The organism is Chitinophaga ginsengisoli, from assembly GCF_003014595.1.
GTDB lineage: Bacteria > Bacteroidota > Bacteroidia > Chitinophagales > Chitinophagaceae > Chitinophaga > Chitinophaga ginsengisoli.
Genome location: NZ_PYGK01000005.1, coordinates 346,029 through 403,699, shown reverse-complemented (window position 1 = coordinate 403,699; position 57,671 = coordinate 346,029). Strand labels below are relative to the sequence as shown.

At 45.9% G+C, this 57,671-nt stretch carries 52 protein-coding genes (2 of these 52 cut by a window edge); 21 read left to right on the top strand and 31 right to left on the bottom strand.

Annotated features, from left to right (window positions below):
- From CLV42_RS15210 to CLV42_RS15190, 5 genes are all read right to left on the bottom strand, one after another.
- On the bottom strand, positions 1 to 292 hold the 5' end (the start) of the coding sequence (locus tag CLV42_RS15210; RefSeq protein ID WP_106602773.1) for a RagB/SusD family nutrient uptake outer membrane protein. The gene continues 1,220 nt to the left of window position 1, outside the view; only the first 292 of its 1,512 coding nucleotides appear in the window; it begins with the start codon at positions 290 to 292; its stop codon lies beyond the left edge, outside the window.
- 26 nt (positions 293 to 318) lie between these two features.
- Positions 319 to 3,405 (bottom strand): SusC/RagA family TonB-linked outer membrane protein, encoded by a 3,087-nt coding sequence (locus CLV42_RS15205; RefSeq protein ID WP_106602772.1) that lies wholly within the window; start codon positions 3,403 to 3,405, stop codon positions 319 to 321.
- Between the two features lie 441 nt (positions 3,406 to 3,846).
- Positions 3,847 to 4,524 carry a GNAT family N-acetyltransferase gene (locus CLV42_RS15200; RefSeq protein ID WP_106602771.1) on the bottom strand — a complete coding sequence of 226 codons (678 nt, stop codon included), beginning with the start codon at positions 4,522 to 4,524 and terminating at the stop codon, positions 3,847 to 3,849.
- Positions 4,525 to 4,558: 34 nt separating this feature from the next.
- On the bottom strand, positions 4,559 to 4,846 hold the full coding sequence (locus CLV42_RS15195) for an ArsR/SmtB family transcription factor (protein ID WP_106602770.1): 288 nt from the start codon (positions 4,844 to 4,846) through the stop codon (positions 4,559 to 4,561).
- Positions 4,847 to 5,255: 409 nt separating this feature from the next.
- On the bottom strand, positions 5,256 to 6,131 hold the full coding sequence (locus CLV42_RS15190) for an alpha/beta hydrolase (RefSeq protein WP_211303459.1): 876 nt from the start codon (positions 6,129 to 6,131) through the stop codon (positions 5,256 to 5,258).
- Between the two features lie 105 nt (positions 6,132 to 6,236).
- Between CLV42_RS15190 and CLV42_RS15185 the strand changes: the two genes are divergently transcribed.
- Both CLV42_RS15185 and CLV42_RS15180 read left to right on the top strand, forming a co-directional pair.
- Positions 6,237 to 7,712, top strand: a complete 1,476-nt coding sequence (locus tag CLV42_RS15185) for a S8 family serine peptidase (protein WP_106602768.1) — start codon at positions 6,237 to 6,239, stop codon at positions 7,710 to 7,712.
- A gap of 9 nt (positions 7,713 to 7,721) precedes the next feature.
- Positions 7,722 to 7,964: a hypothetical protein gene (locus tag CLV42_RS15180; RefSeq protein WP_146154390.1), complete on the top strand. Its 243-nt coding sequence runs from the start codon at positions 7,722 to 7,724 to the stop codon at positions 7,962 to 7,964.
- A gap of 2 nt (positions 7,965 to 7,966) precedes the next feature.
- Here CLV42_RS15180 and CLV42_RS15175 read toward each other — a convergent pair whose 3' ends face one another.
- The 4 genes from CLV42_RS15175 to CLV42_RS15160 all read right to left on the bottom strand — a co-directional run bounded on the left by CLV42_RS15175 (position 7,967) and on the right by CLV42_RS15160 (position 9,927).
- A complete protein-coding gene (locus tag CLV42_RS15175; RefSeq protein ID WP_106602766.1) occupies positions 7,967 to 8,626 on the bottom strand; it encodes a DUF4272 domain-containing protein in 660 nt (219 codons plus the stop codon).
- A 162-nt stretch (positions 8,627 to 8,788) separates the two neighbouring features.
- Entirely contained in the window at positions 8,789 to 9,010 is a 222-nt protein-coding gene (locus CLV42_RS15170; RefSeq protein WP_106602765.1) for a hypothetical protein, read from the bottom strand.
- Between the two features lie 60 nt (positions 9,011 to 9,070).
- Positions 9,071 to 9,358, bottom strand: coding sequence for a hypothetical protein (locus tag CLV42_RS15165; protein WP_106602764.1), 288 nt, complete (start codon positions 9,356 to 9,358; stop codon positions 9,071 to 9,073).
- Complete coding sequence (locus CLV42_RS15160; protein WP_106602763.1) at positions 9,355 to 9,927, bottom strand: sigma-70 family RNA polymerase sigma factor; 573 nt, start codon at positions 9,925 to 9,927, stop codon at positions 9,355 to 9,357. Before CLV42_RS15160 ends, CLV42_RS15165 begins: the two co-directional genes overlap by 4 nt.
- A 185-nt stretch (positions 9,928 to 10,112) precedes the next feature.
- Between CLV42_RS15160 and CLV42_RS15155 the strand changes: the two genes are divergently transcribed.
- From CLV42_RS15155 to CLV42_RS15140, 4 genes are all read left to right on the top strand, one after another.
- On the top strand, positions 10,113 to 10,766 hold the full coding sequence (locus tag CLV42_RS15155) for a cytochrome b/b6 domain-containing protein (RefSeq protein WP_106602762.1): 654 nt from the start codon (positions 10,113 to 10,115) through the stop codon (positions 10,764 to 10,766).
- Between the two features lie 10 nt (positions 10,767 to 10,776).
- Positions 10,777 to 11,562 carry a molybdopterin-dependent oxidoreductase gene (locus tag CLV42_RS15150; RefSeq protein WP_106602761.1) on the top strand — a complete coding sequence of 262 codons (786 nt, stop codon included), beginning with the start codon at positions 10,777 to 10,779 and terminating at the stop codon, positions 11,560 to 11,562.
- A gap of 445 nt (positions 11,563 to 12,007) precedes the next feature.
- Positions 12,008 to 13,054 carry an SDR family oxidoreductase gene (locus CLV42_RS15145; RefSeq protein ID WP_106602760.1) on the top strand — a complete coding sequence of 349 codons (1,047 nt, stop codon included), beginning with the start codon at positions 12,008 to 12,010 and terminating at the stop codon, positions 13,052 to 13,054.
- 129 nt (positions 13,055 to 13,183) lie between these two features.
- Positions 13,184 to 14,014, top strand: coding sequence for an AraC family transcriptional regulator (locus tag CLV42_RS15140; RefSeq protein ID WP_106602759.1), 831 nt, complete (start codon positions 13,184 to 13,186; stop codon positions 14,012 to 14,014).
- A gap of 18 nt (positions 14,015 to 14,032) precedes the next feature.
- Here CLV42_RS15140 and CLV42_RS15135 read toward each other — a convergent pair whose 3' ends face one another.
- The 4 genes from CLV42_RS15135 to CLV42_RS15120 all read right to left on the bottom strand — a co-directional run bounded on the left by CLV42_RS15135 (position 14,033) and on the right by CLV42_RS15120 (position 20,393).
- Complete coding sequence (locus CLV42_RS15135) at positions 14,033 to 16,435, bottom strand: ABC transporter permease (protein ID WP_106602758.1); 2,403 nt, start codon at positions 16,433 to 16,435, stop codon at positions 14,033 to 14,035.
- A 78-nt stretch (positions 16,436 to 16,513) separates the two neighbouring features.
- Positions 16,514 to 18,877, bottom strand: coding sequence for an ABC transporter permease (locus CLV42_RS15130; RefSeq protein WP_106602757.1), 2,364 nt, complete (start codon positions 18,875 to 18,877; stop codon positions 16,514 to 16,516).
- Positions 18,878 to 19,078: 201 nt separating this feature from the next.
- Positions 19,079 to 19,843 (bottom strand): SDR family NAD(P)-dependent oxidoreductase, encoded by a 765-nt coding sequence (locus CLV42_RS15125; protein WP_106602756.1) that lies wholly within the window; start codon positions 19,841 to 19,843, stop codon positions 19,079 to 19,081.
- A gap of 97 nt (positions 19,844 to 19,940) precedes the next feature.
- The gene (locus tag CLV42_RS15120) at positions 19,941 to 20,393 is read right to left on the bottom strand and encodes a helix-turn-helix domain-containing protein (protein WP_106602755.1); all 453 of its coding nucleotides are present in this window, start codon (positions 20,391 to 20,393) and stop codon (positions 19,941 to 19,943) included.
- A 161-nt stretch (positions 20,394 to 20,554) separates the two neighbouring features.
- On the opposite strand from CLV42_RS15120, the gene poxB reads away from it, so the two are divergent.
- A complete protein-coding gene (gene poxB, locus CLV42_RS15115; RefSeq protein ID WP_106602754.1) occupies positions 20,555 to 22,279 on the top strand; it encodes a ubiquinone-dependent pyruvate dehydrogenase in 1,725 nt (574 codons plus the stop codon).
- Position 22,280: 1 nt separating this feature from the next.
- Here poxB and CLV42_RS15110 read toward each other — a convergent pair whose 3' ends face one another.
- Entirely contained in the window at positions 22,281 to 23,264 is a 984-nt protein-coding gene (locus tag CLV42_RS15110; protein WP_106602753.1) for a GlxA family transcriptional regulator, read from the bottom strand.
- Positions 23,265 to 23,410: 146 nt separating this feature from the next.
- On the opposite strand from CLV42_RS15110, the gene CLV42_RS15105 reads away from it, so the two are divergent.
- On the top strand, positions 23,411 to 23,974 hold the full coding sequence (locus CLV42_RS15105) for a dihydrofolate reductase family protein (protein WP_106602752.1): 564 nt from the start codon (positions 23,411 to 23,413) through the stop codon (positions 23,972 to 23,974).
- A gap of 8 nt (positions 23,975 to 23,982) precedes the next feature.
- Here the strand turns inward: CLV42_RS15105 and CLV42_RS15100 are convergent, their stop codons facing one another.
- Genes CLV42_RS15100 through CLV42_RS15085 form a run of 4 tightly spaced genes read right to left on the bottom strand, consistent with a single transcriptional unit; the run spans position 23,983 to position 30,878 of the window.
- Positions 23,983 to 24,834 carry an ROK family protein gene (locus tag CLV42_RS15100; RefSeq protein ID WP_106602751.1) on the bottom strand — a complete coding sequence of 284 codons (852 nt, stop codon included), beginning with the start codon at positions 24,832 to 24,834 and terminating at the stop codon, positions 23,983 to 23,985.
- The gene (locus CLV42_RS15095) at positions 24,831 to 26,144 is read right to left on the bottom strand and encodes an MFS transporter (protein ID WP_106602750.1); all 1,314 of its coding nucleotides are present in this window, start codon (positions 26,142 to 26,144) and stop codon (positions 24,831 to 24,833) included. The genes CLV42_RS15100 and CLV42_RS15095 overlap by 4 nt, the downstream gene beginning before the upstream one ends.
- Entirely contained in the window at positions 26,128 to 27,984 is a 1,857-nt protein-coding gene (locus CLV42_RS15090; RefSeq protein WP_106602749.1) for a class I mannose-6-phosphate isomerase, read from the bottom strand. Before CLV42_RS15090 ends, CLV42_RS15095 begins: the two co-directional genes overlap by 17 nt.
- 17 nt (positions 27,985 to 28,001) lie before the next feature.
- The gene (locus CLV42_RS15085; protein WP_106602748.1) at positions 28,002 to 30,878 is read right to left on the bottom strand and encodes a glycoside hydrolase family 38 N-terminal domain-containing protein; all 2,877 of its coding nucleotides are present in this window, start codon (positions 30,876 to 30,878) and stop codon (positions 28,002 to 28,004) included.
- A 215-nt stretch (positions 30,879 to 31,093) separates the two neighbouring features.
- Here CLV42_RS15085 and CLV42_RS15080 point away from each other — a divergent pair, with 215 nt between their 5' ends.
- The 6 genes from CLV42_RS15080 to CLV42_RS15055 all read left to right on the top strand — a co-directional run bounded on the left by CLV42_RS15080 (position 31,094) and on the right by CLV42_RS15055 (position 35,777).
- Complete coding sequence (locus CLV42_RS15080; protein WP_106602747.1) at positions 31,094 to 31,822, top strand: GntR family transcriptional regulator; 729 nt, start codon at positions 31,094 to 31,096, stop codon at positions 31,820 to 31,822.
- A 225-nt stretch (positions 31,823 to 32,047) separates the two neighbouring features.
- Positions 32,048 to 32,551 carry a hypothetical protein gene (locus CLV42_RS15075; protein WP_106602746.1) on the top strand — a complete coding sequence of 168 codons (504 nt, stop codon included), beginning with the start codon at positions 32,048 to 32,050 and terminating at the stop codon, positions 32,549 to 32,551.
- 207 nt (positions 32,552 to 32,758) lie between these two features.
- Positions 32,759 to 33,454 (top strand): outer membrane beta-barrel protein, encoded by a 696-nt coding sequence (locus CLV42_RS15070; RefSeq protein WP_106602745.1) that lies wholly within the window; start codon positions 32,759 to 32,761, stop codon positions 33,452 to 33,454.
- Positions 33,455 to 33,515: 61 nt separating this feature from the next.
- A complete protein-coding gene (locus tag CLV42_RS15065; RefSeq protein ID WP_106602744.1) occupies positions 33,516 to 34,214 on the top strand; it encodes an outer membrane beta-barrel protein in 699 nt (232 codons plus the stop codon).
- A gap of 84 nt (positions 34,215 to 34,298) precedes the next feature.
- Positions 34,299 to 35,000 carry an outer membrane beta-barrel protein gene (locus CLV42_RS15060; RefSeq protein WP_106602743.1) on the top strand — a complete coding sequence of 234 codons (702 nt, stop codon included), beginning with the start codon at positions 34,299 to 34,301 and terminating at the stop codon, positions 34,998 to 35,000.
- A gap of 84 nt (positions 35,001 to 35,084) precedes the next feature.
- Positions 35,085 to 35,777, top strand: a complete 693-nt coding sequence (locus CLV42_RS15055; RefSeq protein ID WP_106602742.1) for an outer membrane beta-barrel protein — start codon at positions 35,085 to 35,087, stop codon at positions 35,775 to 35,777.
- Positions 35,778 to 35,814: 37 nt separating this feature from the next.
- Here the strand turns inward: CLV42_RS15055 and CLV42_RS15050 are convergent, their stop codons facing one another.
- Positions 35,815 to 36,822, bottom strand: coding sequence for an RNA ligase (ATP) (locus CLV42_RS15050; RefSeq protein ID WP_106602741.1), 1,008 nt, complete (start codon positions 36,820 to 36,822; stop codon positions 35,815 to 35,817).
- Positions 36,823 to 37,031: 209 nt separating this feature from the next.
- Here CLV42_RS15050 and CLV42_RS15045 point away from each other — a divergent pair, with 209 nt between their 5' ends.
- The 3 genes from CLV42_RS15045 to CLV42_RS15035 all read left to right on the top strand — a co-directional run bounded on the left by CLV42_RS15045 (position 37,032) and on the right by CLV42_RS15035 (position 39,615).
- Positions 37,032 to 37,421, top strand: coding sequence for a VOC family protein (locus tag CLV42_RS15045; protein WP_106602740.1), 390 nt, complete (start codon positions 37,032 to 37,034; stop codon positions 37,419 to 37,421).
- A gap of 170 nt (positions 37,422 to 37,591) precedes the next feature.
- Positions 37,592 to 38,842 carry an adenosylmethionine--8-amino-7-oxononanoate transaminase gene (bioA, locus tag CLV42_RS15040; protein ID WP_106602739.1) on the top strand — a complete coding sequence of 417 codons (1,251 nt, stop codon included), beginning with the start codon at positions 37,592 to 37,594 and terminating at the stop codon, positions 38,840 to 38,842.
- 239 nt (positions 38,843 to 39,081) lie between these two features.
- Positions 39,082 to 39,615 carry a hypothetical protein gene (locus CLV42_RS15035; protein WP_106602738.1) on the top strand — a complete coding sequence of 178 codons (534 nt, stop codon included), beginning with the start codon at positions 39,082 to 39,084 and terminating at the stop codon, positions 39,613 to 39,615.
- 78 nt (positions 39,616 to 39,693) lie between these two features.
- Here CLV42_RS15035 and CLV42_RS15030 read toward each other — a convergent pair whose 3' ends face one another.
- Complete coding sequence (locus CLV42_RS15030) at positions 39,694 to 40,494, bottom strand: phosphatase PAP2 family protein (protein WP_106602737.1); 801 nt, start codon at positions 40,492 to 40,494, stop codon at positions 39,694 to 39,696.
- Positions 40,495 to 40,580: 86 nt separating this feature from the next.
- Positions 40,581 to 41,171 carry an HD domain-containing protein gene (locus CLV42_RS15025; protein ID WP_106602736.1) on the bottom strand — a complete coding sequence of 197 codons (591 nt, stop codon included), beginning with the start codon at positions 41,169 to 41,171 and terminating at the stop codon, positions 40,581 to 40,583.
- Between the two features lie 300 nt (positions 41,172 to 41,471).
- Here CLV42_RS15025 and CLV42_RS15020 point away from each other — a divergent pair, with 300 nt between their 5' ends.
- From CLV42_RS15020 to CLV42_RS15010, 3 genes are all read left to right on the top strand, one after another.
- Positions 41,472 to 42,458 carry an EndoS/ChiA family endoglycosidase gene (locus CLV42_RS15020; RefSeq protein WP_106602735.1) on the top strand — a complete coding sequence of 329 codons (987 nt, stop codon included), beginning with the start codon at positions 41,472 to 41,474 and terminating at the stop codon, positions 42,456 to 42,458.
- A gap of 82 nt (positions 42,459 to 42,540) precedes the next feature.
- Complete coding sequence (locus tag CLV42_RS15015; protein ID WP_106602734.1) at positions 42,541 to 44,448, top strand: AAA domain-containing protein; 1,908 nt, start codon at positions 42,541 to 42,543, stop codon at positions 44,446 to 44,448.
- Between the two features lie 65 nt (positions 44,449 to 44,513).
- On the top strand, positions 44,514 to 46,109 hold the full coding sequence (locus tag CLV42_RS15010) for a hypothetical protein (protein WP_106602733.1): 1,596 nt from the start codon (positions 44,514 to 44,516) through the stop codon (positions 46,107 to 46,109).
- A gap of 536 nt (positions 46,110 to 46,645) precedes the next feature.
- Here CLV42_RS15010 and CLV42_RS15005 read toward each other — a convergent pair.
- Positions 46,646 to 47,338 (bottom strand): molybdopterin-dependent oxidoreductase, encoded by a 693-nt coding sequence (locus CLV42_RS15005; RefSeq protein ID WP_106602891.1) that lies wholly within the window; start codon positions 47,336 to 47,338, stop codon positions 46,646 to 46,648.
- A 292-nt stretch (positions 47,339 to 47,630) separates the two neighbouring features.
- Here CLV42_RS15005 and CLV42_RS15000 point away from each other — a divergent pair, with 292 nt between their 5' ends.
- Complete coding sequence (locus CLV42_RS15000) at positions 47,631 to 48,845, top strand: tetratricopeptide repeat protein (protein WP_106602732.1); 1,215 nt, start codon at positions 47,631 to 47,633, stop codon at positions 48,843 to 48,845.
- On the opposite strand, the gene CLV42_RS14995 is transcribed toward CLV42_RS15000, so the two are convergent.
- The 9 genes in view from CLV42_RS14995 to CLV42_RS14955 are tightly spaced (at most 32 nt apart) and all read right to left on the bottom strand, a layout consistent with a single transcriptional unit that may run on beyond the window.
- Positions 48,835 to 49,785 (bottom strand): phosphatase PAP2 family protein, encoded by a 951-nt coding sequence (locus tag CLV42_RS14995; protein ID WP_106602731.1) that lies wholly within the window; start codon positions 49,783 to 49,785, stop codon positions 48,835 to 48,837. The genes CLV42_RS15000 and CLV42_RS14995 overlap by 11 nt on opposite strands.
- Before the next feature lie 6 nt (positions 49,786 to 49,791).
- Positions 49,792 to 50,412 carry a sterol desaturase family protein gene (locus CLV42_RS14990; RefSeq protein WP_106602730.1) on the bottom strand — a complete coding sequence of 207 codons (621 nt, stop codon included), beginning with the start codon at positions 50,410 to 50,412 and terminating at the stop codon, positions 49,792 to 49,794.
- Positions 50,413 to 50,435: 23 nt separating this feature from the next.
- Positions 50,436 to 51,710, bottom strand: coding sequence for a DUF4833 domain-containing protein (locus CLV42_RS14985; RefSeq protein WP_106602729.1), 1,275 nt, complete (start codon positions 51,708 to 51,710; stop codon positions 50,436 to 50,438).
- 19 nt (positions 51,711 to 51,729) lie between these two features.
- Positions 51,730 to 54,276 (bottom strand): DUF5686 and carboxypeptidase-like regulatory domain-containing protein, encoded by a 2,547-nt coding sequence (locus CLV42_RS14980; protein ID WP_106602728.1) that lies wholly within the window; start codon positions 54,274 to 54,276, stop codon positions 51,730 to 51,732.
- A 1-nt stretch (position 54,277) separates the two neighbouring features.
- Positions 54,278 to 54,673 (bottom strand): GtrA family protein, encoded by a 396-nt coding sequence (locus CLV42_RS14975; RefSeq protein WP_106602727.1) that lies wholly within the window; start codon positions 54,671 to 54,673, stop codon positions 54,278 to 54,280.
- Positions 54,670 to 55,134: a phosphatidylglycerophosphatase A family protein gene (locus CLV42_RS14970; protein WP_106602726.1), complete on the bottom strand. Its 465-nt coding sequence runs from the start codon at positions 55,132 to 55,134 to the stop codon at positions 54,670 to 54,672. The genes CLV42_RS14975 and CLV42_RS14970 overlap by 4 nt, the downstream gene beginning before the upstream one ends.
- Positions 55,131 to 56,456, bottom strand: a complete 1,326-nt coding sequence (locus CLV42_RS14965; RefSeq protein WP_106602725.1) for an inositol-3-phosphate synthase — start codon at positions 56,454 to 56,456, stop codon at positions 55,131 to 55,133. Before CLV42_RS14965 ends, CLV42_RS14970 begins: the two co-directional genes overlap by 4 nt.
- Positions 56,457 to 56,488: 32 nt before the next feature.
- Positions 56,489 to 57,472 carry an NAD-dependent epimerase/dehydratase family protein gene (locus tag CLV42_RS14960; protein ID WP_106602724.1) on the bottom strand — a complete coding sequence of 328 codons (984 nt, stop codon included), beginning with the start codon at positions 57,470 to 57,472 and terminating at the stop codon, positions 56,489 to 56,491.
- Positions 57,469 to 57,671, bottom strand: partial view of a hypothetical protein gene (locus CLV42_RS14955; RefSeq protein ID WP_211303458.1) — the 3' end only. 985 nt of this gene lie beyond the right edge of the window; the window shows 203 of its 1,188 coding nt (coding positions 986-1,188); its start codon lies beyond the right edge, outside the window; it ends in the stop codon at positions 57,469 to 57,471. The genes CLV42_RS14960 and CLV42_RS14955 overlap by 4 nt, the downstream gene beginning before the upstream one ends.

Sequence of the window (57,671 nt, the reverse complement as noted above, 5' to 3'; positions counted from 1 at the left end):
AACGGTAGGCAGTAGGGAACCCATATTTGGTAGTGATCAATGCAACATCATTTGCCATGGCATCGCTGGTTAATGCGATCGTCTTGAATCCCGGATTACTGAAGGTACCACCGTAAAAATCATCCATCATAGCGGCCCAGGTACCTTCTGAAATAGTACTGAGGTTATCCACATTCTTCAGCACAATATCTTCTGATACTGCATTGGAAGGAGCGGTATCCAGTTGTTTGTTGCAGGCTGACAAACCAATGATCAGCGCTGCTGCGTATGTATAAATTCTGCTTGCTTTCATTTTCATTCAATATTAAACGTTACACATTAGAACCCTATCTGTAAGCCCAGTGAAAAAGTCTTCATCGCGGGATACTGATAGTAGGTGGTACCATCTACAGACTGTTCGGGATCCATTCCCTGGTGACCATAAAAGGTGAGCAGGTTTTCGCCCAGCGCATATACTTTCAGGCTTCCAATACCAATGCGGGACAATAACTGTGCTGGCAGTGAATATCCCAGCGATACCGTTTTGAGGCGCGCATAAGTGGCACTGTACAGAAATCGTGTAGAAGTGGATGTCCAGTTCAGGTTATCAGTGGTGAGTCTTGGTACATCGGTGTTGGTATGCTCTGGCGTCCAGCGTTCTAATAGTTCTGTTGACCAGTTACGGCCAGGGCTGGCAGCGCCGCTTAGCAACGATACATAATCGAGATCCAGCACTTTACCACCAATGCTGTAAGCCAATAAGAACGACAGTTCGAAGTTTTTATAATTAAGCGTATTGGTAAAGCCTCCGGTAACATCCGGTAAAGCAGAACCGGCATAGTACTGGGTAGCGGAAGCGTAATTGGTGGTAGTTACTTTCTTGCCATCTGCACCGGTCTGATACCAAAGCGGATTGCCGGTTTTCGCATCTACGCCTGCCCATTCACGCAGGTAGAACTCATAAATAGAGCTACCCACCATGAGCTTTTTGGTACCGCTGATGATCTCCTTCTGCGGCAGCTCTGTGATCTTATTCTTGTTATGTGCTACGTTCAGACCGATATTCCATTTAAAATCGCGTGTACGTACTGGTATCACATTCAATTCCAGTTCCACACCCGTATTACGCAGGGCTCCGATATTGGCGCTGATAGATCCGAAGCCGGTTGATGGCGCCATAGGCTTTGCATACAGCAGGTCCTTGCTGGTTCTGTTATAATAGTTGATCGTACCATACAGGCGGTTGTCAAACAATCCGAAGTCGAGTCCTATGTTCAGGTTAAGGTTGCTTTCCCATTTAAGACCGGGAGTAGCCAGGCGGGATGTGATCACCCCACCGTTGCCCAGGTTGTTCTTGATATCAAAGAGCGCCAGATAAGCGTAATAGCTACTCAGATTGTCATTACCAGAAGCACCATAGCTACCTTTCAGTGTCAGGGTATTCAACCAGCCCACAGAGCGAAGGAATGCTTCTTCCGAGATACGCCAGGATGCACCGGTTGACCAGAAAGTACCCCAACGGGAATCAGGAGAGAAACGAGAGGAACCATCTCTTCTCACTGAGGCGGTGAAATAATATCTGTTGAGATAATTATACTGCCCCTGACCAAAGAAACTCAGTTTTGTATAGTTATCGGAAATGCCTGAAAAGTCATTCAGCTGGGAAGCTGCCGCTGGCTCATACAAATCAGGTAATACAAACTTCTGGCGACTTCCACTCAGCGTACTGTTATTGAAATAATAATATTCCTGACCAGCCAGCAGGTTAAGATGATGACCACTTAACAGGTCTATATCGTATGTGAAGATGTTATTCCAGGTATAGATCAGTTTCCTGCCATTGCCTTTGCTGATAGTACCACCAATCTCAGCATCTCCACCTACTAAAGGGTTCGTATAAACCAGCGAATTATTATTGACATAGTCGATATTATAGCTGGTTTTGAATTTCAGTGTTTTGATGAGAGATGCTTCGAGGAATGTTCTTGCAGAAATATTCTCGTTGGTATACCTGTTTTTATCCAGCGGCAGGGAACCGATCAGGTTCTCGCGGGCCAGTGCGGCAGAAGGCCGGTAGGCGCCATAGTCAAACTGCTTCTGTCCGTTGGCATCCAGCTTGTAAGAGCCGTCTGCATTACGTTGATAGATGGGATAAAAGCTGGGAATAGTCCTGCCAACCAATACAACGTTATCTGTACGTGAATCTGAAGAAGCAGGATAATCCTGTGCGGAGCTGGAACCGGTCACGTTCAATCCTACCTTTAGCCATGGCTTCGCCTGTAAGGTAATATTGCTTCTTATATTATAACGTTTAAAACCTGAACCCATATAAGCACCTTCATTATTCACATAGCCCCCACTGACATAGTAAGTGGACTTATCACTACCACCACTGAAGCTGAGCTGCGCCTGTGTATATTTTCCGGACTGTTGTATACCTTTCTCCCAATCGTCATTCCATAATGGCCTTGCTCCTGCCACAATCTTTCCATCAGTCCCAACGGGCTCGGCGAAGTTAGGCCCATATGGATTGATCCCCAGATCTGACACCACACGTGCACTGGCCGTTGCCGCAGCTTGCGTAGGCGTTTGTCCGTTAGTCAGCTGTTTATTACGTAAGGCTTCCCAGTAAAGCTGGAAATACTGATCAGTATTGATCTTATCATAATCTTTTACAGCGCGGCTGCTCCAACCTTGATTAAATACAGCGTTCACAGCCGACTCCCCTTTTTTACCCTGTTTGGTTGTAATGATGATAACGCCATTGGCTGCACGCGATCCATAGAGGTTGGCAGCAGCAGCGTCCTTTAATACACTGATGGATGCGATATCTGCTGCATTGAGTGCGTTAATATCTCCATCATATGGAGCACCATCCACAACGAACAGCGGAGCACTGGAAGCGTTGATAGAACCAACGCCACGGATGCGTATAGTGGAGCTATTGCCTGGTTGTCCGTTAGCGGATGTTGTCTGCAGACCAGTTACCAGCCCCTGTAAAGCATTGGTAACATTGGGCGTAAGCCGGTTATTGATCTTGTCTGCACTAACTGTTGACACGGCACCCGGATATCCCGAGCGTTTTACATTTGTGTAAGCTACTGTTACGACTTCATCGAGCGTTGTATTAGCAGGTTTCAGGAGAATCGTGATATTCGCATCTCCTTCACGTACTTCCGTTTCTACCGTCTCCCTGCCAATAAAGGAAACTGAAAGTACTGTCTTGTTGCCGGGAAGATTCAGCTGAAAGCGTCCATCCTGATCTGTAGCGGTGCCAAACGAAGTACGGTTGATCCTGACTGTTACTCCTGGCAATGGCTGCCTGTTTTCAGCAGCGAGTACCTGTCCCTGTAGCTGCCTTTGCTGCGCAAAAAGCCCTGTGCTTAAAAGCAGTGTAAGCACGAGGGTTACATTTTTCTTGAACATGAGTGTTTAGATTATAAGAATAGAGAAAATACATTACCTGAAGGCAATAGTATATTATTCAGCTGCCGGGTGAATGCAGCTGGCAATAGTTGAATTGATGATGTATGTAAATTAAGAGGTGCTACAATAGCAACTGATGCTTACAGACAAAGATGTTGAATGGAGTAAAGTTGATAAAAGTACAGCTGGTTTCATAAATCCTGTTTCTTGTCATTTATCCCAGTCTATTGACTGCAATAACATATCGGGCACTGCAAAAATAGTATAAATTAATAGTCTACCAAAATAGTAGGATACTATTTTATACCAATTTCAAACATCTTATCTTGAGTGATGGGGTATTATCTATAATGATTATTCTTATTTTCGGATAGCTCTTTTAAAGAAAAGAATTGACTGTTTTTCTTTTAATGTGATATGTCAACAATGGTTATTTTTTTATTAGTTATTTCTGATGATCTCCCAAAACACAATCGCCCTCCTATCCCTAAATCCCAATCTCTCATACACCTTCCTTGCCCGCTCATTACTCGTCAGAAAATGTAAATACAACTCATTCCCTTCTACCACATTCTTATTCATAATATGCGCCACTAATTGTTGCGCATACCCTCTCCCCGTAAATGAAGGATGTGTACACACGGCGCTCACTTCTACCATCCCGTTTATCCTTGTACGTTCACCAGCGATAGCCACCAATTGTCCTTCCTGGTAAATGCCATAATACGGCCCCAGCTTTGGCGTGTTCTTATAAAAGAACCCTGGCTGTACCAGGGTAACAAGCGCCAGCATTTCCTCAACATCCTCCAGTGGTACAACGTCGGGACTCTCTATCGATACCGCCTGATCACAGGTCATCTGTATACAATCCAACTGTCTTACCAATGCCCAGTTAGGCGGCAATACAGGCAGCTCACCTATCATGAGCATCTTTTCTCCTACAGCTGTCCAGGGTAATATTTCATTCAGATCGGCATGCAGCGGATCAGCACATCCCATGAATTGAAGATAGTCTACAGGGTATCGCTGCACACGTTCCGTTCCCTGTGCAAAGGCTTTATGGGTTGTTTGTAAGGCACGCCATACCGGGTTATCTAATGCAGCATAGTCGTTGTACATGGTACAGATTGATTCTTGTTTTCGGAAATAGGCCTTATGCGGTGAATAGCGACAGGAATGTCACATACTCCTCAAAAACCTCTTTGTTGATCTTATATTTTGTATTACGGCCTTCTTTTTCAGCCAACAGCAAATCAGCATCTACCAGCTGTTTGATGTGATGGGAAACTGTAGACTGCGCCAGGTCCAGCATATCGAGTATCAAAGTACATGGCGTCCAGTCCTGCTCTTTACGAATGGCCTCCACAATTTTTATGCGATATGGGTCACCAAGTGCTTTGGAGATCTTCTCAATTTTTTTAATGTCCAGTTTCTTATTCATCGATGCAAATTTATCGATTATGCTTCTTGGAAGACGAATAAGTGATCTTTCCCAGTGTCATTAGAATGTCAAATATCGATGTATTCTCAGTAGTAAAAACAACATATACTATTTTTTAGTACTGTACTAATCATTCTCTCATAACCCTCTACATAATTAAGTATTTATATCATCTCAGCAAAGCCGCTATCCCAGTGCATTCCCTGAGATAACCCATATATAACCCATATATAAGCCATATATGACCCATATATAATCCATATCTAAGAAGTATGGGTTATATATGGGTTATATATGGTTGGATGATAGTTTATAGATGAGTTATGATAGAGAACAGACCGAAACAAAGCACGCTTAGGAGTACGACCTGGTCGTACTCCTAAGCAGGTATTGAGCTATAAGATCTTGCTTATTTAGCGGCAGCTGCTGCCGGAGAGAGCAGCTTACAATCCGTCATCCAGTTGATGAGCAACTGTGGCCAGGCCCGGACAGACTGCAAATTGGAGCGGTAACCCATATTGAAGGCATGGTTGCCATTCGCGAAAATATGCGCCTCTACAGGCACTTTTGCCTGCCTGTAACGCTCCAGGAGGCTAACAATAGGTGCTGAACAGCATTCATCATCATTAGAAGCGATCAGGAAGGCTTTAGGCGCGTCTGCAGGTACTTTTTCAGGAATCCCCAGGGGACCGGGATATACCAGTATCTGGAAATCCGGTTTACCGTTCAGCCGGTCGATAGGGTCTTTGGCCTTCGGATCTCCATACCCGGGACCATATGCTACCTGGGCTACCACTTCTCCACCGGCAGAAAAGCCCCAGATGCCCACCCGGTTGGTGTCAATACTCCATTCGGCCGCATGGCTGCGCACAAAACGCATGGCACGGTAGGCATCCTGCCTGATCTCCTTTTCCAGGGTATAAGGGGAATTCTCCTCCCGGAACAGGCGGTATTTCAGGATGATAGCCGCTACACCTATACTGTTCAGGAAACGGGCAGGATCACGACCTTCGGAGTTGTAAACGAGCAGGCGGAAACCTCCTCCCGGACAGATCACCACCGCAGCGCCGGTTGCCTTTTCTTTCGGCGGAAGATAGATCGTAACAGAGGGATTATGGATATTCTTAACATAGTAATCTTTGGCCTCTTCCGGCTCGTTTTTTCGGTTTTCATACCCAGGAGCGCCATTAGGCCACAAAGAGAAAGTTTTGGCGGTATCCTGGGCTATAATCGTGGAAAATGGCATCAGGAGGAACGATGCCATGACAATATACCTGTGTAGCATAGACTGAGTGGTTTTACTTACAAGATATACTTTACCAGCCGTATAAATTAGTAAATTAGTAAGCGCAACTGCCGACATATTTTTCACCTCAAAAAGTTATCTCCCATGGCAAACTTCATCCTGCTGCCCGCCACACAGACCCAGACCAACGAAGATACCAACCCGAAAGTAAAAAACTTCCTCACTACGGTACTCGAACCGGCTGTTAAAAGTGAGTCCCTGAAACTGAGTGCCAGAATGCCCGCTAAACAGGAGAAAAAGATCTCTGTAAAGGTGCTGGACTCCATACAGGAAGACGGCGCAAAACTGGTACAGCTGAGTGATGATGAACTGGCGGATTTCCGCTTCTCCTATCCTGGATTCAGGATCATCAAAGAGAAGTTTTATAAAAAGGCGATCATCTATCACGAAGCAATAGAGAAAAAGGCGAAGAAAAGTCAGGTCAATAACAAGCTGCAGATCACGGTGACAGATAAAGCCGGGAACCCACTCAAAGATATCTACATCGTAGCGTTCACTGATTTTGCGAACAGGTTGGGCGATTCCGGCACTACCACCGCCAAAGGCAAGGTAACACTCGCATTGAAAGGCAAACGTATACAACGGATGTACGTTTATCCTGAACATAGTTACTGGGGATATTACCGCGCCAGTTTTACCGCTGCCGCTTCCCTTCATATCGCACTGACATCTATTGACATCAACTACAAGGATGTGCTGAGATATTTTTATCCCACTGCCAGCTGGCCCTCCATACCTGCCAGCATCCGGGTGGGGATTATCGATACGGGCGTTGGTCCTCATAAAGACCTGGTGGTATCCGGTGGCATGAACTGTGTAAAAGATGAAGATCCGAAAGATTTCAAAGACAATGGCGAAGGGCACGGCACGCACGTGGCAGGTATTATAGGAGCATCAGGAGGTGTACATGGTGTGGCTGCAGGTGTGGAGATCTTCAGTTACCGGGTATTCCCCGTAGGGAAATCCGCCTCTAACTTTTATATCATGAAGGCCATCAACCAGGCTATCCTCGATAAATGTGATCTCATTAACATGAGCCTGGGAGAAGAAGGGGAGGATGAAGGCATCATCAGTTATATCAAACAGGCTTATAATGCCGGCGTACTTTGTTTCTGTGCCAATGGCAATGATGACCGTGGTAAAGTGAACTTTCCTGCCTCTTACAGCCTTTCTGTAGCCGTATCGGCGATGGGCAGGAAGAAGACCTTCCCGGCCAGTGTCGTAGAAACTTCGAGCATAAAAGCGCCTTACGGAAAGGACAAGGCTAATTTCATTGCTGACTTCTCCAACATCGGACCCGAAACTGACGTGACTGCGCCGGGCGTAGGCATTATTTCCACCTTCCCTGACGACCGTTACGCCATCATGGATGGCACCAGTATGGCTTGTCCGGCAGCTACCGGCATGGCAGCCCGTTTATTGTCTGCCGCCCCGGAAATACTGGCTATGCCACGTACCCAGGCAAGGGCTGATGAGATGCTGAAATATTTATCTGTCAGGATCAGATCCCTGGGATTTAAGCCTACCTTTGAAGGGAAAGGTATGCTCCTAAGTGAATAAATGATAAGTATGGGCAACTATATTCTGCAATATATCGGCGATGGGACGCCTGATGTGCAACAGGTGCAGGAGATCATACATACCTGTCACCTGCGTATTGTGGACGACAGTCTCTCCCCCAGAACAATACTGCTGGAGCTGGCAGAGGCCGACATCGCCAAAGTGCGGCCGGAGTTAGGGACAGAATGGTCACTTACCCCTGAAAAGGAGTATCACGTGCCTGATACCAGGCGAAAAATAAAGAAAGGATAATATCAGGTGGAAGTATCTGTATCGTCCCAGTCCTGCACATTCATGAAACGTCTTACCCAGTTCAGTGCCAGATGCCGCTCAAAGGAGGCCGGTACGTGTACGTCTGCCCTGCTTTTTCCGCCGCTGAACAAGGTATCCCTGAAATGACTGGTGGTCAGTTCGTAGAAGATGTTCTCGTCATAGATCTCGGTAGTATCCCTGAAAGTCAGCTGACTGAGAAAGGCCTCCAGCTTGTCTCCCAGCGCCGGCAGCTGCTGGATCATGTTATTGATCTGCGCTTCCGTAGCTTCCTCTCCCGGCATTGGTTTATCGTCCACCAAACCGAGGGCCCAGGCCAGTATATAGGCTGCTTCAATTTTCCAGGACAGGTCTACAATCTCATCTTCCTTCGTAGTCCGGCTGTTCAGGTATGATGCTTCCTTCTCGCTGACATGTGACCAGATGTTCTCATTCTTGAGCCATTTAATGATGCCGTATTTTTTTGACTCATCCTGTATCGTGTAGGCAATAGCAGTGAGGATCATCACTCTGCATCCCACCTCTCTTGGTGTGGCAAAATGTTCCAGATCAAAGTTTAGGTATTCCGGATAAGAGATCTGATAATTGTCGATGCCATGTAGTGAGAGCCGTTCCTCAATTCTTGTAATTCGTGTTGCTAGCATTTATCTTTTAAACTTCTACTTTATTTATTCACAGGATTTTATGGCTATAAATATACAAATTATCCCAATATATGCAGTTTTATATAAAGCAACTACGTTTTAGTGTAAAAAATGACAGCAGGGCCAATTTCCCGGCCCTGCTGTCAAAACGGAGGAGATTACTTACATTCTTTTGGTGGAATCTTTTTTCATCTTATCCATTTTCTTATCCATCTTTTTATCCATCTTGTCCATCTTCTTATCCATTTTGTGCATCTTGTCCATTTTGTGATGCATCCTGGAAGTGTCCTTCTTGGCTGGTTCCTGTGCCTGTACACTTAAAGCCAGGAAAGTAGTGATTACTACTGCAGTAAATCCTTTAGCAAAAACTGATTTGAAGTTCATGGTACGTGTGTTTTATGGATTAATTAATCTGATTCCTTTGTCGGTTGGCAGACCAGATCCTTACAGCTTCTTCCCATTTTTGTTCAATTTATCCTCAATTCTTTCCTGCAGGGATTTCTTAAATGTATCATCCAGTTTTGTCTGCCTTTGCTGTGCATCATTAAACAGCATCTTTACCATGCTGTTGATAGTTATACTCTGACGGCGGAAGATCCTGCAAACGGAGCAAAAGGCAAGATGGATCTTCAGCTCCACACTTTCACGCAGTGTCAGGCGACCTATTTCCTTCCGCTCTATCAGGGAAGTGGCCTTTTTACAGTTATAGATAATTTCTTTCAGCTGACTCATATCCAGTTCTTTTGCAGGCAGGCCCTGAGATTCAGTTTAGTACGGTGAATAATGACCCAGAAGTTAGAGGGCGTTACTTTCAGCTCTGTACAGATGTTCTCCGTAGGGGCATCATCCATATGTTTCATGGTAAAGACTGACAACCATAAGGCTGGCAGCTTTTGCATACATAGCTGCAGAATGCGCGTAAAATCCTTTTTGTCCAACCGGTCAGGGTCCTCTATTCCAAATACCTGCGGGTAATGCGCTGCCTTCCAATGTCCGGTCACATTGTCGAAGAAATCCGGCTCTTCTTCTCCATTCAGGTGTTCCGTAGCACCAGTCAGTCCGGAAGACTTCTTCCTGTATACATCTATGATCTTATTCTTCAGGATAGCGGTCAGCCAGGTACGTTCTGAGCTCTTTCCCTCAAACCGGTCTATCCGCTCCAGCGCCGCCAAAAAGGTTTCCTGCACCAGGTCTCTGGCTTGTTCATCGTCATTCAGCCTTGTTATGGCATAGGTAAATAGATAATCTGCATACTTCGCTACCCACTGGAGCGGGTCAACGGCCATTGTATCCTTTAGCATCGATCAGTTGTTACTATTATTAGGAGTCATAAAAGATATCCCCTTCGCCGGGCCTTTATTTTAAGGGTTAGTCGGTCTTTCAATCAAATCCTTACAAAATTTATCCATTTTTTGTAAGGATATAAAATCTTAACCGACTAAGGGGGTAAATTGTTGATTTATCAGGCATATTAAATGTCACCCATATGAAAATCATAAAAGACAAGCATCCTCTGCTTATAAGATGGACCCATTGGGTAAACTTTCCGCTGCTTGCTATCATGATCTGGAGCGGCCTGCTTATTTACTGGGCGAATGATGTATACACCATTACAATAGCAGGACATCCAATCATTCGTTTCTTCCCTGACTGGTTCAATACCCTGCTGGATATCCCCCAACGACTGGCAGAGGGCATGGCGTTCCACTTTTTCTTTATGTGGTTCTTCTTTCTTAATGGTCTGCTTTACATAGGATATACCCTGTTCTCAGGGCAATGGCGGTCATTATTGCCTAACCGGCATTCCTTCCGGGATGCCTGGCAGGTAGTGCTGCACGATCTTCATATACGAAAAACGTCTCCCTCCCAGGGAAAGTATAATGCTGCCCAGCGAGTAGCATACACAGCCATTATTCTCATGGGAACGGGTTCCATCATCACCGGACTGGCTATCTACAAGCCGGTGCAATTATACTGGCTGTGCTGGCTGTGCGGAGGATACCATTTCGCCAGGATACTGCATTTTACATTAACGATCGGTTATGTGCTCTTCTTCGTCATTCATGTTGTACAGGTAATCATTGCCGGGTGGGATAATTTCAGGGCAATGGTGGCAGGATTTGAAGTAGTGGAAGAATAAAATCATTACAATGAAAACACAACACAAAAAGGTCAGGAAAGTACTGACACCGGAACAAAAGATCAAACGGCGGAGTTTTATCTCCTTTCTCACTTTCTTCATATTGGGAGGAGCCGCTTTCGGAAGCTGGAAGTGGTTGCTGCATGCGCCTGAAGAGACGCCAGGTGTTACCGCAGGCGCCAGCCAACCTTTGCGTCGTGCATTGAATAAAACAGAATTGTTCTTCCGCAACCTCTTCAGTCATAAACATCTTGCCCGAACCTATCCGATAGAACGCGCTGCCAGCGATGTAAGAGTAAACGGCGATATCGGTATTGAAGACGAAGATTTCGACCAGGACAACTGGCGGCTATCTATACAGCGTGGTAAAAAAGAACTATTGACAATAAACATGGCTGACATCCGCCAGCTACCAAAAACAGACATCGTCTTCGACTTCAAATGTGTGGAAGGATGGGACCAGATACAGCACTGGGGAGGCGTACGGTTCATAGATTTCATCACTCATTATAAACTGCAGAAAGAAGCGGGAATGCACTATGTGGGGATGGAAACACCCGACAAGGCATATTACGTCGGATTAGATATGGAGAGCGCACTGCATCCACAAACCATACTGGCATATGAGATGAATGGCCAGCCCATTACACCTGAACATGGTGCTCCGCTAAGGCTGATCATACCTGTAAAATACGGCATCAAGAACCTGAAGCGGATCGGTACCATTAGTTTTAGTAACCAGCGTCCACCCGACTATTGGGCAGAACAAGGATATGATTACTATTCCGGTTTATAAGACGATCTGCCTCACTTGATCAGTTTAACATAAGAAATACTGCTGAAAGCGACTATTTAACATCTCATTAAGAGGACATTCCAACGTGCGTAACTATATTGCGGGCCTGATAGACATGCGATAAGCGTGTCTCTTCATAACGTGAGATATGAAAGCTGGATATTCTTATCCGGCTTACTCTTCAACAATATCAATATGATACTCTCAATACAAGGAGCATACACGTAACAAATACTTTGCCATCACTTTTATAATGCGGCATCAGGTCTGTCTCTCCGGCTGCATACATCGCATGGCTATTCATCATGGGTTATCACCGAAAATCCGGTATCATACTATCTGTACCCACCGACTTCGCCAGGCTTTTAAACAAAGCAGATTGCGTCTTTTAAACAAAGCAATTATGCTGCCTCCATCCGAATTTTGATGCATCAAATAAATAACGATGAATACAGATTCAAATGTTGAGAAAACAGTGCTGGTAACTGGAGGGGCGGGGTTTATTGCCGTCCATTGTATCTTACAATTATTAAATGCAGGCTACCGGGTCAGGACTACGCTCCGTTCCTTAAGCAGGGAAACAGAGGTAAGGGCTATGCTGCGGGAAGGCGGTGTAGAGGCAGGCGACCGTTTGACATTTATTGAGACAGACCTGTCTGCTGATACTAATTGGAACAGGGCTGTAGACGGCTGTACCTATGTGCTGCATGTTGCTTCCCCTACGCCGATTTTTAATTATAAGCATGAAGATGAAATGATCATTCCGGCGCGTGAAGGAGTATTGCGGGTATTACGCGCGTCAAGGGATGCCGGCGTAAAACGTGTGGTATTGACTTCTGCTATAGGTGCTGTGGTATATGGGCATCCTGCACAAACAGCACCTTTTGACGAAACCAGCTGGACCAATACTTCTGGTAAAGCCCCTGCGTATCAAAAATCAAAGACTTTGGCAGAACGGGCGGCCTGGGAATTTATTGAAAGAGAAGGTGGTAAACTGGAACTATCTGCGGTTAACCCGGTAGCGGTAATGGGCCCGGTATTAGGATCAGATTATTCGCACTCCATCCATCTGATAAAAAATCTTCTGACAGGCAAAATGCCGGGTTGCCCAAAGATCAACTCAGGCTTTGTTGATGTTCGTGATGTAGCAGACCTGCACCTGCGTGCAATGACTCATCCGGACGCTAAGGGCGAACGGTTTATTGCTACTGCAGGCGAAAGCATCTGGTTAGTTGCAGTTGCCAACATCCTGAAACAGCATATGGGCGAAGCTGCCAGCAAGGTCCATGCTAAAGAGATACCTGGTACATTACTGCGTATTGCAGCCCTCAAAGACCCACAGGTTAAGTCAATGATTCCTTTACTTGGTAAGGTGATGAACGTGACCAGCGCAAAGGCCATCCGAATGTTGGGCTGGTCGCCCCGCTCCACTGAAGAGGCAGTGCTGGCCACAGCCAATAGCCTGATTCGCTTGCGCCTGCTTGATCAGTGATCGGGACAGTGAGCTTATTAATTTGATTCATTAAAGATGTTGACAGTCCTAAGATTAAGAGTTACCCGTGCGCCCTGTTGCTGATGCAAAATTTGGCGCCGGGTAATCATTAATGCTTAAATTTAACATATGGAATATCCGGGTGCAGCTGTAAAGGGACGAATATTTGTTTCCTGTCAAAAGGAAAGGCATTATAGCAGAGAACTGATGCTTGAGCAGCATGCTTTAGTCTATGTGCTTGCGGGATTATTAGAACTGTCCTACGCTGATCAGGTGCATCGCTTTACACCTGGAATGACCTTACTGATCCCTCGTAATGAATTAGGCAGGATGGCAAAACTGCCTGTAAATGGGGAGCCGTTTCGATCATTGTCAATTGTTTTCCCTGAAGCCATACTCAAGACGTTCTATAGATCAGGAGAAGAAAATCTGTCTGAGGGAAAATGGCCGGGCCACCTGGCCTTAGAGAGGCATCCCTTGCTGAATAGTTTTTTTAGTTCGCTTCTTCCGTATTTCGAGATGCAGGAAGAGCTGCCGTCTGACCTCGTGGAGATCAAGACGGCAGAGTGCCTTACCGTGCTGAATGCCTGTAATAAGGATGTTCAGCGACTGTTAGGTGTTTTCGATGAACCGGGCAAATTAGATCTGGCCGATTTCATGGAGCAACATTTTATGTACAATCTGCCGCTTAAAAAATTCGGATACCTTACAGGGCGCAGCCTGACCACCTTCAAGAAGGACTTCCAAAAAGTTTTCAAAACCTCCCCGGGCCGCTGGCTCACAAAGAAACGACTGGAACTGGCCCATTATCAGATATTCGGGCAGAAGAGGAAACCATCCGACGTTTATCTTGATGCCGGTTTCGAAGACTTTTCTCACTTTTCCTTTGCTTTTAAAAAGCATTTCGGTTATAACCCTACCAGTGCAGCACCTGCTAATCGCACGCCGGAAGGCGAGTGAAAAATAGTGATTGTTTCGTCAATCGGCTTTCAAACTGTCTACAGGATTCATCATGGCCGCCCTGATAGCTTGTGAGCTGACAGTGATCAGCGCTATGACCAGTGCCGCCATACCTCCAGCCACAAAAACGCTCCAGTTAATGTCTATCCGGTTCACGAAGTTATTGAGCCAGTTATACATGAAATACCATACCAGCGGGGTTGCAATTACAAACGCGATACCTATCAGCAGGATAAACTCCCTCGAAAAAAGGTATAAAATATGAGTGGGTGTCGCCCCCAGCACTTTGCGCACACCTACTTCCTTGATACGTTGTATTGCCATAAATGATGCAAGACCGTATAAGCCCAGACAGCTAAGGAATATGGCAATGCCTGCAAAGATCTCATACAATTGCGCCAGCTGTCGTTCTTCCTTATAATATTCCGCTATCCGCTGATCGAGGAACTGGTATTCAAAGATCTGTTCAGGAAAGTTCTCGCTCCAAAGTTTCTCAATAGCTGTTAGAGAAGCCGGAACATCGGCTCCAGCGGTCAGCCTTATCCCCACACTACTGAAGCGCTGTTTCAAATTGCTCATGAATACGGGCGCCACCGCCTCTTTCAGCGAACCGGCAGCAAAATCTTTCACCACTCCCACAATCATACCCTGGATCCTTCCACCCCATATATCCATATTTTTATTGAGCACATCCGCTGGTTTCAAACCTAACTTTTGAACCAGGGTTTCGTTGACCAGGAACTCGCATACGGAATCTGTGCGGGTGAGGTTGCGGCCGGCTATGAGTTTGATATCGTAGGTATTGAGAAAGTTATAATCCACCCAACGTGTGACGGACGGGAATTTGGTTTCTTCTGCCTGATGATCAAATCTAAAGCCTGTCCACCAGTTACCATTACTGGAAGGTGCGGCGTCGGAAAAGCTCACTTCCTGTACGCCTTTGATGTGTTGCAGCTGGTCCCGGAGATAAGCAATCTTTGCATTGGCCGCGCTGTCCTTACTCAAAGATACGTTCACAATGGCATCCCGGGTAAAACCCATGGATTGCTTGTGAAAGTAATTCATCTGCTGCAGGATGATCAGCGTACCAATAATCAATGCCTGCGTAATAATGAACTGGAAAACCACCAGACCACGGCGCAGGGAGATGCCACCTGTCTTTTTGCTGGCTGCGATCTTGCTCTTCAGTGCATTGATGGGATTGAAAGCCGACACGATAATGGAAGGATAAAAGCCTGCCAGCAAGGTAACGGCCAGGAAGATGCAGCACAGTAAGATATATACGTTATAGGCAGCCAGCATACCTGCATCCAGCGGCAGGTCCATCACCCTGCTGATAAATGGAAGCGTGCACAATGCCAACACTAAGGCAAGTAAAAGGGATGTTAACACCAGCATGGCAGTTTCAGACAGGAACTGTATTTTCAGCTGCCAGCGGTTGCTGCCCAATACCTTGCGCACCCCGATTTCACGCGCACGGTTCACTGCCTGTGCAGTGGCCAGATTGATGAAGTTCACACAGGCAATGAGTAAAATAAAAGCAGCGATTATCCACAACATCCTTATCCGTTCAGGTGATGCCACACGACCAATAAAGTTCGCCGTGCGTTTATCTGAGTGCACATCTCCCAGGGACTGTAGCATATGCGTGGTCTTGTTCTTCGGATCTTTATATTTTTTCGAGAAAGCGATCAATTGCCGGTTGATCGTCTCCACATTCTGCCCGGGGCGTAACAGCACATAGCAATTATGAATATCATCTATCGTTACCCAATCCTTTATCTCGTTTATTTTAAGCATGGCATAAGTTGCCACCATATCAAACTGGAACTCTGTGTTCTTAGGTGGATCATCCAGTATACCTGTTACTGTCAGGTCGAAGTGCTGGTCAAGTTTGACGACCTGCCCCATGGCCTTGTGCCAGTCGCCAAAATATTTCTCCGCAGTGGAACGTGCCAGCACCGTGGAGTTAGGATCGCTCAACGCGGTAGCTTTATTACCCGCCAGCCACCTGTAGTCAAATATGTCGAAGAATGAGGGTTGCAGGAAATATACCAGTGGTTTAAATTTCTTCTGAATGTTGCCTTTCCCATTTTCCAGTGTTACCAGTCTTTTACCCATTTGTATAATGCCCGATACCTTTTCGAACGCTGAAAAATCGTTTGGCAACGCCGTGGGCACAGGGAAAGGCACAGCCTGTGTATAATTGGTTTGGCCACTTTCCTCCGGCATTACCGTAATTACTCTGTAGATGCGGTCTTTCTTCGTATGGAACATATCGAAGCTTTGCTCATATTGAATGATCACATAAATCACAAGGCAAACAGTGATACCCAGGGTAAGACCGGTGATGTTGAGAAATGCATAACGCTTGTTGCGCCACAGGCTCCGGAAAGCGGTTTTAAGATAGTTCTTCAGCATACAAGGGAATTATTTATTATGTCCGCTTATGGACGTGATTCATAAAAAGGTGGTTTAGCCCCTCCCAATTATAGTCTCCTACTCTGCTCTCAGGCTCCTCACCGGATTTGTCAGCGAGGCCCTGATACCCTGATAACTAACAATCATCAATGTGATAAACACAGTGGCGATACCGGCGACTAAAAATACATCTGCCCCAATAGCTGTACGATAGGCAAAACCGGCCAGCCATTGATCCATGAGCCACCAGGCCAGGGGGAAGGCGATAAAAACAGCGACCAGCACCAGCTTCAGGAAATCAGCCGACAGCATGACCACTACGCTTCTTTCTGATGCTCCCAGTACTTTGCGGATGCCGATCTCCTTATTTCTTCTTTGTGCGGTGAAAGCAGCCAGACCAAACAAACCAAGGCAGGATATCACAATTGCCAGTCCTGCGGCATACGCGGATAAAGCGCCCAGGCGGTTTTCAGCAGTATATTGCGACTGGTATTCACTATCGACGAATTTATAAACGAAGGGAAATCCGGGATCAAATTTCTCATAAGCATTGCGTAGCTGGTCTATCGTTTCACGGTTCTTACCGGCTTTGATCCTGACCAGTATCCTGTAGGTAGCTGCAGGCTCCAGTCGCATGGCAAAGGGTTTTACCTGCTCATGTACTGATTCGAAATTAAAGTCTTTTACGACTCCCGCTATTTTCCTGTTCACACCCCACATCTTTACGGTCTTACCTACAGGGTTACTAAGTCCCATGCTTTTAATGGCAGCTTCATTGAAGATGATCTCCGTACTGTCTGCACTCACATTACTATTAAAACTTCTTCCCTCTTTCATGGTCATACCCAATGTCTCAATAGCACCATAGTACACACCTATGTTAGCGAAACTGGTTTTATTATCCGGTTGTTTACCTTCCCAGTGAATATCCGAAGTACTACCATAATCAGCCACTATACTGGTATGGTCTATGCTGGATGCGGCTACTACTCCGGGCAGGTTTTTGATGGCATTCACAAACACCGGCGTTTTTGTTACTACTTCCGATCCCAATTGGAAGCTGATAATATTGTCTACATTATAACCGGGGTCCTTTGTCTGTATATACCTGATCTGTTTATATACCACCAGTACAGCAATGATAAATACGGCAGAAATAATGAACTGGAACATCACCAATCCTTTCCGTACCCATATTTCCCCTAAAGAAGCCCGTAATTTACCTTTCAGGATGGCAATGGGATTGAAGCCTGAAAGATAAAAGGCAGGGTAAAATCCGGCCAGTATGCCCGTAAAAAGAGTAATGCCCAGAACAGACAACCACAGCACAGGATCAGCATGCAGGGAGATCTGCTTGCCGGTAATATGGTTAAAGGCAGGCAATAGAAAAGGTAACAATATCAGTGTAACCACCAGTGCCAGGAAAGTGATCAGGATTGATTCTCCCAGGTATTGGAAAATAAGCAGCTTTCTGTCTGCACCTACCACCTTCCGGATACCCACTTCCTTCAGTCGTTTAGAGGCTTTGGCGGTGGACAGGTTCATGAAGTTGATACTGGCTATAATGAGAATGAAAAGGGCAATAATGGAGAACATCCGCACATACTCTATCCTTCCTCCTGCCAGCATACCATTCACATACCGATTGTATAAGTACCCCGATGAATAACGGCGGGCAAACAGTTTATAGCCTGCCTGCTTATCTTTAGTCCTGGTGAAGTCTGCAATCTTTTTATTGAACCGATCTATATGTGTGCCTTTCTTTAATACCAGGTAAGTAGCGGGGTCGATATTTCCCCAGGAATTCAGGAAGGAATATTGTTCCAGGTATATGTCAAAAGGCAGGACATAATCATGCTTTACGGAGGAGTTGTCAGGAATATCATCAAACACACCTGATACCTGGTATTGCTTTTCATGCTGCCACTCAATAGTACGGCCAACTACATTTTCTGTGGTATGAAACAGTTTTAGTGCCAGCTGTTTTGAGATAACAATATTGTTCTTATCTGCCAGGACCTGGTCTTTATTTCCCTGTAAAAGCGGGTAAGAAAAAATGTTGAAATAGTCCTTTTCGGCATAGTAGCCTACTGCATTCAGGTTCTCTTCTTTCACAGACAATGTAGTCTCTCCCGACCAGTAAGGATAAATAACGGCAGCAGCATATTCCACTTCCGGCAGGTCAGCTTTCAGGGTCCTTGCCAGGATGCCCGGTGTAGCCGTCATTGTTTGTACACCTTCCGAATTTTCTACATTGGTCATTACCTGGTAAAGCTGACCGTCCTTCTCATGAAACCTGTCAACATGTACTTCATCATTGATCCATAGATAGATCAGTATTGCGCAGGTCAATCCGGTAGACAAACCAACCAGATTAAGCAACGTAAACTGGCGATCCTTCATCAGGTTTCGCCAGGCTATTTTTAGGTAGTTTTTAAGCATCGGTGGGCGTGTTAGACTATTCGGCATGTTCATTCACCAAGCCAATGCCAATCTATATATTTCTATTATAAAAACGACTACGCATTATACTTATACCCATATGTTCATTTTTGAGACATTCCCTGTCCGGTATTGAGTAAAAAAAAAAGGCTGCAAACAATAGTTTACAACCCTTTTCGCCATTCATCGTTCTTTGTACTGTTACAGAAACATTCCGCCGGATGCTTCTATACACTGAGCGGTGATCCACCTGGCCCTTTCACTGCAGAGGAAGGCAACCACACCGCCTATATCTTCTGGCACACCAACACGTCCCAATGCTATCTGGGTTGACAGGTATTCTTTTGCACCAGGATGATTTTCCAGCGCTTCACGGGTGAAGTCCGTTTCGATAATACCAGGGGCTACTACATTGGCGTTGATCTTTCTTGGCCCCAGTTCCTTTGCCAGGTATTTTGTGAAGTTATATATGGCTGCTTTCATGGAAGAATACGCAGCATAACCAGGTGTTACAAACCTTGCCAGACCAGTGGAGATGTTCACGATCCTTCCACCATCAGCAATCACATTCAGTAAGGTCTGTGTAAGGAAATAAGCGCCTTTGAAGTGGGTGTTCATCAAATCATCAAAGTCTTCCTCAATTGTGTCGGAGATGAGAGAGGCGCGGTCAATACCGGCATTGTTCACCAGGAAATCAATATTTGCAGTATCCCATTTCTCTTTCAGGGCCTGTAGCAGATTGGCTTTAAAAGCGGGGAACGATTTAGTGTCACCTACATTTAGTTGTAGTGCTATCGCCTGTACATTAAGTTTCTCTACCTCGGCAATGACGAGCTGCGCTTCTTCTTTTTTACTGTTATAAGTGAATACAACATGATGTCCGTCTTTTGCCAGTTCCATCACCATATTCTTACCTAATCCGCGGCTGCCACCGGTTACAAGTGCTATTTTCTTCGTTGTTTTCATTTTGTACTGTGTTTGATTTACAGTACAAAGTTGGCACATCAGCGTACGGGGATGATGGTACCCTCTTCAGTAAAAATGGTACCTACTTCAGTATTTTTTAAGCCTGCTGATGTAAGCGCCTGAATTGTGTGGGGGTTATTCCTTCAAATGATTTAAACCACTTGGTAAAGTTGGAAGGGTCGTAGGTGAGTAAATAGGCCACATCTGCTACAGAGCGTTTGTTGTCCAGCAACAATTCCTTCGCAAGCTTCAACAGCTTTTCCTCATAGAAGAAACAAGGGTGATAGCCGGTATGTTCTTTGATGACATTGCTGAGGTGTGTAGGGTGAATGAACAATGCCTCGGCAAAATCTCTGAGCTCATTCATTTTGTCTGTCCGCTCTGCTACGATGTCAGCCAGGTGCTCATCTACCAGTCTGAGATAATCCCGGTAGATCTCTTCCTTACGGCTGATAAATTTTTTCGGGATTTTGATCTGCGCTGCCTGTTCCTTTGTGATACCCTTTAAAATGGCATTATTTCCGGCCGGAGTTGTTACCGCTGTGATCATGACGTCTACGTTTAAGCAGCAAGTATAAGACAATCTGCCGGTACAAAAATGGTGACTGCTTCAGTTTTTTTGTACAGATCACGGTTTCTGTTGGCAGAATCCTTACTGAGTTATAACACGTTGATATTAAGTGTACATTTAAGTAAATAATACTTTGTTTTATGCCCAAAACGATTGCTGCACAAATAGTCGAACAACTGGTAGCCGCTGGTGTCAAAAGAGTACATGGTGTGGTGGGAGATTCCCTGAACAGTATTACGGACGAGATCCGCCAGCATGATGAAATAGAATGGATACATTACCGCCATGAGGAAGCGGCAGCCTTTGCCGCGGGCGCGGAAGCACAGTTAACAGGGAAGCTGGCAGTATGTGCCGGCAGCTGCGGCCCTGGTAATATGCACCTCATTAACGGATTGTACGATGCCCACAGGAGCATGGCCCCTGTGCTGGCAATCGCTGCCCAGATCCCCAGCACGGAGATAGGTACCGCCTATTTTCAGGAAACGCGGCCAGAATCCCTTTTCCGGGAGTGCAGCCACTATTGCGAGACCATTGCCTCCGCCCGGCAGATGCCAAGGGTATTGCAGATCGCCATGCAAAATGCCGTCGGACTCGGCGGCGTAGCCGTGATTGCCCTCTCAGGCGATGTAGCCATGCAGACCATAGAAAGCAATGGTTTGGAACATCCTCTGATGATCAGCCGCCCCACCATACGTCCTTCCGACGGTGAACTGAATAAACTGGCAGAACTGATCAACCACTCAGAAAAGATCACCCTGCTCTGCGGCAGCGGTTGTGCCGGTGCACATGATGAACTGATCGCTGCAGGGGAAAAGCTGCTTTCTCCCATGGTGCATGCCCTGCGTGGAAAAGAATATGTGGAATATGATAATCCCTTTGATGTGGGTATGACAGGCCTGATAGGCTTTTCTTCCGGTTATCATGCTATGGAAAACAGCGACCTGGTGATCATGCTGGGAACTGATTTCCCTTACAAGGACTGGTTCCCTTCCCGGGCGCAGATCGCACAGATAGACATCCGGGCGGAGCGCCTTGGCAGGCGTTGTAATATCACCCTTGGCCTGGTAGGAGATGTGAAGGAAACCCTTCATTGCCTGCTGCCACTGGTAAAACGGAAAACGGACCGCTCTTACCTGGACAGGTGCGTGGAACACTACAGGAGCAGCCGGGCAACACTCGATGGCCAGGCTAGCGGAAAGGCCGAAAAGACGCCTATACAACCGGAATACCTGGCGCATATGATCAATGAACTGGCGTCAGATAATGCCGTTTTTACGGCCGATGTGGGGGAGCCTACGGTATGGGCAGCCCGTTATCTGCAAATGAAAAAAGGGCAGCGGCTGTTGGGGTCATTCAATCATGGCTCGATGGCCAGCGCTATGCCGCAGGCTATCGGGGCACAATTGACCTATCCCGGCAGACAGGTGATCTCCCTGTCAGGAGATGGTGGCTTTGCCATGATGATGGGAGATATTCTCACGATAGCGCAGTATAATCTGCCAGTGAAGATTGTCGTGTTTAATAATAGCTCTTTAGGCTTTGTGGCGATGGAAATGAAGGTAGCAGGGCTTCCGCCTCATGGCACTGATCTGAAAAATCCTGACTTCGCCCGTATGGCCGAGGCAATAGGTATTAAAGGCATCCGCCTGGAAGATCCGGCCAATGTAGGTACCGCACTGGAAAAGGCCTTCGCACACGATGGCCCTGTACTGATAGATGCGGTAGTCAATCCGTCTGTACTGGTAATGCCGCCTAAAATAGAATTCTCCCAGGCGAAGGGATTCGGGATGTATGCGTTGAAACAGGTATTCAACGGTAATGGCAGGGAAGTGTGGGATACGCTGACCACCAATTTCCTGGATTAGGTCAGGCCATTACCGCAGCTTCTTTATTGTATTTGTTCCTGTAATCGATAGGCGACAATCCTGTAATCTTTTTGAAGACTGTTCTGAAAGATTTGGTGTCATTATAGCCTACTTCATACATGACCTCATTCACATTCTTATGGCTGTTTTCCAGCCATTTCTTTGCGGCCTCAATCTTCACCCGTTGAATATATTCAGCGGGTGTATTGTTGGTCGCTTTCTTGAAACGGCGGTCGAAATGTCTTCTGCCAATGGCAAATTTAGAAGCCAGATCGTCTACAGAGATCCTTTCTGTGAGGTTGCTTTCTATAAACTCCTGTGCCTTTTTGATGGGTTCATCCTCATGTTTCTTTTGTCCGTTGAACATGACAAAAGGCGATTGCGTTTTCCTGTCTATTTCCAACGCAAACAGCTTGGCTATCCTGATGGCCAATGCACGGTCCGTATATTTTTCAACGATGTGCAACAGCAGGTTCCAGTAGGAAGAGGCGCCACCACTTGAGTATAAGCCTTGTTCCTCTGTAATGATCCTGCCATCTATCAGGTCCACATCAGGGAACATATCCCTGAATTCGCCGGCAGAAGCCCAGTGACTGGAACATTCCTTTCCATCCAGCAATCCTGTAGCGGCCAGCATAAATGCGCCTATACACAGGCTTGCTACCTCTGCACCATTATGATAGTGATCGATGATCCAGGGAATGAAGGCTTTATTCCTTTCCAGGGTAGCTTTCAGATTACCGCTTAGTGCGGGAATGACAATCAGGTCTGTTTTCTTCACATCCTTGATCAGTACATCAGGATGCACAGAGAAAAGGCCCTGGTTCAAAGGAATATCGTGGGTCAGACCGACCAACTGTACTTTAAACATGGACGGTTTACCATCTGATTCAAGGAACTCGTTCAGTGTGGTGAACATGTAACGTGTATCAGAGATGGTGCCTAATACAGCCTCATCCGGCACGAGGATTGAAATGTGTTTCATCTGGGATCAGCGTTTAATAAACAGGTTGCTTGGCAAAAATAAGGAAATTTAGATGTCAGAAACAACCCCGCTACAAGTCTGGATTACGCCCCTTCCAACCTGTCTTGTCATAGTACCTTTGACTTTGAGAAGTAATCTCTAACTCAATGAGAAAGATAATCGTATCTATGAATGTCACGCTTGATGGTTTCATGGCCGGGACCGATGGAGAGCTGGACTGGCACTTCCCCTTGTGGAGCGACGAAATGTCAATCTATTTCTGCGATCAGCTGGGCAAAACAGATACCATCCTGCTGGGCCGCGTGAGCTACGAAAGAATGGCGCGCTACTGGCCCAACAAGACATTCACCGGAATAGAACTGGAATATGCGGATATGATGAACAATCATAACAAGGTCGTGTTTTCCCAGACACTGGAATATGCTACCTGGAGCAATACCAGGTTGGTGAAAGAGAATATCAGTGAAGAAGTATTGAAAATGAAACGGTTGCCCGGGAAAGATATGATCATCTACGGCAGTGGCAGTATTGTAAGATCGTTTATACAGGATGGTCTGATCGATGAATTCCAGATATGGGTACATCCTGTTTTTATACAACATGGCGTACCGATGTTCAGGGACATGGAAGAAAATATACACCTGCAGTTTATGAAAGCCAGGACTTTCCGCTCAGGCGTGGTGATCCTGTATTATAAACCATCGCATTAATAAGGCTATTACCGGGGTATTTCCCAGAAGCCTGCTGCTCCCAGCAAGATGGCTTCTTCTCCCAATTCAGATACCACGAAGCGGGTGCCGTTCATATGATGTTCCAGGTTGGCCCGGAACAGGTGGAATGCCTGGGTGATATTTCCGCCCAACACCACCAATGCGGGAATGGGCTGCTGTTCCAGCAGGAACATGGCCAGGTTATAGCCAAACTCCTGGAATACCGTAAACGCATAAGTGGATTGCCCTGCGATGGCAGCCAGTTCCTTCACGCTTTTTATCCTTTCGCCGCTCAGTTCTTCGTAGCGGCGAATGAACCAGCGGGTAGAGAAGTATTCTTCTGCAGTAGCATCCAGGAAAGGCGTTTTCCAGAAAGTGCCTTCCTGTGCTATGCCATTATCTGCTACGGATGATCCGAAGCCTGTACCAAGGGTCAGTCCCAACACTTCCTTCTCCCCTTTCACAGCACCGTTAAACAGTTCCCCCTGCAGGAAACAGGAGGCATCGTTCATGATCCTGATATCTTTTTTGTCGATGCCCAGTTGCTCTTCCAGCAGGTCTTTCACATTCAGGCCGTACAGGGCATCATACTTATGCAGACCTTTGATCAGGGAGATCCCTTCTTCATAATCAAAGGGACCTGGCATGGCGATACCGATACGATGCACGTTATTGCCGGCCAGCATACTTTTCTTCATCACATAGCTCCATCTGCTGATAATATCTGCCGCACCGGCATGGGAATCGATATGTTCACGATAGATGGAATCAGGCAGAAAAGTCCTGCGCTGCATATCCACCAATGCAGTTGTGATATGTGAGCCGCCTATATCCACACTTAAGACCTGCGTATCCTTCATGCTGTTTGTTTCGTTGTATTTTTCCAATATTGCTCTATCTGTTCAAAAGATTGCCCTTTCGTTTCCGGCAGCAGTCTGTAAACCGCGACGAATGCACCCAGGCAGAATGCGGCAAAGAACCAGAAGGTCTGTGCTGTGCCGATACTACGCAAAAGTACAGGTGTTAGTTGTCCGACGATAGTGTCTGACACCCACATCACCATGATGCTTAAAGATAATGCCCTTGCCCGGATATTGTCGGGGAAGATCTCTGCTGCGATCACAAATTTCAGTGGTCCGATCGAGAATGCAAAGAAAGCCAGGAAAGCCAATACACAACAGAGCAGGGCGATACCTGTAGCGCCGGTATAGAAACAGATACCTGTCATAATCAGGCTGATAGTGGCGCCTGCGGTCCCCCAGAGATACAGGGGACGTCTGCCGAGACTATCTACCTTCCAGATCGCGAAGATGGTAAAGAACACGTTAGCTGCTCCGAAAATGATCTGGCTGAGAAATGAGTTACTCAGTGTAATACCTGCATTATTCAGGATCGTAGGCCCATAATAGATGATGGCGTTAATACCGCTGAACTGTGAGAACAGTGGCAATAGTATCCCTATCAGCAAAGCCCTGCGCATAGCGGGATGAAATAAGGGTGCATACCCTTCCTGGGCAACTGAGCGTCCACGTTGCATCAACCAGCGTGGGCTTTCAGGCACCCAGAGTAGTCCCAAAAGGAATAGTGCTGCGGGTAGCATTCCAAGACCAAACATACCACGCCATACTTCCTTCACAAACAGGAAGTGTACCAGTCCGCCACCGGTATCGTGCTGATGGGCCTCTGCATAAGCCAGTAATTGTGCATTGCTGCAATAAGCCACCAGGATACCAATAGTGACCGCCAGCTGATAATAGGTGACCAGCCTCCCTCTTTTATCGTCCGGGGCAATTTCAGACAGATACAGCGGTACAATGCTCGAAGCGATACCAACTGCCACTCCACCCAAAATACGGGCTGTAATGATCCAGGAAAGGTCATGAAAGGAAGCACACCCCAATGCTGCCAGCAGGAAAAGCAAAGCAGCCAGATAAAGTAGTTTCTTTCTGCCCAGGCGGTCGCTCAGATTGCCAGCGATGATAACGCCCACAATACAGCCTGCCAGTGCAGAGGATACGAACCATCCTTCCTGAACGGCAGACAGTGCGAATTGCTGCCTTACAAAAGGTAATATGCCGGATACGACCGCCATATCAAAGCCAAAGAGGAAACCTCCCAATGAGGCAACCACTGTGGTCATAACGAGGAGAAAATCAGATTGTGTTTTCATAACTGATGGTGCTGAAGACCGGATGTTCGGCTTTGATAAAGGCTTTTACCACCTTTGCTTTTCCCGGTCCTTTATTAACAAGGGTATAGCTTTCTGCTGCTGCTGGAATCACGAAAGTCTCCGCATAATGATACACTGTTTCCTTTCCGCTGGCCGTTCTTACGGCGATCACCGTTCCTTCCACCAGCATCATCACTTCACAAAGACCATTGGTGGCAAAGGTAACTTCCCGATCTAATTCCACGCGGTGTACATCATAAAAGTGCTGCGCATGTGTGGGCAGATGCCATAACTGCCAGCCGTCGCCTTCTTCTATCAGTGCTGGTGTGGAAATCAGTTCCTTTTTTACCAGGGCGCCCTGCCTGCTGAAGTCCAGGTTCTTAAACGCATGCTCAATATTGATCGGTCTTGGTTTCCCATCCAATCCGGGACGCAGCCAGTCGTACATCTTGAATGTAAAGATATAGGGCGTGGCGCTGATCTCCAGTACCAGGTTGTTCGCCCCAGCACTATGCACCGTGCAGTTGGGGATCAGGAACAGGTCATGCTTACTGGCGGTATGCTGCTGTACATAATCCGTGATCTGTATTGGCCTGTTCTCCTGCTGACTGCTCTCCAGGGCGCCCCTGAATTGCACCGGATCAATCCCCTCCGCAAAACCAAGATATACACTGGCATCTTCTTTACAATCGAGGATATAATACGTTTCATCCTGTGTAATGGTCTCGCCGAACTGTTCCCGGATATAGGGCAATGCCGGATGGCACTGGATAGATAGATTACCACCATCAAAGGTATCCAGGAAATCAAAACGGATGGGAAACTCATATTGGAAAATAGCAGCGTGTTTTCCCAACACAGCCCTATGTTGCAGGAACATCAGCCATTCAAAGGGAATCTCAAAAAGATAGCTGTCACTTTCGAAGAGCACACCATTTTCCGGTACAATCATTTCAAATGACCAGGCGAGGTTCACCTCTTCCTGCGGTAGCCGCGGGATATGTTTTTTCATCCACTGCCCGCCCCAGGCGCCCGCTTCAAACCAGGGACGTACCCGGAAAGTATCCCGGCATATCTGTTCAATACCGGCCTGCAGGTCTTTAGCTTTTATCCATGTCAGCGTATTTCCCCACTGCGTATCCGCAAAGATGGAGATCCTGTCTGCCAGGGATTGCTTATAATTATTCAGCACTACCCAATCCACAAAATAGGCGCGTTTATACATTTCCGTTGCTGTGCCAGTCTTAGTGCTACCCAGGTTAGTAACAGCGCCTGCACGCATCCGGTACTGCAGTTCATTCTTGGGCATATCCAGGTAGATCAGTGGAATGTCTTGCTGTATCAGTGCAGCGCCGGTGCCGATCACGATATGCAGGTCATAGCCGGGTTGTGACTGCATAGCAGCCAGCTTTTCTTCCTGGAAAAAGTCAGCCACTTGTAAGGAAGTACGTGTTCCCCATACGGTTCCCGGTTCACCTACAAACGGGCGGACCATTTGCTCTATAGTAGCTTCGTCTTTTAATGCCGCTGCTGTAAAATGCCATTGTACCTTCAGTGACTGCCGGCTGAAGATCTCATCCAGCGAGTGCTGTATCTGTTCCCAAAGTATACCTGTATAGCCATCTATCTGCACCCGTCGCTGTGTGACGATCCAGGCAGCCAGTGTTTCATACCCTTCATTGATCTTACCGCGGCCTAAGGCATGCGTCGGATAGATATTATATCCTTCCGGGACTGTTGTCTGCTGTAAGGGCAGGAGGTATTGCCCGGAAGTACGCCAGTTTTGTGATTCCTGATTTTCCCTGCTGATAACAGGGGCTGTTTTTGCATTACTCAACATGTTCAATCTTATTACTGTTATTTTTGCGCTACACGTAACATCATGACGCCTTTGGCAGCAAGTGTTACCTTGTTATTCAACTGCTGTTTGTATTCTTCCAGCATGTTGCTTTCCCATATGTTCAAGCCGGTTGCTTTATCCTTTGCCGTGAATGTAACAGGTGCTTCTTCTGCTGCTGTATTCACCAGCCATAGTACCACGCCCCTGCCATCATCCGCAGGTTTGATACTTTCTATGTATACTGCTTTTGAGTCGATGTTGAAGAAGAGGGCTTCGCTGGCATTTCCGGTTGCAGGAGCGGCTATCAGCGGCCGGTGATTAGCGAGCCCTGTCTGATTTACTGCAAAGGCATCATACGCATGATGTACCTGCAGATAGTAACGGAAAGTGGTAAGGCCTTCCTGTGCATGGCGGAAGTTTGTGTGCCACAGGTTGTTCATTACCCAGGAATACAACGCGGGGCGTTGCTCTGTAAAGTCGATCCATTTCGGAGAATCATACAATCCTCCCAGCATATCAGCGCTCGTTTGTGTACCTACTTCAAATAGCGGTGCATCGGGCGTTGACCAGGTGATACCGTATGCTTTGTTAGATACATCCACCCAGCGTTGTGCGGTATACCAGTTCCTGTTGGCATATTTCAGCTGATCTGCTTCTACATGAATACTTCCCCAGGGAATGCTGTATCGCACCTGTGCATCTGCCACCTTAAAAGGGAAAGCAAAGTGTACACCTTCTTTTGTGCTGATAGCTTTTTTGTCGATCGTGTTGATAATCTCTACACGGTCCACTCCCGCTACCAGTCTTATCTCCCGGCTTAATGCATTAGCACCCGGAGCGGAAGATTCCACCAGCAGGCTCACTACCAGAGGTCCTTTCTCTTTCATACTGATCTTTGCCGGACCGGCATATTGTATCTTCTCGAGTGAGTCGCCCGGCAGGTAGGAATACTGGTTCAAACCTCCGGAGTCTGCTATATCAGCAACAATACCTGTTCTTTCCAGGCGAATAATATTGCCTGTTTTTTCGTCCAGTACTATTTTGTATAAGCCATTTTGTATAGTAGTGGTAGTGGCTGTAGCTTTTGTATTGCTATATGCCTTACCCGCATGAATGGTGAAGCGCTGTTTAGAGAAAGGAGCGATCTGTTGTACCAATACCGCCAGTTCTCCGGTGCTCAGTCGTTGGGAAGGCACACTTTTCCCATTGGCATCTTTTACCAGGTCACCGGCTGCACTTTGTGCAGCAGACAGGATCACCAGTCCGGAGCGTGTATAACCGATCGTATTGTATACATCCACTGCATTGGGTATCGCGGCTCCTTCTCCTGCTTTTTCCAACAGTGTGGTGGACTGTTCTTTCCCTTTTAAGGCGAAGGAGCGTTTATATCCCCATTGGGAAATAGCTTTCGGATCTTCGGGATTGGAGGTGCTGTTATATGCACCCCAGGTATGTTCGTTAAACAACAAGATATTGTTCCAGGCGGTATCAAAGTCTTTTGCAGGATATCCCGGTTTATTACGCAGGGCCCAGACAGCGTCTGCTTGTTGCAGTCTTTCTGAAGCATTCCTGTTATATCCTGTCTCCTTTGCCGCAGAAGCAATACCATCGGTCCAGAATTCTGTATAGTCGCCGGCAACAACAGGGATCTTATCCTTATAAGCAGCTTCAAAATCGCCGAAGAACTGTTTTACGGAGGTGATGATCAGCCGGGGTGAAGCAAATTTCTCATTCCATTCCTTCACGGCATCGGGCAACTCCGGATCTATCGGCGCGTTGTCACTCATAGCCCATGTCATAATCGTCATGTTGTAAGGGAATTTCTTCCTGTCAAGCGCTGCGAGATAGTCAAACAGGTATGGATTGAGGAAGTTCTCTGAAGGTTTACCGGTATAATAAGGCACAGGATCTTCAATAGTAAAGAAGTTCGGGATCTTACTGCCTTTCAGTGCATAACCAATGGAATAAGGTTCGCTTTGCCAGTAGAGCATTTTCTCACCACCGGGCGACTGCCAATAGAAAGGTCTGTCACGCCATTTAGGTGAATTACCGATACGGTCGCCCGCATTGGGCGCCCCCCAGAAATAGCGGATACCGGTAATAGCCGACTGACTGGAAAGGCCCCAGGAAGCACCTGGAATATCACCCTGGAACATGGTATTGATCGTCAGACCGTGTTCTTTCGCCGTCTTGACTGCTGTGTGGAACATCTGCATGAGCTGGCGGGAATCGGTCACGCTGGTATTAATATTGGCATAAGCACCATCGATATTGATCCATCCCTTTTTAACAGCTTCCCAGAAGGCATTTTTCTTCGCTTCGTCTGCAGCAGCAAGATAGTGGTCTACCACCCAGAAAGCCTCTGTATTCCACTTATAACGGGCGTCTGCGGGATAGTCCTGCGTACGCTGGGCAATCTTAATAGCTTCGTCTATATTGTTCATATGCAGGCGCATCACCTTTTCCTGCACATTGGTGTAGCCGATGTCCACATGAGAGTGCGGCAGCAGGTATACCTTCCACTCGGGTGCAGGCGCTACCATACAGCGGGCGGTGTATTCCTTGCCACCGGCAGCCAGCTTCACATATAACTGCGTTTCATGTTGTACCGGGCCGCCGGGCAGGGGCAGTTCAAATACCTCCATGCCTTTTCCGCCGGCATTGACCGGGATACTGTCATTCAGTCCGTTAAAACTGATAAAGGCTGTAGCTGCGGCATAGTTCTTCCCGCCGTGAAACAGCAGGTGTACCATCCTGGCGGCTCTTCCTTCGTACTTCAGGTAAGCGACGGTAGGTTTCAGTTCTATTGAAGTGAATACCTGTTCTTTGTCTTGCGCTTTTGTGGTGGTATAGATACTGCACCATACCAGTAAAAGCAGGAAATACTTTGTCATATTCCAGGTCAGTAGTTTATAGATAAGCTATATGTACATACATAATATCTGCACAATCCCCCTTAATTTACCAGCACTTCTGTACAAATAAGCGTAACTTTGTACTTTGAAATGCTTTCATATGTACAAACATATAGACAATGGACGTAGAAAGCAAATATTTTTTGATGCTTTTATGAACCGGGTCTATTACTTTTGACCTTTCTATTTTTCATATGAAGTTTTCTATTGACCATAACAGTGCCGTTCCCCTGCATATCCAGGCCGAGGAATTATTGCGGAAAATGATTGAAGATCCTCAGTTCAGGAATGGCAAATTCCTGCCCAATGAAGTCGAATTGTCTCAACAACTGAGGATTTCCCGTACCACGCTCAGGCAGGCCCTGAATAAACTGGTATACGAAGGATTGCTGATCCGGAAGAAAGGTATCGGTACTAAAGTGTCGGAGAAGACAGTCAGTTCAAAATCCATGAACTGGAAAAGTTTCTCACAGGAGATGGCAGCAAGGGGGATTCCCATCAGGAACTTCGAACTACATATCAGCTGGGGGAAGCCGAATGAAGAACTGATTCACTTCTTTGATATCAAACCGGAAGAAAAGGTCCTGAAACTGGAAAGGTTAAGAGGACGCCCTGAGGGACCATTTGTATATTTCGTGTCTTACTTTCATCCCATCATCGGTCTTAACGGTGAAGAAGATTTTAAACGTCCACTATACGAGATACTGGAGCAGGATTATAATGTCATTGCAACACTTTCCAAAGAAGAGATCAGCGCAAAAGCGGCGGATAATTTCATTGCCGGTAAACTGGAGATAGATGCGGGCAGCCCTATATTGTTCCGCAAACGTTTTGTATATGATCAGTCGGACAAACCCATAGAACTAAACTTAGGGTATTACAAGTCTGACAGCTTCATTTATACGGTTGAAAGCAGGAGATAAATAATAGAAACAGATGCGTATACTGCGATGAGTATATATACTCAAATGCGGTATTTAAATATTTTCAAACCATCGTTCCTGTCACCATCCCCATTGTCAATCAGACCATCACGTTCAATATTTAACATGTGTAGCCAGCCCCCGAAATTAAGACTGTTTGACGGACGACAAAATTGTTAACTTTAAACAGTCAGGCTGCCTGGCCGGATAAAAGCAAACTATGCTATGAAGACAGAACTATATCATGCGTTAAAAGGGATAAATGCTGAAAATCTTAGCGAAGAGAATAAAGAAGAACTGCTACGGTTTTTTGTTGTTGCAGAAGATCACACCATTAGAAATCAAATAGCCTTCATTCTTTCCGACGTTAAATACAATAGGGCGATTCCTTTTATAATTGAAAAAATCAATGACAAGAAGTTGGCTCATCACAATGGGTCTTTGGTATATGCATTGGAGAATTTGGACGTGAAGGACAGCTTTATTGAAGTTGTAAACATGGTCTGCGAAATGGAGTATGAGCCAAGATACCAGGCGTACGAAATTCTACGGAAATATGCGCCTGAGATTTCTGAGGAAGTTAGAGAAAAGGCCTTAGCAATATTGGAAGTACGTCGGATACTTTTGGAAATAACGGCCACCGACAAAGGGCCAGACAGCGCCCTCGACTTTGTTGAGCATTCAATAGAATTGATAAAAGGGCAACAAAACGAAGGTACGTTCATTTAATAACGAAAATGATCCGTTGCAATATGTTGCAACAAATACTACAAATGGCGGGGCTGTTACGACTGTAGTAGTTATGGCAATGTGTTACCGCATCGCTTAAACGAAAATAAAAAGTTAAAATAGGATAACCGGTCATGTTAAACTGCTGAGTTTAACTTTTCTTTTAGAGTGATTGATTTATTTTCGGATCACTAAACCTAAGCGTTCATGAAAAAACTTCTACTGTTAGCCTTGCTGGCCATCAGCATGTTACCCGTTTATTCCCAGACATCCGTTGGCGTTATTGCAGGATATAATGCAGGATCCCGTCATCCTCAATATCAATCGCCCGTTGGCATTAGCGACTATTCTCCCCTATCGACCTGGCGGGCAGGCCTTGTAGCTGATCATCATTTATGGAAGAAATTTTATCTACAGCCACAGTTGCTGTTGAACAACAAAGGAGAGAAAGAACACTATACCGACCTGAGACCTGTAGATTATACGAACAAAACCAGTACGAGATTATTATCTCTTGAACTACAAGCTAATTTTATTTTCAAGCAGGAATGGGGTAAAGGAAAATTTTTTGTAGGGGCCGGGCCGTACCTGGGTCGTGGTATAAGTGGCAAGTGTAAATATAAAGGCTATAACGGAGTAACAGGAGAACGATTCTATTTCGATGGGTCATATCCGGTAAAATATAAAAGGAAAGTAGAAACTCCTGATCCTACAGTTCTTTATCAAAAACCTTATGATGCCGGAATTAATTTTCAGGCCGGCTATGAGCTAAAGAATGGTTTGTTCTTTAATGCGGTGTATAGCCGCGGCTTAAACTATCAGGGTTATAACACAGACGGGAACAGGTCTAAAAGTACTTATTGGGGTGTAAGCGTAGGCTATCTCCTTAAGAAATTCAGTTAACTGGTATTATCTTGTAGTATATTCAATCAACCTATTACCCATTTCAACAATTCAGGAAACCATGAAAAAGCTCATCCTATTATCCCTGCTGGCCATTAGCATGCTACCTGTTTTTGCTCAAACCTCCATAGGTGTTATCGGAGGATATAACCTGGCATGGAGGTATCCCATAGGCCCGCAGCAAGACGCTAATCACGATTATTCTTTGAAACCGAGATGGCGCGCTGGCCTGGTAACAGATCATCATCTATGGAAGAAGTTATACCTGCAGCCACAATTATTATTAAACACCAAAGGCCTTCATGAAAAAATCTCCAGCATCGGCGCGCCAGACAGATTCGACTATTCGACCGAACGTGATCTGCGGGTACTATATCTTGAAATACAAGCCAATTTTCTTCTAAAGGAGCGGCTGGGTCATGGCAAGGTATTTCTGGGAGCAGGTCCTTATCTGGCTCGTGGGATTACAGGGAGATCAAAAGCGAAAGGCTTTTCATCGCTGGGCGGACAAAGAACAGATTATGATATGCAGGTACCTGTAAAGTTCAGCAATAATGTGGTATATAATACTCCCAACGTTTATGAAAAACATTATGATGCAGGCATCAATTTCCTGGCAGGTTATGAGTTAAAGAATGGATTATTCTTCAATGCGGTGTACAGCCGTGGATTAAAGAACCTGTATTACGATGATAGTTATAAATCTAAAAACACCTATGTCGGCTTGAGCGTAGGTTATTTCTTTAAAAGATTCGATTAACTAATAGAGCCTGTTCTATACTGCAGTTGGAACAAGCGCTATATTGATCCGGCCTTTCCCTTGTTTTAACTAATCAAAAACTTTATGAAAAAAATTATACTGTTAGCATCACTGGTTATTGGCGTTGCTCCTGTCTTTGCCCAGACATCTGTAGGTATTATCGGAGGATATAATGTAAACTCCATTTTCCCTAAGTCCAAACACGAAATGCCCGATCACGAAATCACTTCCAGGTCAGGATGGCGGGCAGGACTGGTAGCAGACAAACGCTTATGGAAGAAATTCTATCTTCAACCGCAATTATTATTGAACGAGAAAGGGTACAATACTAATTTCTCCACTAACGTAGCACCCGCTTATACAACTGGTAAATTCAAAACACGGCTTCTCTATCTCGAATTACAGGCCAATCTGCTGTTTAAACAACAGATCGGTAAGGGTAAGTTATTTGTTGGTGCAGGTCCTTATATTGCCCGGGGCATCGGTGGCTTAGAAAAATCGGATGTGCAAGCTTACGATCAGAACGGAGTGCGACAAAGAACTACCTACTACACGGCCATAGTTTACAGGAACAAAAGACCTGATTACAGTTATGGTAATGTACTCCATGTGAAACCTTATGATGTAGGATTTAATTTCCTTGCAGGTTATGAACTAAAGAACGGCCTCTTTTTCAATGTCAACTATAGCAGGGAATTAAACAACCGTGGGTATACCAAGGGATTTGAAAGTAAAAACACTTATTTCGGCCTGACAGCAGGTTACTTCCTGAAAAGATTCAGCTAACCAGCAATATGTTATCACAGTATAAGGAGCACAACATTTAGTGCTTATGTAATTCATCTCACTGTTCAGCATAATTCAGATTCAATGAAAAAGATCATACTATTTATTCTACTCGTCATTAGTATAGCACCCGTCTATGCCCAAACATCCGTGGGTGTTATCGGAGGATATAATTTATCCTTCGTATATCCCGACATCAACTGGACCCCCTCGAACTATAAAGTATCCTATGGAACCGGATGGCGCACCGGCTTCGTAGCAGATCAACATTTATGGAAGGATTTCTATCTGCAGCCGCAATTGATATTTAACCAGAAGAGCTATAATTATTCCACCATTGCCAATGTAAATGATGCTCATTACAAATACAAAAGGCACCTTCTTTATCTTGAATTACAAGCACACCTGTTGTATAAACCCAAGATCGGTAATGGCAGGTTATTTCTGGGAGCAGGTCCCTATATCGGCCGTGGTATAAGTGGAAGAGAAAGAGTAGAGGGGTATGACCAGGATGGGCGGTTTTCTTCGCTTGGTTATGACATCATAAAATATAAAAAACCTCCACCATTCAATCGCGATTATGATGAGGAGAATGTAACTTATATGAAACCTTACGATGTGGGGATTAACCTACTCGCCGGTTATGAACTGAAAAATGGCCTGTTCTTTAATGTTATTTATAGCCTGGGAACTAATAATACCAGTTATGATGCGACCAGAAGTTACAACGGCTATTTAGGTTTAACAGTAGGTTATTTCCTTAAAAAATTCATTTAAGCCAAAAGGTGCCCGCCTGTATGGCGGAGCACCTTTTTTATCTTTCGTTCAACAGGAACTTATTCGAGATCACTTTAAATGAGATCTTTCTGTCTGTTGAGCGGATTACTAATCCTTCTCTTTCTACGGCTTTGCCCTGCGGACTTAACACCGACACACCATCTGCAATAGTCAGCAATTCCTCTAGTGACGCAGGCAAGGTGTATTGCAGATCCAATATGGGCACTGTCTGCAATCCGAGTGAAGCGATCAGCGCTTTAAATTCATCCAATGCCAGGTATTCGTAGCGGTCGATATCAAAAGCGTTGAAAAAGCGCACCATTTGTCCTCTCAGACCGTATGCATTACCCTGTACTCCCTCTCCGATCAACTCTCCCTGTATAGCGATATTCTTCCCCAGGGCAGACAGCTTCTCTTCGATGTTTTCAGCTCTTGCTATCTTCCAGAAGGTATTATCTGCAGTTTCTTCAAGATCGAGATTACGCGAGCATACACCAAACACACCCTCGTTCAGGTAAAAGGTAACAGAGGAACCGTCCAGCTTTTCCGTTACGTAAAAAGTATGTTCCTTAAACGCCTCGTACTGCGCACTCAGGTTCTGTATCCTTTCTTCGTCTGTTTTAGGCATGAAAGAAGGGAATAAACCCTTTGCAATACCACCCAATGCTGCCGGCACAGGGGGCTCGTATTTGATAATACCTAAACGTGCGGATACATCTTCCCCGATCTGGTAAGTGTATCCATTCAGCAGGCTAACAGGCAGCAGGAGTCCCTGGGAGACCTGTCCCCTCAGCTTTATTGTTTTCAGCCTGAAACCTTCCTGCTCTCCCATTTTACGGTAAGAGCTTTTCCTTAGGAATTCGAATTCCTCCCTGACAGGCAGGAATGAATCTATTTCACAATACACCGCATGATCGCCGATATTGAATTCATTTTTCTTAACCACTAGTTTCCATCCCTTAACGGTGGCAACTTCTATGAGGTCAGCCCCGGCAATAGGTTGTATGTCGTCTATGACAACCGGAGATACTAATTTCCTTTCCATTGTTGTACTTCTGAATGTGAAGTGTTTTTTGGGTTACAAATGTTGTTTATTTCATCTAGGCCAGGTATATAGATGAGGGGCGCAAAGATATATATTTTATTCCACATACCAAATATCTGACCGATGTACACCTCCTATATGCCTCATTCACCCCTCTTCCGGTCCGTTTATTGATATTAACTTACCATCACTCACCAAACCTTATCATTATGTTTAAAAACACCAAAGCATTCAGTGGATTTTCAGTAAATGATATTAATAAGGCGAAGGAATTTTATAGTAATACGCTTGGGCTTGATGTAGAGGAAGTAATGAATGGTAACGTGTTACAGCTCAACATCCATGGCGGAGGAAACATCATGATCTACCAGAAGGATAATCATACTCCTGCCACTTTTACGATCCTCAATTTCCCCGTAGAGAATATAGAAGAGGCTGTAGACGGGCTTACAGCAAGAGGTATCCGTTTTCTACAATACAACGAACCGATCAAAACAGATGAGAAAGGTATCTGCCGGCGGAGTGGCGGACCATTAATAGCCTGGTTTGAAGATCCCGCAGGGAATATCCTCTCTGTATTACAGTCAGAAGAAAAATAAATACCACTTACCATCAGGTGATCCTTTTTTATGGAGAGGATGCTTAACAGCGTTAGGTATATGTAATGGCAGCCGTCTGTCTATTTGCAGCAGGCGGCATATATACTACTTCATTATTACATATATAGCTTATACCCGGATTTAATATCTTTGCGGGAATTTTTACGACTATGCTGTGGTATCCGTATACACAAATGAGACAGATAAGTGAGTTGCCAAAGATGGTATCCGGAGAAGGTGTGATGATGCACCTGGAAGACGGCCGCTCACTGATTGATGGGATCTCTTCCTGGTGGGCAGTCATACATGGATACAATCATCCGGCGCTCAATGCCGCTTTACTTACACAGGCCAATAAATTCGCTCACGTCATGCTGGGCGGTATGACACATAACCCGGCCCTGGACCTGGCGGCTACACTTGTGCGTATTACTCCCGAAGGCCTCAACCATGTCTTTTTTTCCGACAGCGGTTCTATTGGTGTGGAAGTAGCACTGAAAATGAGTATTCAGTACTGGAAGAACATCGGCTATAATGGCAAAAGCAAAATTATATCGCTGAAGAACGGCTATCATGGCGATACTTTCAAAGCCATGGAAGTCAGCGATGATTCCGACTTCACACGTGCCTTTTCTGATGTATTGAGAAGAGGATATATACTCGATATTCCGGAAGGAGGCTTCGATGCAGATGCGGCAGTAGTCAAACAGGCTACTGATAAGCTGGAAGCGCTGTTACAGCGTGAGCATCAGAACATCGCTGCGTTTATTGTCGAACCTATTGTACAATGTGCAGGTGGCTTTAACATCTATTCTCCCCTCTACCTGAAAACAGCCCGTGAGCTCTGTACAAAATATAATGTGCTGTTCGTCTTTGATGAAGTAGCCACTGGTTTTGGTCGTACAGGTAAATTGTTTGCTGCGGAACATGCAGGTGTTACGCCCGATATCATGATACTCGGTAAAGCATTGACTGCTGGCTATATGGGGCACGCTGCCACACTTGCTACATCAGCAGTATTCGACAGTTTCCTGGGAGATAACTATGAAAAGGCACTGATGCATGGTCCTACTTTTATGGCCAATCCACTTGCCTGTGCGGTGGCGCTGCAAAGTATCTCTATTATTGAAGAAGAACAGTATCTGCAGAAAATAGATAAGATACAATCCATCATCAGGGAACAGTTTGATAGTTTCACCTCTCCTGCTATTGTTGCAAAAAGATCAATAGGCGCCATTGGCGCCATTGAAATGAAAGATGCAGCCTGTTTGTCGGGCTTTAAGGAATTCTCTCAACAACACGGTGTGTGGTTACGTCCTATCGGCAATGTGTTATACCTGATGCCGCCGTATATTATCAGCGAGAAAGAACTGCTGACTATCTTACAGGTAATGAAAGATTGGATACAACAGATAAAGTAGTTTTACAGGGCTGTTTACCGAAATGTGACAGCCTTTTTTTTATGTTTCCCCATATGAATATCCGGAAAAAGGCATCCCTGATCTGGCATTATTCTTGTCAATAGGATTCATGCGCAAAAAAAATATGCCCTTGTATATTTTCACTAGTGGGACAAATACGAAGACACAACAATTTCCTCTCCGATGAACATGCAACCATTTATTTAAAAACCTGGACTTAATTAAAACACAACAAAACCATGAGAAGACTACTTTTCAGCGCTGCTGCCGCTGTCACATTGCTTACTGCCTGTAACAAAGACGACAACAAAAACCAGACTCCTGCAAGCGCTTTTACCATTGAGGGACAAGACAAACAAACTACTGCAACGCCTTTCGGCTTCCGTGTACAATGGAGTGTAGAAGAAGGTGGAAGAATGCTGATGTCTAATGTGAATATCAATGCTGCCGCCTTTAGTGGCAAGATCGATGGCGTTTCCTTTCAGGTGGATACTTTTGTGAACGGGCAAACATATACGTTCAAAGATGCAGGTGCTGCCGGATTTGACAAACGTGTGAATTTCAGTGCGGCAGATGTTGTGCTGGGCGCCGGTTTCGCCAACAATACCATTACGCCCGGTACTGGCAAACAGTTGACAGACCTGCAGGATGGCAGGATCACCATTCAGAAAGATCCTCCAGGTGAAACTTACCGCATATCATACATATTGAACTACGGCGATGCCAAAGTGTCCGGAGAATTCAACGGATTAATGCCGGTAGTGAATAAATAACAGGTGTAAGCCATATCCCCAAATGTGGGGATATGGCATCCCCTTTTCCGGGGATATATTAGTGCTCCCGACGAATACTCATTTAAAACGATGTACCATACTCAAACCAAATGCGCCCTGCTGATAGGTTGGTAATATCAGCGTCGCCATATCGGTTTTCTTACTGTGGAATATCCTCTTCACAGAAGGATATAAGGAATAAGCCAACTCTGTTGAAAGTATACCGACGCCAGCTCCCGCTACAATATCACCAAACCAGTGCCTGTTATTCAACATACGAAGATATCCTGTGGTAGCGGCCATTGCATATCCTGCTACGCCATACCATAGCGATACATCCTGGTACTCCCGCATCAGGAATTCAGCTGCAGCAAATGCAGTAGCGGTATGCCCTGAGGGAAAGGATAAATCGTTAGATCCATCTGGCCGCGTCTCATGCGTAAGATGCTTGGTGACTGTTACCGTACTTCCCATGATGATATTTGCCATCGCATAGATAGCTGTACGGTCCACAAAATTATGTTTGCCTTTGATACCTGCGAGGTTTAGTCCATATACCATCAGGCCCGGTGCATACTGCAGGTAATTGTCGAGGTGGTGCATCTTATGGTTCCCTTCCAGGTATACTTCCTCTTTCACTTTATCATTCACACCTTTTAGCCCGCTTACGTTAAGAGAAGCCGCTCCGTATATGATGAATGTAGCAGGTACCAGCAGCAGCCCCTTATAATGTCTTTTAATCTTCTCCGGCTGATGCTGATAAAGTGAGTCCTGCTGTAACTGCGGCGCCGAAACAACAGTATCAGGTTGTTGTGCCAATGAGAAGCGAGGTAGCAGCGCTACGAGAAACAGAAAAAGGTATAAGGTCTTTTTACACATGGTGTATAACAGTTGTAGGAATAAGTAAAATCTACGATTCAGATATCAGGTAGATTGTTCAGCTAATTTAATTGGTTATTTTTTAGTTAGGTCTTTTTTGTTTCCATATATGCAATGTTCGCTTCCTTTCCCTTATCCAGCTTATCACGGCAATAAGCAGTAAAGAAACGATGCGCTTTTAATAGTCTCAATGTATCATCGCACCAGTGAGCATAGTTCTTATGTGTCCGTAGCTGGAATTCTTTCTTTACCAACTCATCGGTTAATTCAAATTCTTTTGTTCCGAAATGATACGTATCTGCATCACAGATAATTTCCTCTAACAGTGTCTTAGGAGCGGTAGGCCATTTGGTAGCCATTATACAATCAGCAATCGTATCGGTCAACGCTTCATCGATCTCCTTATCAACAAAAAAGGATTTCATCAGCCGGACACCCGCCTGCTCATGTAACGCAATATCAGCAATAAGGTGGCCTGTATCATGGAACCAGGCCGCTATATTTAAAATAAACCTGTCCTTTTCGTTCAACCTGTAATGATCGGCAATTTCCATAGCATGCACTACAACGCGCTCGGTATGAGAAAGATTGTGATATACCAGATAAGTGGAAGCCAACCGGGTAAACAGATCAACAACATATTTCTCAGCGAGATACTCCGTTTGTGTTAGTTCCATAGTTTATCAATAATCTGATTACCGGAATGTATCCAAATATCGGAGCTAATTCTGTAAAAATTCTGTTGTCTTTTCTTTCCGGTTTTCCAGATAACAGACCAGCACCGGGTGACGGCTTCCAGGTTATACGAATATCTCATTTCATGCGTTTATTATTGCTGTCAGCAACTGCCTTCATCACATTGCCATCACCAGTTTTTATTGCTTTAAGATAATATACCTGCTGAAGGTTAACATTGTCTGTATTGCTGATCTCTATATTTAAGATTCATTTAACGTTTAAAATTTATCCGGTTACACATGAAACCCAAATTCTACTTTATCGTAAAAACTTCCGCGCTGTTGTTATGTTTGAGTACAATGCTTACTTTATCCCATTCCTGTAAGAAAGACAACAACAATCCACCAGGACCAGGTATTGACACTACCCATCATGAAGATACTTCTCCCTTTTATGGTAAGCCCCTCACCAAAAGGCCGATCATGGTCGACTACTGGGGTGGCTGCTGTTACGACAGGTCCACAGTAGGGCCTTTGGATGCTATGCCGGATGGCGTGGATGTTGTCAACATCTTCACCCTGGGTATTGGCAGAACAGCTGCAGGAGGCTGGGAATTTGAACATAGGGGCGTATCTGGTCAGAATGAGTGGAGTGATGTGCTGACCAAGGCACATGCCCTGCAGAAGAGGGGTATCAGGATAGTGGCGACTTCCTTCGCCGGCGGACTGGTAAAGCTATCCTCCGCAGCGGCCGATTCCATGGCGAAGATCGTGAGAGACTCCCTGGACAAATGGAAATTTGACGGGATAGACCTTGACCTGGAATATGGTAATGTCAGAACAGCGAATATCGACAGCAGTATCATAGCCCTCAGCAAATATGTAGGCCCGGTATCAAAGACAGGCAGAATATTGTCTGTGGTGGATTATAACAACTACAACCTGGAGCAGATCAAAAGGTCGAAACAATACATTGATTACGTGATGACTATGTCCTACTGGAACAAAGCCGCTGATGTAATGAAATGGGTAAAATCATATGGTGATGGCATCGGTAATCGCCAGAACGTGCTGATCGGTGTAGGGGCCGGTTGCGCCATCAATGCGGGCCAGGCTACCATACCTGGTGAGGAACTGAAAATAGCGGATACCCTGAAGGTCTCTGCTCCTGGCAGTGGTATGATGGAATTCATCTTCGGTTGCAGCTATCACAATAAGGATCAGGGCGGTAATATCACGAAGGATGTCAGTTATACAACCAATATCATTCAAAGACTAAAGAAATAAGCAGCCCGAACAGTCGGGTACCATTACCCGGCTGTTTCACCTGTCTCCCCCGAATATCTGCCATTCGTCTTACCTTTGCAGAATGGATTATTTCAAAAAGCTGCTTGAATTACTGAAAACAGAGCGGGAAGTAGACAGGAAAGCATATCTGGAAATGACAGCATCAACGTCTGTAGCCGAACGCAGGGCGAATGGACTTACCTGGTACCCTATTGCCATCAGAGGTTCGGAAATGAGCCGCGGGGACTATCTCACCGTGGAAGTTGAGCGCACCACCCACCAGGATATCGGTCACCAGCTCCGTTTTGGCGTGTCGGCAGTCCTTTTTTCGAATCATGATCCTAAAACCGACCGTATAGAAGGTACTATCTCCTATCAGGGCGGTAACCGCCTGAAAATCACCCTCCGTACGGATGAGCTGCCCGAATGGGCTAATAACGGCAAACTGGGCATCGATCTGCTGTTTGATGATAACAGCTACGATGAGATGCAGAATGCCCTTAAACAGGCCGATACCCGCGTCAGCAAAGAAGAGAACGATCAGCTCATCAGGATACTGACCGGTGAGAAATCGCCCACCTTCCGGGATGATCTGCCTCCGGTGACGATCCCCCGTCTGAATGAGTCGCAGCAGGCGGCGGTGAACAAAATACTGGCTGCGAATGATCTGGCTATTGTACATGGCCCTCCTGGTACCGGCAAGACCACTACCCTTGTACAGGCTATTAAGATGCTCATCAAACAGGATAACAAACAGATACTCGTGGTGGCGCCCAGCAATACCGCTGTGGACCTGCTAAGTGAAAAGCTGTCTGACGAAGGACTGAACGTACTGCGCGTAGGTAACCCTGCCCGTGTTTCCGAAAGGCTCTCCGCCCTCACGCTGGATAGCCGGATGGCAGAACACAACAGCATGAAGGAGATCAAACGCCTGAAAAAACAGGCCAATGAATTCCGGGATATGGCCCATAAATACAAGCGGAACTTCGGCAAGGCAGAACGGGAACAACGCAAGGCGCTGTTTGACGAGGCCCGCAGTATCATGAAATCTATCGAAAATACCGAACAATATATCATGGACGACCTGCTGGCAAAGGCCCAGGTGATCACGGCGACCCTGGTTGGCGCCAATCACTACACCGTACGCCAGCTGAAATACCATACCATCGTCATCGACGAAGCCGGACAGGCTTTGGAACCCGCCTGCTGGATTCCCATCCTGAAGGCGCAGAAGGTGGTATTGGCCGGCGACCATTGCCAGCTGTCACCTACCGTCAAGTCGGACGAAGCCGCCAGGAACGGGCTGAGTACCACCCTGCTGGAGAAATGCATCGCCATGCACCCTGCCTCAGTAGTGCTACTGGAGGAACAATACCGCATGCACCAGATGATCATGGGTTACTCTTCATCTATCTTCTATGAAGACAGGCTGAAGGCACATGCTTCTGTAGCCGGACATACCCTCTTCCCCCAGGATGTGCCCCTCTCCTTTGTGGATACCGCCGGCTGCGGATTTGACGAAAAATCCGAAGGCACCAGCACCACCAACCCGGAGGAAGCAGCCTTCCTGTTCAAACACCTGACACAGCTTGTATCAGGGCTCAGCCCTCATTACCAGCAGCAGGATTTTCCTTCCATCGCCATTATTTCCCCCTATAAGCAACAGATCCATCTCCTGAAGGAACAGCTGCAATTCTCTCCGGAACTGCAGACCTATGGGGATAAGATCTCTGTGAATACCATAGATAGTTTCCAGGGCCAGGAAAGGGATATTGTCTACATCAGCATGACCAGGAGCAATAACGATAACAAGATCGGCTTCCTGTCCGATATCCGCCGTATGAACGTGGCGATGACAAGGGCGCGTAAGAAGCTGGTAATCATCGGCGACAGTGCTACATTGTCCCAACTGCCCTTCTATGCCGGGTTTATCACCTATGCGGAGCAGCAAAACGCCTACCAGAGCGCCTGGGAATTTATGGATAACTAGGTCGGAAATTTTGATACCTTTATTCTTAGTATTGTCATTATATCCATTCCTAACAACCTGAACCTATGAAAAAGATCACCCTGATATGTCTGGTGACACTGTTACATGCATTTGCCTATGCGCAATTCAAGACCGTAGCTGAATCCCCCTTATTTGAGGAACCTGAAAGCGGGCATGCAAAACTGCTCCAGCTTAAAAACGGCAATACCGTTGTCGTACACCTGAGCGCCAGAAACGGTATAGACATTACCATTTACAATCCCGAACACAAGCTGGCAGGCTATAAACATCATGATCCCTCCTTTGGGAAGCTGAAAGGTGCCCGCGTCAATGCTATTTTCGAAACCAGTGGCACTATCGCAGTCCTGATCAGCGAGGTCCAGGAAAGGACTCCTGTTCTCCACAGGTTAGTGTTTGATGGCGCTACCGGCAACCTGGAAAGGGAAGAAAAGCTTGCGGAAGCAGAAAGATACTTATTCAAGGATGTACGCTGGATCCCTGAATTTGACCCTGTAAACTCTTTTGCTGTCAGTAAAGATCCTGACAGTGATAATTATGCGGTATTTATCCGTCGCGATAACAGCGGCCTGGCAGATAAAAACCAGATGGAGGTCGTGGCATACAATGGGAATCACCAGGAGATCAGCCGCGCTTTTTACCAGCCGGCTTTCAAATATGCCTCGCTGAACTACCTGGATATGGCGGTATTGGGAGACGACAGGATATGCGTTCTGGGCTTTGCCTACAACGAGATCGCTTCTGGCGACCGCGAAGGACAACTGGTGATGATGACGCTTCCGAAAAACGGAAGACGTATGACATCTACACTACTGGACCTGTCTGATAACCGCATGGCCGATAGCGCTATCGTACGCTTCAATCCCGCTACAAAGAAACTGATGCTGCTCGGCGCTGCTCATATAGAAGATGCCAACCCACAGCCTTATGCAGGTTTCCTGCTCGTTATAGACCCTTTTAAAGCCAAAGTTGAACAGGAGATCAGTATATATCCTACCGAAGCTGATACACAGAAAAAGAAGCTATACGGAGCAAAAGAAACATTCACCGGCATGCCGCAGGACCTCGTCATTAACGATGACGGCAGTTTCTCAGTTATTTACGAAGAGCTGATCAACGAAAAACATATACCAAGGGATGGTACGCCCTATACTTACTATATGCTGGACAACGTGGCCGTTGCCTCATTTGATGTAAACGGCAAATTGCTGTCTGCCAGCTTCATTCCGAAGAAACAATATCTCAAAAATACTATCTATCCTTCTTTCTACATCGCTCAGCGGAAGCTGTCTACCCAGCACCTGGTACAGTCGGAACAATACCGCTCATTTGCCTATCTGCATACTAAGAACAAATTATATGTGCTGATGAATGATGCAGAACAGAACTCACATCCGGCTAACGGAAACATTGTACAATTACGTACGCTCGCCGGTGGACAGGCATTCTCCTACATAACAGGAAGCCCTACGCCAGAACGGAGCCTGTTCTTCGGACCACTGAAAAAGGATGAGAAACATGCACTGGCGGTATTCAATCTTTCAGACTATAACAAAGCAACGAATACTTATGTAACGCTGAAACTGGAGATGACCGCGAAGGAAAGAAAATCAAGGTTGGTTTGGTTGACGCCGGAAGAATAAAAAAAAGGCTAAAGTAGGAATACTCCAGCCATTGCTAAACCTACAACTGTTTACACTGTTCATGTAACATAAGTTCCTGTCACAGTTGTCATGACAGCGGGGCGTTACCAGTTATTATTTTTCAGACGCTGGTAACGCTCCGAATATTTTAAACTGCTGCTTCCTGTAAATAAGCTGTACGGCATCATTACTGAAATCAGGCAGTGTATACTTATTAATGTTGAATGAGTCTTTGGAGAACTGATACAATACATGCTGCTAAAACAAATACAGACATTGCAGCTAAGGTCTTTTTGAACTTCATTCTGCGTTTTTTAGTGATTACTCTGATTGAGTAGCAAAGTTCAAAATATCTGTGCTTATTGAAAATTACCAAACCTGGGCATATTCATCCCCTATTTTAGTGATCTGCAACATGCTTCACCGGAAGTACTCACTTTTTGAGACCACAAAGCTACGATCTGTCACATCAACAGAATTACACATAACAAAGTAAAAATGATAAAAATCAAACAATTAGGGAGGGAATCGGGGGATCAGCTATAACGGTCATTCCTCCAGGGATAGGCCGTATTGGAATAACCCCGTTCTTCCCAGAAGCCTAATTTGTTCTGTGTGAGGAATTCTATCCTGCGGATCCATTTTGAACCTTTCCAGGCATATAACTGAGGCGTGATCATCCTTACAGGACCACCATGCTCTATTGGCAAAGGGGCTCCCTCAACGGTATGTACCAACAGCACATCCGGTTTCAATGCTTCTTCCAGAGATACATTGGTGGTATAATCATCATATCCGTAACACAGGATATGTGTGGCATTCTCCTTAGGCAGCGCCAATGCCGCCAGGTCCAGCAGACGTACTCCTTTCCAGTGCATATCCAGTTTAGACCAGGTGGTTACACAGTGGAAGTCGGAAATATCTTCCGTCTGTGGCAAAGCCATAAAATCCTCCCAGGTCAGTTCCACCGGATGCTCCACGGCTCCATCTATCACCAGTCGCCATTCGTCAAGGGGGATCTCCGGTTCAATACCCAGGTCCAGTACCGGCCATTTATGGGTAATGATCTGACCAATAGGTACCACCGGCATACCGTGACGATTCGGTTTACCGGTGCCCATTGGCCTGTTATCGGCAACGGAAGGCGTCTGCTTCATCTTGTCCTCAAAGCGGGCCTTCAGCTTCATGCGGGCTTCTACTACCCTTTTCAGTTTTTCTGATTCTTCCATATTATGAAGGTAGGAATTATTAAAAAACCGGTAAATATGAATATCAAACATGTAAATAGTCAATGGCTATACGGCCTGTACTGTTCCCGTATAATTTTCTCCGAGATAACCTCCTCAGTTACAATCTGATTGCAGTGAAAAAGGGTATACTTGTTTTAACGGAGAACCCGCATTCGTGCTGATTTTCCGCTGTGCCCCGGCATGAGGTATCAGCGCATTGAATTCTGGTGATTTGACCGCTGGCAGATACCCATAAATAATATAAATTTGATATTGTACTTAACCATTGCTGATGCTTTTGACTTCCTCCTATGAACTGAAGACAGCATTTGCCTATGCCAGGACTTTTAGCCTGGAGAGGCAGCTTTTTTACATAGACAGTCAGATGATCCTCCTGGGTATTCTGGACTCCTATGCCAGCGATATCGCCATCGATGCCGCCGACAGGGAAAAGCTTGTCCAGTGGCTGCACGCGCTTGACTGGGAACAACGCCCTGGTATGCCTATTCCTACGGGGAACAGACCCAAGGTCCCCATTATGACAGAGGCGGAAAGGATGCTGGAAAATGCGGCCTATTACCAGAAAAAGCTGGGAGATGAACAACTCCATCCGCAGCACATCATCCTCTCACTGCTCAGCATAGAAAACCGCTGTCAGTACAAATTCCAGTCCCTCGGCATCATCTTCCACAGTTACCTGGAACAGATACTGGCGCTCAGGAATTTGCAGACCAACGTTCCTTTCCGTAGCCCTCGTGTCAAAACTTCCCACATTAGCTTCTTTCACCCGCTGATACGGCTGTTTTATGGCCCCCAGCAGAAGAAAGCCGCTATAGAAAGATATTTTGGCGAGGCACAGGCCCTGTTACAGTATAATGATATCCACAGGTGCCGGACGCTCTGTCACCTGGTGTTACAGATGCAGCCCGATCATGTGAATGCCTTGTGGCTGTCGGGGGTGACCTGGAGAGTGGAAAGGAATTTTCAAAAGGCGCTGCCCTTTTATGAAAAGGTACACAAGAAGCATCCGCAACATACCGGAGTACTGGCAGAAGTAGCGCATTGCTATAGTGAACTGGGCAACCATGCCTGGGCACAGCGACTATACTCACATGCCCTGTCCCTGAATCCGGGATCTTCCGAACTGCTGAACAGTCTCGGATTTGAATGTATCAAGCTGGAATTGTATGTGGAGGCGATCTCTTATTTTGATCAGGCGATAGCATATGATGAAGAATGTGCCTATGCCTACAATAATAAAGGTTATGTACTGATGCACCTGGGATTTCCGGTGGCTGCCAGGGAGCTTATATTGAAATCACTGCAGCTCAATAAAGGCAATGCCTATGCTTATAGGAACCTGGCATTGCTCGCCCTGAAAGAACAAGACGAAGACACTGCCAGGGAAATGCTCCTGAAGGCGCAACGATTTCACTTTAAACGGAATTATGGCAATGAAGTGGAAGAATTGTTACGCCGCCTGGACAAACAAAAAGCTACTTCGTAACAGCCGAATAGTACTTGTTGATCCGCTCATTGTAAGCCACGCTTCTCATCAATACGAGCCTATATAGGGCAATACCTGTGCTGGCGCAGGCAATACCTGCCAATACATCCAGTACGTAGTGATGGCTGGTATAAACAGCTGAAAACCAGATACCTAGGGCAATGATCCCAAAAATGGTCGTAAAGAACAGATTAGTGGTCTTCCTCGCGTAGAAGAATACGATCAACGGATAGGCAGAATGCAGGGACGGCATTGCAGCAAATACATTTGATCCTTTTGCGTATAATGAACCGAAGATATTCACGTTCAGCGCGGTGTCAAACCTGGCCAGTCCAGCGGTATTACCCGGTGTACTTGCAATGAAGTCAAAGCCGTGTAACTGTACATACCATGGTGGTGCTGCGGGATAAGTATAATAAATGATATATCCGATCCAGTTAACCAGTATGAAGGTAAACGCGAAGTGCAGGAATGCCAGCCTGTCTTTATAGAACAGGTAAGCAGCAAATGCCAGCGGTACCGGCACCCAGCATAAATAGAATGATCCTGTCAGCACATCCAGCCATACCTGTGTATGATGCAGCCAATATTCGTTGGGAGTTACTCTCACCCCATCCATCGTCACACCAAACCAGGCTTTTTCTGTCTCATAAATGTCCTTGATATGTACAGGCCCCGTCAGGTAGTTCGGGAATGCCTTCATATAGTCAAACACGATCCAGTAAAAAATGAAGATCGAAAAACCCAGTATAAAACGCCGGGTCGGTCGTGATATGTAATAACAGACATTAAAAATTGCTATCAGCCACAGCTGGTCACTCTTAAAGCCAAGCAACCAGGCGGAAAGCAACAGATAAGCAATGCTGATCGCGGTAACGATCAGCATATTTCGCCTATCAAAAAAAGCAGTTGTAGGCCTGGCAGGAACCGGTGCATCCATCTTATCTCACTTTTGAAAATCTGATCCGAAGATCTTGTCCCAGAATGAAGAACTCACGCCATATCCTTTGTTAGCATCGGCATAGTGATGCATCATGTGGTGTTTCTTTAACTTCTTCCAGAACTTGCCTTTAAAATTGAAATGATGCAGGGCGTAATGGGAGATATCATAGAAAAGATATCCGCCGATGAAGCCCGCATAAAATCCGTAAAAATATATTTCAGGTATAAAACTTCTATAGAGGAACCAGAAGCCCAGTGCCAGCGGTATGCTCACAGATGGCGGCAATACCAGGCGTAACCTGTCATTGGGATAGTCATGATGCACACCATGGAAAATGAAGTGCAGCTTCAATCCCCAGGAAGACTTCGGTACAAAATGGAATACAAAGCGGTGCATGATGTATTCTGTCAGCGACCAGACAAAGATACCTGCTGCTATACAGAGCAGCCATATTACCACGCCGGTCTTTACTGTTGCCAACGCCATCCAGCAACAATAAATGATCACAGGAACATATAAGAACAGCGGAACGCTGAAATGTACTTTAGATAAACTCTCCAGCAATCCGTTCTTGAACATGGGCACAGACTCCTGCGAGTTGGAAACGTACTGTCTATTACTCATTCGTTGTGAATTTTATCAAACCTTTATGGCTTAAACTGCTCCTTTATTTCTTTACCGGTAGCAGGGTCTATTCCTTTCATTTCTACGTATACTACATTCGGGAACCAGAAGGTGCCGCCTTCGATCTGCAGGTAGATCCTGTTCAACTGCGCCATTACATTACCGATCTGGGTATAGATATGGTAGTCGCCCTGGGCAGACTTCATCAGGTACATCTTTTTCTTATCATAGGCTACAGAACGTAATTCATACTTGTCTTTCGCCAGTTGCTTCACCTTCAGTCCGTACGCAAATTTACGTTGTATATAATTTAATCCCTTCTTTTCGCCATTTTCTGTGTACCTGATCCAGTAGATATTCACCGGCTGGTCTTCGTCAAGTGTACCATCCTGTTGCAGGTTCAGGTCGTAAATGATCGTGTTGGCATTAGGCGTACGCTGCATGTAAAACAGCATATGCGGGATATTGCTCGGTACCGGGAATACCGGTTCTGTCTTTGTGGTCTGTGCATTGGCCACTGCCATAAAAGGCAATACCATGATCAACAGGGCAATTACCGGAGTGGTGGTAGCGCTTCTGATGACGCGGGTAACCTGGTCCTGCTGGTCCATTGCTTTCTTCGCATCCTTCAGGCGGCCTACGGCAGTCACATTGGTCATGATTGCCATGATGAACAGCGGGAAGGTAAAGATCGAAATGGTCTCAAATACATGGAAAGGAATACCTGGTATAAACAGTTTGTAGTCCCCGCCAATGAAGTGTGAAGTGATACCGCAGGCGATGGCAGACAGGGAAATGATCACGATCCTTTCCGGGCGTTGCATCAGCCCACCTTTACACTCAATACCGAGACCTTCTGCACGCGCTCTGGTATAACTTACCATCATAGAGCCGATCAGTGCAATAAAGGCAAATATAGAACTCAGGAAATAGTGGTGTCCGATCAGGTAATAACAGATACCGAGGAACAGGACCATTTCACTGTAACGGTCCAGTACAGAATCGAACAGGGCGCCGAATCGCGACCCCATACTTCCCAGGCGGGCTACCTGCCCGTCCAGCATATCAAATAATCCTGCAAAAAGGATCAGGGCACCGGCCCATCCTACATAAGACAGGTCTCCCCTGTGGCCTTCCTCTACTCCTGCTACAAATATGACTACCACACCTACATTCAGGAGGAACCCGATCAGGGTAACGGCGTTGGGCGTCAGCCCCAGCTTGATTAAGCCCTTTACCAGAGGGTTGATCACCACGTAAATTGCTTGCTGCAGCTTATCTCTGAATCGTTTTTTCATGGCTTACGATTGAAAAACATTAAAAATCAAATCTAACCCTGCCTCTGATACCCCAATTGGCAATCAATGGGTTATCCAGGTATGTAAACCTCTTCACGAGGTCCAACCTCAGCAGTTTGAATATATTGGCGATACCCACACTACCTTCCACATATGGCGTATTGCCCAGTGTATAAGTAATGGGTACTCCATCCGAATAATTTGAGAACTGTATCTTCGACGGATCCAGTCTTGGATCGTTGCCTTTGCTCAAGCCACCGTACAGCACTTTAATGGCAGCTACTTCACGGAGTTTCAGTTTCTTCAGCAAAGGTATCTTATTGAAGATAAATCCGTTGAAGTTATGGTCAATATTTATACCAGCATAGCGGTCACTCACAAATTCCAGGAAGTTCATCAGGTTATACGACTCTAACTGGTAAGCATATGTCTGGTTCGCTCTGTGAATGGTCAACAACGGATAAGGTATGTGTCCGAAGACGTAACCACCTTCTACTACTACCTCGCTATACCCCAGCTGAGAAAGGTATACCATCTTATAAATATTCAGGGAGACGTTCTGGTAATTGTAACCACTGTTGAACAGCCCCTTCACTCCCGCGATCGCCCTGAGTGTGAAGATAGGATATTTGTTGGGGATGGGAATCCTGAAGTTCTTACCCTGGTAGAACTGCTCATGAGGCGCCCAACGCAGTTCCAGCGACAACTCTGACGTAGTGATCTTTTTCACACTGTCTGGAACGCTGGTGCCCTTATAATAAGACAGGGTACCGGCGGGCGTCTGTTGCCAGTGTTTGAAGCCTACCTGGAAAGACGAGTGGTTGTACAGCTCATGGAGATAGTACACCCTGTAAATGTCATTGTACAACCATTTATCGTTGTTACCACGTTTGAAGGACAGCAGGAAGTTGTCTTCCTGTACGAACTGCAGTTCCTGACCCGGGATCTTGGTATCGTGCTGGTAGCTGGCTTTGACAGCGCGTACCGGCCAGTCGTAAATGGACTTATGGTTAAAGGCATAGGAGCCTCCGAAGTAATATTTCCATTTCTGATCTTTGAAACCGTAAGCGCCGTATCCTTCCAGGTAAATGCTCTTATTGAACTTAGGCGTGGTCCTTCCCCCCAACCTCAAACGGAAACCTTCCACCGGGTTGAAGTTATAGAAGGTATTCACGGGGCCTACTTCAAACTTGGGACCTACGCTCTTCCAGCCGGCCAGCAGCAGGGTAGCAATGTCCATGGTCCGTCTGAAGGACTTCATATGCTGCAGACTGTCAATATTGGCATATACCTTCGACTCTGCCGTGGTCAGCGTATCGTGCCTGTTCTGTTCCCAGAAGCTTTCGGGTTTCTGTGCTTCCTCCTCATTTTCCACATAGGAGCTTCCTTCATAGAACTTCTCCGGCATAGGCTTGTTGATCACCATGTTCTTCAGGGACACCGTTCGTTCTCCGTAAAGACCGCTCTTGCCCTTGAAGAGACCAAAATCGGCCATCAGGGTGTTCTTGTTCATGAAATAACGGCCATCCGGTGTCTTTTCGAAGTCCATATAGAGGTGGAAATCACGGATAAAGTTCAGGTTGATCTCTTTATTGGCCGTCATATCCGCCTTCTGTATAGCGTATTTTCCATCCAGCGTGATGTACATTTTACCTTCCAGTAAACGGTCGGCCTTGTTCCTGGGGTAGAATTCCAGGACAATCAGTTTTGTACTGTCTTCTGTTTTGATGGTATCGGCAATGTAATACCTGTAAAAGGTAGGACCGGCATCTGCAATGGGACTCAGGAACTGGTTGGTGAACAACATCATATTGTTGTCGTAGATATCCACGTCCTGGTAAATGTGGTTCAGATAAGCGCTCAAACCGCGGTTATCGATATAGTTCTCAAAGCTGACCTTCTTATCAGCAGTGATGATCGTTTTCTTCTTTTCAGGGTCCCTGCGATAGTACACATCTGCCAGTTTTTCTTCCAGGTACATCGGGAGGAGTGAACGTCCCGCCATCTTGGTTGTATCCTGGTTGTCAAACACAAATTTATACTTCCGGGTGAACCGGTTGTTACTGATCTTCTCAGAAACATTGCTCAGGGCAAACTCCAGTTTCTCGTACTGGTTATAATTGGCATAGTCATAATGCTCCATTCTGTTCTTTGATTTGTTATCAATGACCAGTCGGATCAACTCTACTGCCGGGTTATCCTTGTTACGGTATCTTTCTCTCTTACGCTTGATGACTACTTCACTCAGGTTTTTGGCGCCACTTTCCAGGGTTACATTCCTGACCTGTTCACTACCTCTCTGTACGCGTATTACAACGGTTTTATACCCCATCAGGGAAAACCGTACACTATCTTTTGGGCTATCAAACTGCAATTCGTACCGGCCTGCAGCATCAGTAGCGATGCCGAAGGAAGTACCGGGTACAAAGACACTTGCAAAGGGCAACGGTGTACCTGTTTTGTCTGTAACCACACCCTTCACTTTCGTTGTCTGTGCAAATACTGAACTAAAGCCGAGCGTAAGCAATAACAAAAGACCTAAACTAATATTTTTACTACCATTCATTCTATCTAACATCTTTAAAAACGAACCGCTTCTGCATTATATAACTATAAGTAAAACCAATCAGTAATGACACTATCATTTTAACCATGGCTACTCTTTCAATAAGACTGTACCATCCTGTAAAATGCAGTATGAGCCACACTCCTGCTGCATTTAGCAGCATATTCCCCACCCAGGTGATACCATAGCGCAGTGCTTGTCCTCCGATCGCACTTTTCTCTTTATTAAAGACCCACTGCCTGTTTATTATAAAATTGGTGGCTCCACCTGCAAAGGTACCGGCCATATTTGCACCGACATACCAGGCGCCTGCCTGGCTTGACAGTAAGATCACCACCAGGAAATCCACACCTGTCGCTATCAGTGAAGAGGCCTGAGCCTTCAAAAATTTAATCATTGTCCAAAAACGTTACTGTGATAAACAATCTGCAGTAACAAGTTGGTGTATACTCCTGCTACCACGTCATCCATCATTACTCCTAGTCCTCCGGGCAGCTGCTCGGTACGGCGGATCAGTAATGGTTTACGGATATCAAAGAATCTGAACAATACAAGTCCCGCCAGCACATAACCGGGAGTTACCGGCAGGAACAGCAGACTGAAACACATACCGGACACTTCATCTATCACTACTTTCTTGTCGTCCTTCCCCCAATAAGGTTCAACTTCCGTACCGGACCAAATGCCTAACAATGTGATGGCAATGGTAATAGCTACCTGCCATATGACAGATATATTACCACCAGCCTGCGCAAGGTACCAGCAAAGAGCTGTCACGGCGGCAGCAACCGTGCCCCCTCCCTTGCCAATGTAGCCTATGCCCAGGCTGGTAGCGATTATTTTATGAATTCGGATCATCCTTCGTTTAAGATTCCTTCGTAATAATCCAGCCCAAGGTGCGTGATCAGATCTTCACCCATCAGGTAGCGCAGGGTATTCTGCAACTTGATCAGCTGTTTGAAGATATCATGCTCAGGACGCAGGCCTGGTGCTGTTTGTGGTGATTTCAGATAGAAGGACAGCCATTCCTGGATACCGCTCATACCGGCACGTTTCGCAAAGTCGATGAACAGTGCGAGGTCGAGTACGATTGGCGCTGCCAGGATAGAGTCACGGCAAAGGAAATTTACCTTGATCTGCATTTTATAGCCCATCCAACCAAATATGTCAATGTTATCCCAACTTTCCTTGTTGTCCTTACGCGGAGGATAATAGTTGATCCTGATCTTGTGGTACATGTCACCATACAGTTCAGGATTTTCTTCCGGCATCAGGATGTCTTCCAACACACCCAGTTTGGATACTTCTTTTGTTTTAAAGTTATCAGGATCGTCCAGTACCCATCCATCGCGGTTACCCAGGATGTTGGTAGAGAACCAGCCTTCCATGCCCAGCGCACGTGCCTGTAAACCAGGGGCCAGGATAGTCTTCATCAGGGTCTGACCGGTTTTGAAGTCTTTACCGGCGATCGGTGTTTTAGTTTTCTTGGACAATTCTACGAGTGCAGGAATGTCACAGGTCAGGTTGGGTGCACCGTTCGCAAAAGGAATGCCCAGGGTGAGTGCCGCATATGCATAGATCATGCTCGGAGCGATACGCGGATCATTATCTTTCAGCCCCTGTTCAAATGCAGCCAGTGACTGGTGAACGTCTGCAGCTTCGTGATATATTTCGGTAGAACCGCACCATACCATTACAACACGGTCACAACCCTTTTCTTTCTGGAAATTTTTAATGTCCTCTATTACGGCCTGTGCCAGGTCATAACGGGTCTTAAAGTCCTTAACGTGTGTGCCATCCAGATTTTTAACAAAGTTTTTATCGAAAGCTGCCTTCATTGGAACGATGGATTCCAGTTCGGGTTTAATGGCTTCCAGCATAAACCTGTCAAGTACTTCAGCTTTTACTGCGGCGGTATACACATTATCTTCATACACATCCCAACCACCAAATACAAGGTCATTCAGATTAGCTAAGGAAACGAAGTCTTTAATCAGCGGATTCCTGTTTTCAGTTCTTTTTCCCAATCTGATGTGGCCCATCTGTGCGACCGAGCCAATGGGCTTTGACAGCCCTTTCTTAATTGATTCTACTCCGGCAATGAATGTCGTGGCTACCGCGCCAAGGCCCGGCATCAGGACACCCAGTTTCCCTTTTGCTTCTTTAATTTGATGTTTCATAAAAATGTGAGACTTTTATTTAACTGTTTTAATCAAAACCATTTATTGGCGGTGTACCAGTCCAGCGTTTCCCGTATCCCTTTTTCGAGGTCATATACGGGACGATAGCCCAGGTCCTGCCGGATCTTTTCAATATTGCAATCCCAGTTCTCTGCCGTCAGCTCATTCAGTTTGTCCCTATTCAGCAAGGGAGCCCCACGACTCACCATTTCCATAATAGTGGCAACAGTTCTAATAACAGGCAGAGGTAGGTGAATACGAAAAGTGTGCAGCTTCAGATGTTGCTTTATAGCATTGGCCAGTGCGTAACGGTCATACCGCTTACCATCTGAAATATTATACATAGTTCCCGATACAGGAGCTGTCAATGCCAGCATTGCTGCTTGTGCGAGATCCTTGACGTAGACAAAACTCAGCCACTGGGCGCCTTTGCCCATATAAGGTTCCAAACCCCGTCTGTATGTCTTGAACAATACGAAAAGGTCCCGTTCTCTTGGCCCATACACTGCGGTGGGCCTTAATACCACCCAGGGGACATCTGAAATAACTCCCAGGTATTCTTCAGCCAGTAACTTACTTTTTCCGTAACTGGTCACCGGTTGGGGTTTATCCACATCCGGTACAGGCCAGCTGGCATCATATGCGATGGGGCCTACGGCCGCCAGACTGCTTATAAATACAAATTTCTTAATGGGTACCCTCGATTCCGCGGCTGCTACTACCAGGTTAAGGGTATACCCTGCATTGATCCTGTTGTACTCGTCCAAAGACTTTGCCTTTGTTACCCCTGCTCCATGAATGATGTAATCAAATCCATGTTTCACGATCAGATCTTTCAGATCATCCTTACTGTTGAAATCAGGATAAACAAAATTTACTGGCAAATGTTTCAGGTGGGAGACACTACTTGACGCACGTACGGCGGCGTAAACCTCCATTCCTGCGTCAAGAGCTGCCTCTACCAGATGATATCCTACAAAACCGCTGGCACCTGTTATCAGTATCCGGGGTGTCATATCTCTTTTTCGTATATCCTGTAGGTCCTGTAAGGATCTGCATTTATACCCCGCATAGCGGCGTTCATCATTTCATTTGTTTCCAGTATCCAGGATCCTTCACCATAAGCAACGCCTTTTGCCCTGCCCACTTTCATTAACTCCCCGTAAAAACAGGCATCGATGCCCAGTTTACGGTGAGATTCCAATACGCCTAATG

What these genes read in the sequence shown, in the direction of transcription:
- CLV42_RS15205 (WP_106602772.1), bottom strand. Translation starts at nt 3,405, where the DNA reads ATGTTCAAGAAAAATGTAACCCTCGTGCTTACACTGCTTTTAAGCACA.
- CLV42_RS15200 (WP_106602771.1), bottom strand. Translation starts at nt 4,524, where the DNA reads ATGTACAACGACTATGCTGCATTAGATAACCCGGTATGGCGTGCCTTA.
- CLV42_RS15195 (WP_106602770.1), bottom strand. Translation starts at nt 4,846, where the DNA reads ATGAATAAGAAACTGGACATTAAAAAAATTGAGAAGATCTCCAAAGCA.
- CLV42_RS15190 (WP_211303459.1), bottom strand. Translation starts at nt 6,131, where the DNA reads ATGCTACACAGGTATATTGTCATGGCATCGTTCCTCCTGATGCCATTT.
- CLV42_RS15185 (WP_106602768.1), top strand. Translation starts at nt 6,237, where the DNA reads ATGGCAAACTTCATCCTGCTGCCCGCCACACAGACCCAGACCAACGAA.
- CLV42_RS15180 (WP_146154390.1), top strand. Translation starts at nt 7,722, where the DNA reads ATGGGCAACTATATTCTGCAATATATCGGCGATGGGACGCCTGATGTG.
- CLV42_RS15175 (WP_106602766.1), bottom strand. Translation starts at nt 8,626, where the DNA reads ATGCTAGCAACACGAATTACAAGAATTGAGGAACGGCTCTCACTACAT.
- CLV42_RS15170 (WP_106602765.1), bottom strand. Translation starts at nt 9,010, where the DNA reads ATGAACTTCAAATCAGTTTTTGCTAAAGGATTTACTGCAGTAGTAATC.
- CLV42_RS15165 (WP_106602764.1), bottom strand. Translation starts at nt 9,358, where the DNA reads ATGAGTCAGCTGAAAGAAATTATCTATAACTGTAAAAAGGCCACTTCC.
- CLV42_RS15160 (WP_106602763.1), bottom strand. Translation starts at nt 9,927, where the DNA reads ATGCTAAAGGATACAATGGCCGTTGACCCGCTCCAGTGGGTAGCGAAG.
- CLV42_RS15155 (WP_106602762.1), top strand. Translation starts at nt 10,113, where the DNA reads ATGAAAATCATAAAAGACAAGCATCCTCTGCTTATAAGATGGACCCAT.
- CLV42_RS15150 (WP_106602761.1), top strand. Translation starts at nt 10,777, where the DNA reads ATGAAAACACAACACAAAAAGGTCAGGAAAGTACTGACACCGGAACAA.
- CLV42_RS15145 (WP_106602760.1), top strand. Translation starts at nt 12,008, where the DNA reads ATGAATACAGATTCAAATGTTGAGAAAACAGTGCTGGTAACTGGAGGG.
- CLV42_RS15140 (WP_106602759.1), top strand. Translation starts at nt 13,184, where the DNA reads ATGGAATATCCGGGTGCAGCTGTAAAGGGACGAATATTTGTTTCCTGT.
- CLV42_RS15135 (WP_106602758.1), bottom strand. Translation starts at nt 16,435, where the DNA reads ATGCTGAAGAACTATCTTAAAACCGCTTTCCGGAGCCTGTGGCGCAAC.
- CLV42_RS15130 (WP_106602757.1), bottom strand. Translation starts at nt 18,877, where the DNA reads ATGCTTAAAAACTACCTAAAAATAGCCTGGCGAAACCTGATGAAGGAT.
- CLV42_RS15125 (WP_106602756.1), bottom strand. Translation starts at nt 19,843, where the DNA reads ATGAAAACAACGAAGAAAATAGCACTTGTAACCGGTGGCAGCCGCGGA.
- CLV42_RS15120 (WP_106602755.1), bottom strand. Translation starts at nt 20,393, where the DNA reads ATGATCACAGCGGTAACAACTCCGGCCGGAAATAATGCCATTTTAAAG.
- poxB (WP_106602754.1), top strand. Translation starts at nt 20,555, where the DNA reads ATGCCCAAAACGATTGCTGCACAAATAGTCGAACAACTGGTAGCCGCT.
- CLV42_RS15110 (WP_106602753.1), bottom strand. Translation starts at nt 23,264, where the DNA reads ATGAAACACATTTCAATCCTCGTGCCGGATGAGGCTGTATTAGGCACC.
- CLV42_RS15105 (WP_106602752.1), top strand. Translation starts at nt 23,411, where the DNA reads ATGAGAAAGATAATCGTATCTATGAATGTCACGCTTGATGGTTTCATG.
- CLV42_RS15100 (WP_106602751.1), bottom strand. Translation starts at nt 24,834, where the DNA reads ATGAAGGATACGCAGGTCTTAAGTGTGGATATAGGCGGCTCACATATC.
- CLV42_RS15095 (WP_106602750.1), bottom strand. Translation starts at nt 26,144, where the DNA reads ATGAAAACACAATCTGATTTTCTCCTCGTTATGACCACAGTGGTTGCC.
- CLV42_RS15090 (WP_106602749.1), bottom strand. Translation starts at nt 27,984, where the DNA reads ATGTTGAGTAATGCAAAAACAGCCCCTGTTATCAGCAGGGAAAATCAG.
- CLV42_RS15085 (WP_106602748.1), bottom strand. Translation starts at nt 30,878, where the DNA reads ATGACAAAGTATTTCCTGCTTTTACTGGTATGGTGCAGTATCTATACC.
- CLV42_RS15080 (WP_106602747.1), top strand. Translation starts at nt 31,094, where the DNA reads ATGAAGTTTTCTATTGACCATAACAGTGCCGTTCCCCTGCATATCCAG.
- CLV42_RS15075 (WP_106602746.1), top strand. Translation starts at nt 32,048, where the DNA reads ATGAAGACAGAACTATATCATGCGTTAAAAGGGATAAATGCTGAAAAT.
- CLV42_RS15070 (WP_106602745.1), top strand. Translation starts at nt 32,759, where the DNA reads ATGAAAAAACTTCTACTGTTAGCCTTGCTGGCCATCAGCATGTTACCC.
- CLV42_RS15065 (WP_106602744.1), top strand. Translation starts at nt 33,516, where the DNA reads ATGAAAAAGCTCATCCTATTATCCCTGCTGGCCATTAGCATGCTACCT.
- CLV42_RS15060 (WP_106602743.1), top strand. Translation starts at nt 34,299, where the DNA reads ATGAAAAAAATTATACTGTTAGCATCACTGGTTATTGGCGTTGCTCCT.
- CLV42_RS15055 (WP_106602742.1), top strand. Translation starts at nt 35,085, where the DNA reads ATGAAAAAGATCATACTATTTATTCTACTCGTCATTAGTATAGCACCC.
- CLV42_RS15050 (WP_106602741.1), bottom strand. Translation starts at nt 36,822, where the DNA reads ATGGAAAGGAAATTAGTATCTCCGGTTGTCATAGACGACATACAACCT.
- CLV42_RS15045 (WP_106602740.1), top strand. Translation starts at nt 37,032, where the DNA reads ATGTTTAAAAACACCAAAGCATTCAGTGGATTTTCAGTAAATGATATT.
- bioA (WP_106602739.1), top strand. Translation starts at nt 37,592, where the DNA reads ATGCTGTGGTATCCGTATACACAAATGAGACAGATAAGTGAGTTGCCA.
- CLV42_RS15035 (WP_106602738.1), top strand. Translation starts at nt 39,082, where the DNA reads ATGAGAAGACTACTTTTCAGCGCTGCTGCCGCTGTCACATTGCTTACT.
- CLV42_RS15030 (WP_106602737.1), bottom strand. Translation starts at nt 40,494, where the DNA reads ATGTGTAAAAAGACCTTATACCTTTTTCTGTTTCTCGTAGCGCTGCTA.
- CLV42_RS15025 (WP_106602736.1), bottom strand. Translation starts at nt 41,171, where the DNA reads ATGGAACTAACACAAACGGAGTATCTCGCTGAGAAATATGTTGTTGAT.
- CLV42_RS15020 (WP_106602735.1), top strand. Translation starts at nt 41,472, where the DNA reads ATGAAACCCAAATTCTACTTTATCGTAAAAACTTCCGCGCTGTTGTTA.
- CLV42_RS15015 (WP_106602734.1), top strand. Translation starts at nt 42,541, where the DNA reads ATGGATTATTTCAAAAAGCTGCTTGAATTACTGAAAACAGAGCGGGAA.
- CLV42_RS15010 (WP_106602733.1), top strand. Translation starts at nt 44,514, where the DNA reads ATGAAAAAGATCACCCTGATATGTCTGGTGACACTGTTACATGCATTT.
- CLV42_RS15005 (WP_106602891.1), bottom strand. Translation starts at nt 47,338, where the DNA reads ATGGAAGAATCAGAAAAACTGAAAAGGGTAGTAGAAGCCCGCATGAAG.
- CLV42_RS15000 (WP_106602732.1), top strand. Translation starts at nt 47,631, where the DNA reads ATGCTTTTGACTTCCTCCTATGAACTGAAGACAGCATTTGCCTATGCC.
- CLV42_RS14995 (WP_106602731.1), bottom strand. Translation starts at nt 49,785, where the DNA reads ATGGATGCACCGGTTCCTGCCAGGCCTACAACTGCTTTTTTTGATAGG.
- CLV42_RS14990 (WP_106602730.1), bottom strand. Translation starts at nt 50,412, where the DNA reads ATGAGTAATAGACAGTACGTTTCCAACTCGCAGGAGTCTGTGCCCATG.
- CLV42_RS14985 (WP_106602729.1), bottom strand. Translation starts at nt 51,710, where the DNA reads ATGAAAAAACGATTCAGAGATAAGCTGCAGCAAGCAATTTACGTGGTG.
- CLV42_RS14980 (WP_106602728.1), bottom strand. Translation starts at nt 54,276, where the DNA reads ATGAATGGTAGTAAAAATATTAGTTTAGGTCTTTTGTTATTGCTTACG.
- CLV42_RS14975 (WP_106602727.1), bottom strand. Translation starts at nt 54,673, where the DNA reads ATGATTAAATTTTTGAAGGCTCAGGCCTCTTCACTGATAGCGACAGGT.
- CLV42_RS14970 (WP_106602726.1), bottom strand. Translation starts at nt 55,134, where the DNA reads ATGATCCGAATTCATAAAATAATCGCTACCAGCCTGGGCATAGGCTAC.
- CLV42_RS14965 (WP_106602725.1), bottom strand. Translation starts at nt 56,456, where the DNA reads ATGAAACATCAAATTAAAGAAGCAAAAGGGAAACTGGGTGTCCTGATG.
- CLV42_RS14960 (WP_106602724.1), bottom strand. Translation starts at nt 57,472, where the DNA reads ATGACACCCCGGATACTGATAACAGGTGCCAGCGGTTTTGTAGGATAT.